45 protein-coding genes (1 of these 45 only partly in view) are annotated in these 57,671 nt (G+C 36.2%); 11 read left to right on the top strand and 34 right to left on the bottom strand.

Going from position 1 to position 57,671, the window contains the following annotated elements:
* Window positions 1–36 precede the first annotated feature (36 nt).
* From NQQ59_RS01645 to NQQ59_RS01545, 21 genes are all read right to left on the bottom strand, one after another.
* Window positions 37–2,559 carry a multicopper oxidase domain-containing protein gene (locus NQQ59_RS01645; RefSeq protein WP_115887343.1) on the bottom strand — a complete coding sequence of 841 codons (2,523 nt, stop codon included), beginning with the start codon at window positions 2,557–2,559 and terminating at the stop codon, window positions 37–39.
* A gap of 28 nt (window positions 2,560–2,587) precedes the next feature.
* Window positions 2,588–3,079 (bottom strand): DUF305 domain-containing protein, encoded by a 492-nt coding sequence (locus NQQ59_RS01640; RefSeq protein ID WP_115887037.1) that lies wholly within the window; start codon window positions 3,077–3,079, stop codon window positions 2,588–2,590.
* 123 nt (window positions 3,080–3,202) lie between these two features.
* Window positions 3,203–4,075: a DUF2911 domain-containing protein gene (locus tag NQQ59_RS01635; RefSeq protein ID WP_115887038.1), complete on the bottom strand. Its 873-nt coding sequence runs from the start codon at window positions 4,073–4,075 to the stop codon at window positions 3,203–3,205.
* Window positions 4,076–4,088: 13 nt separating this feature from the next.
* The gene (locus NQQ59_RS01630) at window positions 4,089–5,333 is read right to left on the bottom strand and encodes a hypothetical protein (RefSeq protein ID WP_115887039.1); all 1,245 of its coding nucleotides are present in this window, start codon (window positions 5,331–5,333) and stop codon (window positions 4,089–4,091) included.
* Between the two features lie 23 nt (window positions 5,334–5,356).
* Window positions 5,357–7,894 carry a heavy metal translocating P-type ATPase gene (locus NQQ59_RS01625; protein WP_115887040.1) on the bottom strand — a complete coding sequence of 846 codons (2,538 nt, stop codon included), beginning with the start codon at window positions 7,892–7,894 and terminating at the stop codon, window positions 5,357–5,359.
* Window positions 7,895–7,983: 89 nt separating this feature from the next.
* Window positions 7,984–8,523 carry a DUF3347 domain-containing protein gene (locus tag NQQ59_RS01620; protein WP_115887041.1) on the bottom strand — a complete coding sequence of 180 codons (540 nt, stop codon included), beginning with the start codon at window positions 8,521–8,523 and terminating at the stop codon, window positions 7,984–7,986.
* A gap of 18 nt (window positions 8,524–8,541) precedes the next feature.
* The gene (locus tag NQQ59_RS01615; RefSeq protein WP_115887042.1) at window positions 8,542–9,756 is read right to left on the bottom strand and encodes an efflux RND transporter periplasmic adaptor subunit; all 1,215 of its coding nucleotides are present in this window, start codon (window positions 9,754–9,756) and stop codon (window positions 8,542–8,544) included.
* Window positions 9,757–9,767: 11 nt separating this feature from the next.
* On the bottom strand, window positions 9,768–11,099 hold the full coding sequence (locus NQQ59_RS01610) for an efflux RND transporter periplasmic adaptor subunit (RefSeq protein ID WP_115887043.1): 1,332 nt from the start codon (window positions 11,097–11,099) through the stop codon (window positions 9,768–9,770).
* Complete coding sequence (locus NQQ59_RS01605; protein ID WP_223678188.1) at window positions 11,077–12,327, bottom strand: TolC family protein; 1,251 nt, start codon at window positions 12,325–12,327, stop codon at window positions 11,077–11,079. The genes NQQ59_RS01610 and NQQ59_RS01605 overlap by 23 nt, the downstream gene beginning before the upstream one ends.
* Window positions 12,311–14,260 carry an efflux RND transporter permease subunit gene (locus NQQ59_RS01600; protein ID WP_257698113.1) on the bottom strand — a complete coding sequence of 650 codons (1,950 nt, stop codon included), beginning with the start codon at window positions 14,258–14,260 and terminating at the stop codon, window positions 12,311–12,313. The genes NQQ59_RS01605 and NQQ59_RS01600 overlap by 17 nt, the downstream gene beginning before the upstream one ends.
* Complete coding sequence (locus NQQ59_RS01595) at window positions 14,232–15,542, bottom strand: efflux RND transporter permease subunit (RefSeq protein ID WP_115887044.1); 1,311 nt, start codon at window positions 15,540–15,542, stop codon at window positions 14,232–14,234. The genes NQQ59_RS01600 and NQQ59_RS01595 overlap by 29 nt, the downstream gene beginning before the upstream one ends.
* Window positions 15,543–15,546: 4 nt before the next feature.
* Entirely contained in the window at window positions 15,547–16,017 is a 471-nt protein-coding gene (locus tag NQQ59_RS01590) for a heme-binding domain-containing protein (RefSeq protein ID WP_115887045.1), read from the bottom strand.
* A 1-nt stretch (window position 16,018) separates the two neighbouring features.
* Entirely contained in the window at window positions 16,019–16,705 is a 687-nt protein-coding gene (locus NQQ59_RS01585; protein WP_115887046.1) for a DUF3347 domain-containing protein, read from the bottom strand.
* A gap of 59 nt (window positions 16,706–16,764) precedes the next feature.
* Window positions 16,765–17,610, bottom strand: a complete 846-nt coding sequence (locus NQQ59_RS01580; protein ID WP_115887047.1) for a DUF3347 domain-containing protein — start codon at window positions 17,608–17,610, stop codon at window positions 16,765–16,767.
* A gap of 152 nt (window positions 17,611–17,762) precedes the next feature.
* A complete protein-coding gene (locus tag NQQ59_RS01575; protein ID WP_115887048.1) occupies window positions 17,763–18,131 on the bottom strand; it encodes a hypothetical protein in 369 nt (122 codons plus the stop codon).
* A 422-nt stretch (window positions 18,132–18,553) separates the two neighbouring features.
* The gene (locus NQQ59_RS01570; RefSeq protein ID WP_257698112.1) at window positions 18,554–19,306 is read right to left on the bottom strand and encodes a hypothetical protein; all 753 of its coding nucleotides are present in this window, start codon (window positions 19,304–19,306) and stop codon (window positions 18,554–18,556) included.
* Between the two features lie 39 nt (window positions 19,307–19,345).
* Entirely contained in the window at window positions 19,346–19,837 is a 492-nt protein-coding gene (locus tag NQQ59_RS01565; protein WP_257698111.1) for a hypothetical protein, read from the bottom strand.
* Between the two features lie 192 nt (window positions 19,838–20,029).
* Window positions 20,030–21,334, bottom strand: a complete 1,305-nt coding sequence (locus NQQ59_RS01560) for a PcfJ domain-containing protein (protein ID WP_144213031.1) — start codon at window positions 21,332–21,334, stop codon at window positions 20,030–20,032.
* Entirely contained in the window at window positions 21,331–21,717 is a 387-nt protein-coding gene (locus tag NQQ59_RS01555; protein WP_144213029.1) for a PcfK-like family protein, read from the bottom strand. Before NQQ59_RS01555 ends, NQQ59_RS01560 begins: the two co-directional genes overlap by 4 nt.
* 23 nt (window positions 21,718–21,740) lie before the next feature.
* Window positions 21,741–22,103, bottom strand: coding sequence for a DUF7222 domain-containing protein (locus NQQ59_RS01550; protein ID WP_144213027.1), 363 nt, complete (start codon window positions 22,101–22,103; stop codon window positions 21,741–21,743).
* Between the two features lie 39 nt (window positions 22,104–22,142).
* On the bottom strand, window positions 22,143–22,535 hold the full coding sequence (locus NQQ59_RS01545; RefSeq protein WP_144213025.1) for a single-stranded DNA-binding protein: 393 nt from the start codon (window positions 22,533–22,535) through the stop codon (window positions 22,143–22,145).
* A gap of 478 nt (window positions 22,536–23,013) precedes the next feature.
* Here NQQ59_RS01545 and NQQ59_RS01540 point away from each other — a divergent pair, with 478 nt between their 5' ends.
* The 4 genes from NQQ59_RS01540 to NQQ59_RS01525 all read left to right on the top strand — a co-directional run bounded on the left by NQQ59_RS01540 (window position 23,014) and on the right by NQQ59_RS01525 (window position 28,886).
* Entirely contained in the window at window positions 23,014–24,150 is a 1,137-nt protein-coding gene (locus NQQ59_RS01540) for a DUF6236 family protein (RefSeq protein ID WP_144213023.1), read from the top strand.
* Between the two features lie 65 nt (window positions 24,151–24,215).
* The gene (locus NQQ59_RS01535; RefSeq protein WP_144213021.1) at window positions 24,216–26,102 is read left to right on the top strand and encodes an ATP-dependent nuclease; all 1,887 of its coding nucleotides are present in this window, start codon (window positions 24,216–24,218) and stop codon (window positions 26,100–26,102) included.
* Window positions 26,099–27,667 (top strand): UvrD-helicase domain-containing protein, encoded by a 1,569-nt coding sequence (locus NQQ59_RS01530; protein WP_144213019.1) that lies wholly within the window; start codon window positions 26,099–26,101, stop codon window positions 27,665–27,667. The genes NQQ59_RS01535 and NQQ59_RS01530 overlap by 4 nt, the downstream gene beginning before the upstream one ends.
* A gap of 37 nt (window positions 27,668–27,704) precedes the next feature.
* Window positions 27,705–28,886: a HEPN-associated N-terminal domain-containing protein gene (locus NQQ59_RS01525; RefSeq protein ID WP_144213017.1), complete on the top strand. Its 1,182-nt coding sequence runs from the start codon at window positions 27,705–27,707 to the stop codon at window positions 28,884–28,886.
* 46 nt (window positions 28,887–28,932) lie between these two features.
* On the opposite strand, the gene NQQ59_RS25305 is transcribed toward NQQ59_RS01525, so the two are convergent.
* On the bottom strand, window positions 28,933–29,727 hold the full coding sequence (locus NQQ59_RS25305) for a DUF2726 domain-containing protein (protein ID WP_186296543.1): 795 nt from the start codon (window positions 29,725–29,727) through the stop codon (window positions 28,933–28,935).
* 378 nt (window positions 29,728–30,105) lie between these two features.
* On the opposite strand from NQQ59_RS25305, the gene NQQ59_RS01515 reads away from it, so the two are divergent.
* Window positions 30,106–32,892, top strand: coding sequence for an nSTAND3 domain-containing NTPase (locus NQQ59_RS01515; protein ID WP_144213013.1), 2,787 nt, complete (start codon window positions 30,106–30,108; stop codon window positions 32,890–32,892).
* A 179-nt stretch (window positions 32,893–33,071) separates the two neighbouring features.
* On the opposite strand, the gene NQQ59_RS01510 is transcribed toward NQQ59_RS01515, so the two are convergent.
* From NQQ59_RS01510 to NQQ59_RS01470, 9 genes are all read right to left on the bottom strand, one after another.
* On the bottom strand, window positions 33,072–36,128 hold the full coding sequence (locus tag NQQ59_RS01510) for a DNA polymerase III subunit alpha (protein WP_144213011.1): 3,057 nt from the start codon (window positions 36,126–36,128) through the stop codon (window positions 33,072–33,074).
* A complete protein-coding gene (gene dinB, locus NQQ59_RS01505) occupies window positions 36,129–37,313 on the bottom strand; it encodes a DNA polymerase IV (protein WP_144213009.1) in 1,185 nt (394 codons plus the stop codon).
* Between the two features lie 246 nt (window positions 37,314–37,559).
* The gene (gene mobC / locus NQQ59_RS01500) at window positions 37,560–39,554 is read right to left on the bottom strand and encodes a conjugal transfer protein MobC (RefSeq protein ID WP_144221460.1); all 1,995 of its coding nucleotides are present in this window, start codon (window positions 39,552–39,554) and stop codon (window positions 37,560–37,562) included.
* Between the two features lie 120 nt (window positions 39,555–39,674).
* The gene (locus NQQ59_RS01495) at window positions 39,675–40,565 is read right to left on the bottom strand and encodes a restriction endonuclease (RefSeq protein WP_144213008.1); all 891 of its coding nucleotides are present in this window, start codon (window positions 40,563–40,565) and stop codon (window positions 39,675–39,677) included.
* A gap of 61 nt (window positions 40,566–40,626) precedes the next feature.
* Window positions 40,627–41,658 (bottom strand): HNH endonuclease, encoded by a 1,032-nt coding sequence (locus NQQ59_RS01490; protein ID WP_144213006.1) that lies wholly within the window; start codon window positions 41,656–41,658, stop codon window positions 40,627–40,629.
* 76 nt (window positions 41,659–41,734) lie between these two features.
* Window positions 41,735–42,619 (bottom strand): hypothetical protein, encoded by an 885-nt coding sequence (locus NQQ59_RS01485; protein WP_257698110.1) that lies wholly within the window; start codon window positions 42,617–42,619, stop codon window positions 41,735–41,737.
* 65 nt (window positions 42,620–42,684) lie between these two features.
* The gene (locus NQQ59_RS01480; protein ID WP_186296542.1) at window positions 42,685–43,470 is read right to left on the bottom strand and encodes a Shedu anti-phage system protein SduA domain-containing protein; all 786 of its coding nucleotides are present in this window, start codon (window positions 43,468–43,470) and stop codon (window positions 42,685–42,687) included.
* 183 nt (window positions 43,471–43,653) lie between these two features.
* The gene (locus NQQ59_RS01475) at window positions 43,654–44,898 is read right to left on the bottom strand and encodes a relaxase/mobilization nuclease domain-containing protein (RefSeq protein ID WP_144213000.1); all 1,245 of its coding nucleotides are present in this window, start codon (window positions 44,896–44,898) and stop codon (window positions 43,654–43,656) included.
* A complete protein-coding gene (locus NQQ59_RS01470) occupies window positions 44,886–45,269 on the bottom strand; it encodes a plasmid mobilization protein (protein ID WP_257698109.1) in 384 nt (127 codons plus the stop codon). The genes NQQ59_RS01475 and NQQ59_RS01470 overlap by 13 nt, the downstream gene beginning before the upstream one ends.
* A gap of 333 nt (window positions 45,270–45,602) precedes the next feature.
* On the opposite strand from NQQ59_RS01470, the gene NQQ59_RS01465 reads away from it, so the two are divergent.
* The 3 genes from NQQ59_RS01465 (at window position 45,603) to NQQ59_RS01455 (ending at window position 47,972) form a co-directional block, all read left to right on the top strand.
* A complete protein-coding gene (locus NQQ59_RS01465) occupies window positions 45,603–45,893 on the top strand; it encodes a hypothetical protein (RefSeq protein WP_144212996.1) in 291 nt (96 codons plus the stop codon).
* A gap of 188 nt (window positions 45,894–46,081) precedes the next feature.
* Window positions 46,082–47,611 carry a MauE/DoxX family redox-associated membrane protein gene (locus NQQ59_RS01460; protein ID WP_144212994.1) on the top strand — a complete coding sequence of 510 codons (1,530 nt, stop codon included), beginning with the start codon at window positions 46,082–46,084 and terminating at the stop codon, window positions 47,609–47,611.
* 85 nt (window positions 47,612–47,696) lie between these two features.
* Window positions 47,697–47,972, top strand: coding sequence for a hypothetical protein (locus NQQ59_RS01455; RefSeq protein ID WP_144212992.1), 276 nt, complete (start codon window positions 47,697–47,699; stop codon window positions 47,970–47,972).
* Between the two features lie 58 nt (window positions 47,973–48,030).
* On the opposite strand, the gene NQQ59_RS01450 is transcribed toward NQQ59_RS01455, so the two are convergent.
* From NQQ59_RS01450 to NQQ59_RS01440, 3 genes are read right to left on the bottom strand one after another with little or no spacing between them, the layout of a single operon-like run.
* A complete protein-coding gene (locus NQQ59_RS01450; protein WP_257698108.1) occupies window positions 48,031–50,625 on the bottom strand; it encodes a S9 family peptidase in 2,595 nt (864 codons plus the stop codon).
* Window positions 50,625–52,052, bottom strand: coding sequence for a RagB/SusD family nutrient uptake outer membrane protein (locus NQQ59_RS01445; protein WP_257698107.1), 1,428 nt, complete (start codon window positions 52,050–52,052; stop codon window positions 50,625–50,627). The genes NQQ59_RS01450 and NQQ59_RS01445 overlap by 1 nt, the downstream gene beginning before the upstream one ends.
* A gap of 16 nt (window positions 52,053–52,068) precedes the next feature.
* Window positions 52,069–55,023 (bottom strand): SusC/RagA family TonB-linked outer membrane protein, encoded by a 2,955-nt coding sequence (locus NQQ59_RS01440; RefSeq protein ID WP_257698106.1) that lies wholly within the window; start codon window positions 55,021–55,023, stop codon window positions 52,069–52,071.
* Between the two features lie 554 nt (window positions 55,024–55,577).
* Here NQQ59_RS01440 and NQQ59_RS01435 point away from each other — a divergent pair.
* The 3 genes from NQQ59_RS01435 to NQQ59_RS01425 form a co-directional block, all read left to right on the top strand.
* Window positions 55,578–55,949 (top strand): helix-turn-helix domain-containing protein, encoded by a 372-nt coding sequence (locus NQQ59_RS01435; protein ID WP_257698105.1) that lies wholly within the window; start codon window positions 55,578–55,580, stop codon window positions 55,947–55,949.
* A 273-nt stretch (window positions 55,950–56,222) separates the two neighbouring features.
* On the top strand, window positions 56,223–57,572 hold the full coding sequence (locus NQQ59_RS01430) for a GmrSD restriction endonuclease domain-containing protein (RefSeq protein ID WP_257698104.1): 1,350 nt from the start codon (window positions 56,223–56,225) through the stop codon (window positions 57,570–57,572).
* 49 nt (window positions 57,573–57,621) lie between these two features.
* Window positions 57,622–57,671, top strand: the 5' end (the start) of a protein-coding gene (locus tag NQQ59_RS01425; protein WP_257698103.1) for an AAA family ATPase. The gene runs 1,081 nt beyond the window's last position; the window shows 50 of its 1,131 coding nt (coding positions 1–50); its start codon is at window positions 57,622–57,624; the stop codon falls past the right edge of the window.

Raw genomic sequence — 57,671 nt, 5'->3', positions numbered from 1 at the left:
TTGTAATGTATATTTTTATATTCTAATCAGACAACATTAATAATTTAAAATAAAACCGGCGCCAAAGCCCATATCGCTGTCATAGTGGGAAGAAAGAGAACCCCATCTGGTGATTATATACCGTAGTCCTGCCATATATTCCTTGTCGGTGTTCCACATCAAATTCATTCTTAGCCTTTTGGAAACTGGAATGTCCTTACGTTCAAACTGTAATCTGACTTTACCGTCCGTAAAAACTTCAGCCTGTGCAACTATTAGCATGGGAAGGGTGTAATTGACCCCTAAACTTGCTACGGCACGTTTATCTTTAGTATTGTTTTGTCCAAAAAGGTTTCTTTCTTGTACATCTTCTCCCATTTTTCGATATCTCCAGTCAAATCCGACAAATGGCATTAACCATTGCATTTTTCCAATATATCGTCCAATATGCGTCTCGGTTTCATAACCATGCATCTCATTATATCCTAATCTCCATTCGGTTCCAATACTCCAGCGCGTACTTTGATACATTGCTTCACCATCATTTCCATTGGTTGCAAAGTCGTTCTCTGCCATAAAATGGAATTTTCTGTCATCGGCAAATAATTTTCGTTGTGCTAATTTAGGATCTGGTATTTCAGGATTGGCAGGTTGATTTTCATAGGTAAAAACCCTTCCCATTCCGCTCATCATATGGTACAAAATATGACAGTGAAAAAACCAGTCTCCCTCTACATTGGCATTAAACTCCAAAGTATCGGTTTCCATCGGCATTATATCAATCACATTTTTTAATGGTGCATATTCTCCCTGTCCGTTAAGGACCCTGAAATCATGCCCATGCAGGTGCATTGGATGGCGCATCATAGAATTATTATGCAAAATGATTCGTACATTTTCACCTTTTTTGATTAATATTTTATCTGATTCAGAAACTACTTTATTGTCCAGACTCCATACATATCGATTCATATTACCGGTCAGCTCAAATTTTAATTCTTTTACCGGGGCATTTTCAGGAAGTGTTGTTTTGGTTGGGGATTTTAGCATTGCATAGTTCAGGGTGGTAATATCTGAAAGCGCATTGGCGTCGTATTGTTCGGCACCCATTTTCATACCGTCCATCTCCATATTTTTTTTTGGTTTTAGCGCACCAGTAATTTCAGGATACATTACTACATTCATATCCATTTTATTGAGGCTCATGCTCATTCCCATATCATCCAGATCACCATTCATTTTCATCATGCCATTCATCATTTTCATTCCTTCAAAGTATTTGAGTTTAGGCAGTGGTGCTGCGAGTTGTTTAATTCCGCCGCCAATGTACAGGGAGGTAGATTTTGTTCGGTCCTCTGATGTTGCCAAAAATTCATAAGCGGTTTTATCTGCAGGTATGGTTACAATTATATCATAGGTTTCAGAAACTGCAATAATTAAACGATCTACATCAACCGGCTCTACGTCATTGCCGTCATTGGCAACAACTGTAATTTTTCCACCAGCGTAGGTCAGCCAGAAATAGGTTGATGCACCGCCATTGGCAACTCGCAGCCGGACTTTATCACCTGCTTTAAATTGGGAAAGCTGACTTTCACTTTTTCCATTAATCAAAAATTTGTCGTAATATACATCACTGACATCCATGGCATTCATACGTTTCCATTCATTTTTAATTTTGTCCTTAAAATATCCTTGTCTTACCGCTTCTGCATAGCTTTGCGTTGTTCCTTTCTTAATAGCAAACCAGTCTGATGCATTATGCAGCAGACGGTGTACATTTTCAGGTTTCATATCTGTCCATTCGCTCAGTACTATCGGAACAGTCGGCAGATCATCTATTCCTTTTCGGAAAGTTGGAGCATCGGTTTTTTTATTCATAATAAAAGAACCGTACATGCCAATTTGTTCTTGAAGTTCAGTGTGGCTGTGGTACCAGTGTGTGCCATGCTGAATAATAGGAAAAGTATACAGATGTGTCGTGTGCGGCTTAATTGGCATTTGTGTCAAGTTTGGCACACCATCATACTTATTGGGTAAGAATAAACCGTGCCAGTGCAGAGAAGTGTCTTCATTGAGTTCATTATGGACATAGATTTCAGCAATATCCCCTTCTGTGAAGGTCAGGGTAGGCATGGGTATTTGCCCATTAACAGCTATAGCTCTTTTGGGTTTTCCTGTAAAATTTACAATGGTATCTCTTACATAAAGATCATACCGGACTACACGAGGCTGTGGGTTATTTTCTCCAGCTGCTTTTTGAGTGTTTATATCATTGCTGCTGCCCTTTACTGGCGCTTCCTGTTGGCTGGCTTGCTTTTTGGAAACCTGTTTTTCATTGTCCTTATGGGATGATGCTTCTTTTTGTTTTTTTGTTTTTTCCGGTACTAGTTTCATGCCGCATTTTGGACAGTTTCCCGGTTTGGATTCGTGAATTTCAGGATGCATGGGACAGGTGTAAGTAGAAGACTTTGACTCTTCTGTGGGCTGTTTTTTATCCATCTCCATTCCTTTCATATCCTGGGCTTGGATTATGGCAGGGAAAATTATAACGATGAGCATTGTCAGTATATTTTTCATCTTTCTTTTTTTACAGATTGTCATTCTATTATTTTTTTTCCATTTCATTCAATTTGGCTTTCATTTGTGCAATTTCTGCTTGTTGCGCTTTTATAATGTTTTTTGCCAGCTGGCTTGTTTCCGGATCCTGAAGAACAGTTTTTTGGGCCATCAGTATTGCCGCTGCATGGTGTGGTATCATTGATTTTAAGAATTGTTTGTCATCAACTGCTGCTTGCTGTCTGATGCAGGAAAAAAAAATTACTAGAGCAAGACTCCCAGCGGCAAGTATTACTTTGTTCCACATTTTATTCATATACATAGTGCGCATTACTATAATCTCTATAATGAGCATTGGCATAGTCATAAGTGCTGCCATGTAAAACTGATTTAGATTGGGAATTGCATTAGCAAATACATCAACCATCGAATACATCAGCACATACATGGAAATAAATGATAGTACTGCCATAAGGGCTAATTTTTTGTACATTTCTAAGTTTAACTCTTCTGAATGCTTAGTTGTGTGTTCGGTTTTCATGATTTTTTATTTAAAGGTTATTTAAATTCATCGATTTACCCTGAACAAAGAAAGCTTAGAGATAGTAGCTTAAGAAGGTACAGGGGACATTATTTATGCTCTTAATATATCAATAAGGCTTACTTAATTATTTTTAGCTAACAACTCCAATTCTGCGACCTGGTTTTTCAATTTCTCCACACTTTTCATTTTTTTCTGTTCTGCAATAGCTAATGCTTTCTTGGCAGCTTCTACGGCACCAGAATAGTCTTTTAGTTCTACAGATAGTTTTTGCCTTAAAGTTGGATAATAAAAATTCTCAGGATCAAGTTTTTCTGCCTCCATCAGCCAGGATATTGCCTGGGTATTGGCTCTCCCGGTTATGGAATAATAATTTGCTGCCTGAAACAGCAAAGCGGCATTTTGACTTTTCTCCCTAACGAGATGTTTATCTATCAAGGCTAGTATTTCTTGGTCAGCTTTGCTTTTGATTGGAATTTTAACCAGGGTATTTTCCCATGCTATCTTCAGGGAACCTTCGCCTTTGCTGTTAATGTCATTTAATTCTATAGTAAATGTCTCATAGAAGTTATCCGTTTTTTCTGCTGGAACTACAAAACGCATGATGTCCTTTTTTTCATCATAGCCTGTATCCCCGTGCAAGGCAGTATCAGTATTTATAATGATGGTCCACTGATTTTCTGATGGAATTGAGAATATAGAATAGGTGCCTGCTTTTAAAATAGTATCTCCAAAAGTGATATCTTCATTGGTGCTTATTGTTGTACAATCGCTGGCACCTGTGCGCCAGAGTTTGCCAAAGGGCACCAGTTCACCAAATATTTTCCGCCCTCTGACTAAAGGCCTGCTGTAAGCCATTTTGATTGTTGAACTTCCGATCTCTTGTTGAAAAGAGGCTGACGGACTTGCGGGAGGGAGTTTAATTTGAACTTTTTCCTGTGCAGAAAGAGATAATGATTGCAGGAGAATAAAGCTTATTAGAATTATTTTTTTCATAGAATTTTTAATTTTAAATTGATTTGGCTATTTTTTCCATTATCGAATGGTCGCTGCCAAATTTGCATATAGCATCACAATTGGCTCTTAATTCGGAAAAAAGAATATACTTTATATTCATTTTTGAGTTTTTTATGGCGGGTCTATTTAGTTGGAGTATCACATCTTTTTCGCGGTTATTGGGTATAATTATGTAAAAAACTTCCTGTCCGCTGGAAATACTGAAATAAAGATCAGACAGGCGCAGTATGCCGGAATAGATACTGGTGCTTTTTTCTACTTCAAAGGCGCCTATGATTTTGTTTGTACCTTTCTCGAACCAGAGTACATCAATAAGCCTGATAGTGTTTTGAGTGTCTTTATCGGTGGGCAGCTCAGGGAATTTCGCTAGTGATATAAAAGAAAAATTTTGGCCATTAAATGATTTACTTTTATCATTACTTGCCGGTGTAACATCAAAACCAAGAGAAATGCCAATTTTTAATAGATGATATTGCATTTCGCTGTGAAGATTTTCTTCGAGCCTTTCTTCGAGTATTTCTTTTTGCCGCTTGTGAATGTTTTTCTCGAACCTTGAACGTTCCGCCTCGCTCAGATATTCATCGCTGCCGATCAGCATTTTCTGGGTCCCAATTTCAAAACACAGTCCAGCAATGGCGCCAAGGTCATTTGAAAGCTGTGATTTATACAGGAGATTAGTCTGGATAACAGTTTCTCTTATTTTTAAATATTCTGTCCAGCTGCCTAATTTTTTTTTGTCTTTAAAAAGAAAATTAAACCCGTTGACAATGGCAGTGTTAAAAGGAGGGAACCAGGTTGGGTGCATGAAATACAAAATACTGGCTACTGCCGGCCCTAGGCCCTTAATTTTTAATTGATCAAGTTTTACAATTTCCTTCAGAACCTGTTCTTCAGATTTTGCATTGATGCAGTTTTCAAGGAACTGACCAAAAGCTGATTTATTGTTTTGATTTTCATAGATGTCAGGTATGCGCAATTTGGGTTTCCAATAAAACGGATGGGAAACGCCTACAAAAATTTGTTTCTGTTCTGCAATGCAGCTCAGAACAAATTCCAAACTGCTTCCTTTGAAATCGTTGGGAAAGGTTTGGTTTTTAATATCTTCAATAACTTGCAAGACACCGCGTCTGATAGTACGAAAAGCCTTTAATCTTTGGTCGTTATCTATAAACCAGGTATTATAGACACTTTCGCTGTCATTTTTATACTGCTCAATAATTTGTGCCAGATTGGTCATTTGTATGCTAAATTATATGTTATTTAGAGTTTTAAACTTCTTAAACGCAAGGCATTGACAATTACTGAAACAGAACTGAAACTCATGGCCAGGGCGGCAATCATGGGCGAAAGCAATATTCCGAAAAACGGATATAAAACTCCAGCTGCAACGGGAACCCCTAATACGTTGTATATAAAAGCAAAGAATAGATTTTGTCTGATGTTGCTCATTACGGCGTGGCTCAGGTTTTTTGCTTTGACAATTCCTTGCAAATCCCCTTTTACCAAAGTAATCTTGGCACTTTCTATGGCTACATCTGTTCCTGTTCCCATCGCAATACCTATATCCGATTGTGCCAAAGCAGGCGCATCATTTATACCGTCACCTGCCATAGCAACAGTTTTTCCTTCGGCTTGTAATTTCTGGATTACTTTTAATTTATCCTCCGGTAAGCAGCCTGCTTGAAAAGAAGTCAAATGAAGCTCTTCGGCAACAGCCTGGGCGGTATTTATATTATCTCCCGTAAGCATGATTACTTCAACTCCCTGGCGCATTAATTCTTTTACGGCAGCAGCACTAGTTTCTTTTATGGCATCGGTTATCGTTACAAATCCCACTACGTTTTTATCCACAGCGATGTAAGAAACTGTCTTTCCTAATTTTTGTTCGGCAATAATTTTCTCTTCTATGTCAGCAGAAACAGTGACGCCTGCGTGCTCCATTAATTTTTTATTCCCTAATGCCGTCTTTTTACCGCTAGCAGTCCCAATAACTCCTTTTCCTGCGATGTTTTCAAAATCATCGACTTTTGTCAAAGAAACATTTTTTGCTTTTGCAAATTCCACTACGGCTTCTGCCAGAGGATGTTCGCTGTACTGATTTAAAGACGCTGTGTATTGCAGCAGTTCATCTTCTGAATATTGCAGTGCTACAATTTTTTCTACCGAAGGTTTGCCTTGGGTAATTGTTCCTGTTTTATCAGTAATCAGAACATTTACTTTGTTCATTTTTTCCAAAGCTTCGGCATTTTTTATAAGAATTCCTGATTGTGCTCCTTTACCAACCCCCACCATTACTGACATGGGTGTTGCTAAACCTAATGCACAAGGGCAGGCAATTATCAATACTGCAATAGCGTTGATAAAGCCGTAAACCATTGCCGGTTCCGGACCAAATTTTGCCCAGATGAAAAAAGTAAGAAGAGAAATTATAACAACAATCGGTACAAAATATTTAGCGATGCTGTCTGCCAGTTTCTGAATTGGTGCTTTGGAACGGCTTGCATTATTTACCATTTGTATAATTTGCGAAAGCAGGGTTTCTGAACCTACTTTTTCTGCAATCATAACAAATGATTTGTTCCCATTGATAGTTCCTGATGACACCATGTCTCCCATTTTTTTATCCACAGGAATTGGTTCACCGGTAATCATCGATTCGTCTATTGTACTTTCACCATCAGTTATTTTCCCATCCACAGGAATTTTGTCTCCGGGTTTTACGCGTAATAAATCACCTTTTTTGATATCGTGGATTGAGATTACCTGATCGCGGCCATCAATTACCAAGGTAGCTTGGGTAGGAGCCAGTTTTAATAATTCTTTTATAGCACCACTGGTTTGGCTGTGCGCCCTGGCTTCAAGTAACTGTCCTAACAAAACCAAAGTTAGAATAACTGTTGTAGCCTCGAAGTATAGAAGCACCGTTCCGTGTTCGGTCTTGAATTCGCTTGGAAAAATATCTGGAAAAAAAATACCGGCCAAACTAAATATAAATGCCACTCCTGTACCAATACCGATAAGGGTAAACATATTGAGATTCCAAGTAATTATTGATTTCCATGCTCGCACAAAAAATATCCTGCAGGCATAAAAAACCACAGGAAGAGACAAAACAAGTTGTACCCAGTTCCATTTAGAGGCATCCATTAGTTGAAGTAAAGGATTGTTGTGCACCATTTCTATCATTGCGATGGCAAAAATGGGAACAGTAAATACTACCGCTATTTTCATTTTCTTAACCAAATCCTTGTAAATTCTCTGGTCTTGGCTTTCACTTGGCTGCAGCGGCACCAGATCCATCCCGCAAATAGGGCATGAACCCGGCGAATCGGCTATAACTTCCGGATGCATTGGACATGTATACTGCTGAACCTGGGCAGCAGCTGGTTCTTGCACCAAATGCATTCCACATACAGGACAATCTCCTGCTTTATCATACATTTTATCTCCTTCACAATGCATCGGGCAATAGTATTTACCACCCGCATGATTATGTGCAACGGCTGTCGTTTTATGATCATCTTTGCGGGCATCATCCTTAGCAGTGCTACAGCATGACTTTTCCGCTTTTTTTTCATCCGAATGGGGCACATGAGCCATTTCAATGGTGTACTTTCCAACCGCAGTCAATGCTTCCTGGAGCTCTTGGACAGCAATATGTTTTTCCATTGTTATGGTTGCTAATGGAGGATCTAAAGTGACTTTTGCCTTTATTCCCTCTACGGCATTTAGCGTTTTTTCTACTTTTGTACGACATCCATCGCAAGTCATCCCCGAAATTGTATAGGTGTGTGTCATAAGGTTATTTTTTACAGTTTTGATGCGTTATTTTTTTGAACCTATTTTGAACCAATTGTTTAACACTAAAAAATAATCTTAGATTCTGATTATTTAATTATTTCTTTAACCTCGCCGCACTTGAGCATTTTTTCTCCAAAGTAGGGATTTCGTACTTCCTTGGTAGAACTGATCCATACTGCTCCTTTGTTGCCGAAAGCCATTGGACAGTATTCCACGTATAGCTCAGCGTCAGCCATTCCTGTTTTTTTCAGCAGGCTGACCAGTTCATTACTTAGATCAGAATAAGCAGCTCGCTGCTTATCGATATCTGGAGCTGAAACGATTGCTGCTGCATCTGCTGCAAGATTGCTGCTGCTGCGGATTTCCAGTGCTCCCGCCTCAATTGCATTGGCCGCCAGTTTTGCTTCCGCGACATTATCTTTGGCAAGGGCTGCTGTTAAATGGACATAATGGCTGTATATGGCGTTTAAAATATCGTCATTTATCTTCACTATGGATTCCTTTGGAATTACTACAGAAGTTTTGTTTTCAGGCGGAACCTCTTTCTTTTTGTTTTCACTGTTGCCGCAGGCAGTAAGTAAGAAGATTATTGATATTGGAATTCCGATTTTTATTAATTTTTTCATTGTCTGTGTGATTGATTATTACATTTTCATTCCTGACATGGGGTTCTTGCCTTTTTTTAATATAAATTCACTGTAAAGGAGATAGGCACCGGATGCAACGACGATATCTCCTTTTTTTAAGCCGCTGGTAATTTCGACTTCACTGAAGGTTTCTGAACCAATGGTAACCATTCTAGGCTGATATTTGCCTTTTTCGATTTCAATCCAGACATGTGTGCCGCTGCCGTCTCTGATTACCGCATCAACAGGCAGGGTCAGCTTCATTTTTTGCTCTGAGGAAGGAAGCAAAACAATCGCCTGCTGACCTGCCTGCCATTGGTTATTTGAATTGGCGATGGTACCGCGCAGCTGTATTGTCTGTTTGCTTGCCTGCAGGGCAGGATTTATAAAGTCGACCGTCATCGTTTGGGGCTGATCTTCATAACCTGGAACTATGACTTTCACTTTTCGGCCTGCTTTAATTTTACCAGCATCTGCGGGATAGACATCAGCTTCGACCCATAGGCGATTGTAATCTTCCAGTTTCATAATGGAAGCTCCTTCCGTAACATATTGGCCTTCTGTTATGGATATTTCTGCCACTATTCCTGAATCTGGAGCGTAGTAAACAACATAGGGTGATGCTTTTTGTTTTTTGAACAATTCATTAAGCTGCGCTTCAGACTGCCCATACAAGAGCAGTTTTTGTTTTGCAGCATTTTTTATCTGGGCAAAACGTCTGTCCTCAGAAAAGCTTGCAGCCTGTGCTGTGGCAAGGAGGTACTCCTGCTGAAGGGCTGAAAGCTGCTCTGAATATATTCTGTATAAGGGCTGGCCTTTTCGAATCGGAACCCCGGTTTCTTTTATATACAACTCTTCAATCCTTCCTTCGACACGACTTGAGATGTAAATGGTCTGCTCGGGGTCAGTAACCAGACGTCCGTTGAGACGGGAAGAATTTGAAAATTCATTTTCCCCGGCAGTTATTGTAGTGAGATTGGCTAATGCCTGCTGGCTGGGACCCAAGGTTAGAAAGTCCTGTGCGTTGTTTTTTTCGAAGGGCACTAAATCCATGCCACAGATCGGGCATGAGCCGGGGCCATCTTTTACAATTTGCGGATGCATGGGACAGGTATAAGTTTGAGCTTTTTGCTGACTGACCTTTTTTTCTTCTTTTTGGGCACACGCTGCAAATAGAAGCGGAAAAACCATTGCAATGAGCAAAATAGTACGAATTAATATTTTATTGTTCATAGCCTATTTTTTTATTTATGTTCTGAAACTGTCTTGATAAAACTCTCACTGTCTATCATGTAGGCAGCATTACTGGCAATATCCCAATCACTTATGTCTTGATCGATTAGCACCATTCCATCAGCATTGTTTTTCGTTTTAACTTCTCGGGGAACAAACACGTCCTGCTCTTTTTTGAAAACAATGGACTTATTTCCCAAATTAAGAACGGCACTTTGCGGAAGCCACCAGCCTTTACTGACAATTGGAATGGCAGCAGTAACTAATTTGCCGGTCTGAAATTTGTTATCCTGCAAATAAATACGTGCTATGGTAAAGTTGCCTCCCTCTTTAAAGACGGGCTGAATAAGTCCGATGGTGCCGCTATACACGGTTTGCTTATCTGACGGTTCATAAAACACCAATTTTTGTCCTTTTTTAACCCGGGATGCCACCGATGGATCAAAAGCAAATTCGGCGATAAGGTTTTTGTTGGTATAAATTGTAAAAAGGGATTGTCCCGCACCAATATATTGCCCTTCTCTCAGGATAACAGCTGGTGCTGCAGGGGAAGATGCACTGCTGGCTGACGCTGCATTGCCACTTGAACCCATTGCGCCCATACCATCATCTGACGCGGCGCTTTGAGAAGAAGCCGCCGGAGCTGCTGCAGACGCGTTTGCCGCTGCACTGTTGTCCAAGATGTATCCGGAGGCGTTACTGTAAACCGGGATGCGATAGGAAATTTTAGCTGTTTTTAATACCTGTTGGATCTGTTTTTGCTGCATGCCTAACAAAGACAGCCTTTCTTTTGCTTTTTGAAGCATTGGATTGTGGGGGTCAGATTGATAAATAAACAACAATTCTCTTTGCGCGGCAGCCAGATCAGGTGAATAGATTTCCATGATCAACTGTCCTTTTTTTACGGGCTGATAATTGTACTTAATCAGCAGGCGTTCGATCCTCCCGCTTACCCTGCTGGAAATACTGGTCTGGCCGCGGCTGTCGTAGGTAATAATTCCTTGTACCTGCATGGAGATTATTTTAGTCCCTTTCTCAGGTTTTATGACAGATATATTAGAAACGACCTGTTCATTGACTGGTTTTATAAGGTGTTTCAGGCTGCTGTCTATAGCTGTTTCCGTACCAGGGGTATGTCTTGGAACCAATTCCATACCGCATATCGGGCAGCTGCCTGGCTTATCCAGAATAACCTCGGGATGCATTGGACAAGTATATTTCTGATTTGCACTATGCTGATGCACTGGCTTACTGTTATGCTCGGTTTTATTGTTACAGGCTGTCAATACTAATATAGAAACCAATGACAATGCTGCCAACTTAGCGATATAGTTCTTTTTCATAATCGACAATCATTTGATATAGTTTTAATTTTTCATCCAATAAGTTATTCTGCAGCATATTTAAAGCTTCCCAGGAATCAATTACTACAGGAATCTGCAGTTTGTTTTCCTGATAGTTCAGAAAGTTTACATCCAAGGATTTTTGCATAGAAGGGATTATTTTTGTTTCGAGGCCCTGAATCTTTTTTTGCATGGTCAGTATTTCATATTGCATGCCATACAGCATCCCCTGGGTTTCCTGCAGCATGGCAGATTTCTCTTTCTGCATTGCCTGTACATTATACTGCATTGCCTTGACATCTGATTTATACATTTTTGATGACCACGGAGCAATTGGAATGGACACCATCGCCATTGCAGAATAGGCTTTAGGCATCATTTTATCAAATGAATTCATATGGTCAAACTGAAATTTGAAAGAAGGATTTTTTTCAGCTTTCATTGCCTCTATGCTCAATTGCATTGATTCAATTCCGGCATTCATTTTTTTGATGTCTCCGCGTGCGGCAGCTATGCTTGTGGTATCGTGAAGAGCGGGATTAAAGACCGGAACAGCGGTTGTGTCTATCGAAAAATCGGCATTCCCGGGCTGGTTCATCAAACTGTTAAGCCAGGCCCTTGCTTTGGCTATTTCACCTTCCTGCATGCGGATCATATTTTTATTTTCTTCGAGCCGGGCATCAATCTTATACACATTGCCCAATTGAGACTGATTGTAGGGATACCTTACTTCCTCAATTTTCTTCATGGTAATCATAATTTTTTCGTTCCGATCCAAGACTTTGATGCGCTGTTCGGCCACCATCCAGCTGTAGTAGAGCTGTTTGGCTTTCGCCTTATAATCGTTAAGGGTAACAGCACGGGTAGCATTCTCAATATTTCCCTGGGACTGGATGAATTTTTTCTTTTTGTTTAATTTTCCGAAATTTGGGATATCCTGTTCAACTCTGAACATTAAAGATCCTTTGTCGCGGTCATCCATAACTTCCTGAAAAGGATAGGGCGTCATAAATGTCCCGACACCCACCATTGGCGCCATCCATGCCGTAGCGGCATCGGCGCTGTATTTGAACCCTTCTGCCTTTAAGTTATAACTCTGCAGCAGCACGTTTTTTTTATCAATCCTCTGAAGGATCGTATCAAGAGACAAGACCTGTTTGGTCTGGCTCAATAGCTGTAATGGCAGCAAAAGCAATAGTACTGCCAGTATTTTAATGTTTGACATCATGTACTTCAAGTTTTCCATATTTTCGTAATTCATATTCTTTAGACATTAGGAAAATAAGCGGGGTTACTAATAAGATATGTACGGCAGAGGTAAATACCCCGCCAATCATAGGCAATACAATTGGCTTCATTACATCCATTCCAACGCCATTAGACCATAGGACGGGAACCAGTCCAAATAATGAAACGCAGACTGTCATTAGTTTTGGACGAAGCCGTTTTGCGGCGCCATGCACCACATATTCCCTGAGATCCTCTTTTGTGATTGTTTCACTTGAATTTCCTTTGGCCCTGATGAGCTGCTCCATTGCATCATTGAGATAAATGACCATCACTATTCCGGTTTCGACAGCAATTCCGAACAGGGCAATAAATCCAACTGCTACAGCCACTGATAGATTGACATCCCAGAAAAAGATTATATAGGCACCTCCAATTAAAGCAAAAGGCACTGTTATAAGGCTCAGGAAGGCTTCTCTGAGAGAGTTAAAAGCAAAATAGAGAGAGAAGAAAATAACAAGCAATACGATTGGGGCAATGATTTTAAGGGTCTTTTCTCCGCTGATCAGGTTTTCATATTGTCCGCTCCATTCTATAAAGTACCCTTGTGGGAGTATTTCTTTGGCATTTTCTAATTTTTTCATGGCTTCCTGAACAGTTCCTCCCATATCACGGTCGCGGATATTGAACATAACGGCCCCGCGCAGGAGCGCATTTTCTGAACTGATCATAGGAGGGCCGTCTACAAACTTAATATCAGCAACAGCAGAAAGGGGAACCTCTCCAAAGGTTGGGGACTGCAAGGGGATACGTTTGATGCGTTCCACACTGTTTCTATAGTCCTGAGCCATACGCACACTGATTGAGAAACGTCTTCGCCCTTCAACTGTATTGCCAATAGATGCACCGCCTAAAGCAAATTCCACGGTTTGGTTTACATCATCCGCGGTTAATCCATACCGGGCCAGTTCCGGGCGATTGACATTTACATCTAGATATTTGCCGCCGGTTATAGGATCCACAAATAAGTCGGAAACCCCTGGCGTTCCCTCTAATGCCATTTTTACTTTCTCAGATACACGTGCAATGGTGTCGAGGTTTTGTCCATAGACCTTAATTCCCACGTCGGTACGAATACCTGTTGCAAGCATGTTGATACGGTTGATAATTGGCTGTGTCCAGCCGTTTACTACGCCCGGAATCTGAAGTTTGGTATCAAGCTCCTTAATAATATCTTTTTTATCAATTCCTTCACGCCACTGTGATTTTGGTTTGAGCAATATTATGGTCTCAATCATGCTCATTGGGGAATTATCCGTAGCTGTGTTTGCCCTTCCGGCTTTTCCCAGTACGCTTTCTACTTCAGGAACCGATTTTATTATTTTATCCTGTACCTGCAAGATGCGCTTAATTTCTCCATTCGAGATATCAGGCAGCGTGACAGGCATAAACAAGATGCTCTGCTCATCAAGGGGCGGGACGAACTCTGTTCCAAGGCGCATCAACAATGGAATGGAAATCAACAAAGCCAAGATGTTAACCGTCAGGGTTGTTTTTCTCCATTTGAGAACCCATCTTATAATGGGCTCATATCCTTTTTCAAGAAAACGATTAACGGGATGGGAATCGGTAGGCCTGAATTTTCCTTTCATAAAAAAAGAAATCAGTACCGGTGCCAGCGTAAGTACAAGCAGTGCATCCACAACCAATATGAAGGTTTTTGTGTAGGCCAGGGGATGGAATAATTTCCCTTCCTGACCGCTAAGCATAAATACAGGCAGGAAAGAAGTGATTATAATAACAGTGGCAAAGAATACGCCGCGAGAAACCTGCTTGCTGCTTTTCTCAATTATTTGTATTCTTTCCTCTTCGGATATCCACTGTGGCTTTTTGCGAAATATATTTTTAATTCTTTTCATCTCGGTTTGTTTCATTTTTTTGTTCGGACTGCCATTGGGCGTAACGCTGTGATAGATGCTGATAAGCATTCTCGCTCATTATAATTCCATTATCGACAATAACACCAATAGCCAAAGCAATACCCGTTAATGACATTATATTGGATGAGATACCAAAAGCATTAAGCAGTATGAAACTTGCTGCAATTGTAATTGGGATCTGGATGATAATACTTAACGCACTGCGCCAGTGAAAAAGAAAAATAATAACGATAAGGGATACTACGAGCATCTCTTCAATCAAAGTTCGTTTAACCGAATCAATAGATTCTTTTATCAGATGCCCCCGATCGTATACAATGTTGAATTTTACTCCTTTGGGTAGCCCTTTGGCAACTTCCTTCATCTTTTCTTTGACATTATCAATAACGGCATCTGCGTTTTCACCGTAACGCATAACCACTATACCTCCAACGGCTTCACCTGTGCCATTATGGTCAAAGATGCCTAATCGGGTTTCCCCGCTCATCTGGACAGTTCCTATATCGCTTACTTTTACAGGAATGCCATTCTGGTTTTTCAGCGGGATATCCTCGATCTCCTTAATGGATTTAAGATAACCGGATGTCTTAATGATGTAGCCGATATCACTCATGTCGAATTTTCTTCCGCCGCTTTCATTGTTATTGGCACGCACGGCGCCTATGACCTCCGGGACAGACAGCTTGTAATACAGCAGTTTGTTTGGATCAAGTGTAACCTGATATTCTTTCTGGAATCCTCCAAAAGAGGCAATTTCACTTACTCCCGGAACATTCTGCAGAGCAAACTTCACGTACCAGTCCTGCAGGGCCCTTTGTTCTCCCAGATCAATACCTGGAGCATCAAGGGTATACCATAGTATATGACCAACCCCGGTTCCGTCAGGCCCCAACTGTGGGGCAACTCCTTTGGGCAGGGTGCTGCTAATAGTACTGAGCCTTTCCAGCACTCTTGATCTTGCCCAGTATACATCGACATCATCCTCAAAAATGACATAGATAAAACTCATGCCAAACATGGAAGCTGCCCTTACATATTTAATTTGAGGCAATCCCTGAAGGTTTGTTACCAAGGGGTAGGTGATCTGGTCTTCAACGAGCTGTGGAGCACGTCCCATCCATTCTGTAAAAACGATTACCTGATTTTCAGATAAGTCGGGTATAGCATCGATGGGATTTTTTTGAATAGAGATAATACCCCAAACAAATATTCCTGCGGATAATAGTAATATGATGAACCGGTTACGCAGGGACCATTCTATTAATTTGTGTACCATAGGTTTAATTTATTTTAGAAAGACTATCATTTACTTTTTCAATCCAGCTTATAAGCTGCTCTTTTTGAACAGCTGTCAATACTGCATTTTTATGGATTAATGTGTAAGAAGGCAATGGCATCTCGTTTGCTTTTATCTGCTTTGAAATCCGGTCTAATTTATTCTGCTGCTTTCTTTTGGAATAGTTTCCCCATTGGCTGAAATTCAAATTTTCTTTTCCTTCTTTTATGTGTCCTTCCATAAGGGTACGCGCTGGCTGGATGTAGGAGTACCATGGATATTGTGTGTTGTCGCTGTGGCAATCATAACAGGAGGTTTCAAGAATCGCTTGTACATTTTTGGGAATGGGATATACTTTTGAAATGTGAATTGGTAAAACCTGCCCGTAATCGGAATTTCGGGCAGGCTGATACAATTGCATCAGTAGAAAAATAATTAACCCAGTAAAAAGAATCTTTCTGGTGAACCGCTTCATTTTACAATTGCTTTTTCATTGAACCGCAGGTAAGCATCTTAGAACCATAATATGGGTTTTTTATCTCTTTTGTCTCACTGACCCAGATGGCCCCTTTCCCGCCGTCATACATTGGGCAATAGTCCTGATATAATGTTTTTGAAGTTCCGAAAACCATGATCACATCATTCATGTCTTTACTCAACAGGGCGAAATGCTCTCTTTGGTGTTCGATATTACCGCCATTGGCCCCGATATGTTCGGCATGTTCTTTGGCGTCATCTGCAATATCGAGATAATCTGCTTTTATTTTAGCATCTATTAAATCTGGATTTACCTTGTTAAAGGCTGCATGCAGTGCTTTTCCGGCATCTGCTGCTCCTTTTGTGTCATCTTTTGTTAATGCATTTTTAAGCGCCAGGTAATTGTTTACAATTTCATCTGCAGAAAATGGTGCACTGGCTTGGCTAGTTTTTATTTCTGCACCTTTTTGAGTAGTTTGTTTTACAGGCTCTGTTAATTCCATTCCGCATTTGGAACATTTGTCTCCTTTTTTTCCCGTAATTTCAGGATGCATAGAACAGGCGTACAATTCCGTGTCATTCTGGGTTACAGCAGCAGCATCGGGAGCTGTGACTTCTTTGTTTTTTGAATTGCATGCTGTAAGTACAGCTGCCATTACAATTGTCGAGATAATTAATTTTTTCATTTTTTTAGTTTTATTATTTACAAAATATCATTCTGTCCAACACTTTTTGTTAGATAGCCTTATTTGATTGTTTCTATTGTCGAACCGCAGCTAAGCATCTGCGAACCGTAATACGGATTTCTGATCCCGCTTTCTTTGCTCAGCCAATTTGCATCAACCATTGGGCAGTGGTTGTAATAAACCGGCTGTGGCTGATCGGTAGTTTTTATAAGATCGTAAGTGTTTTTGGATAGGCTTTTAAAGGATTCTCTTTGTTTTTTGATATCCTGGCTTTCGGAAATGTTTTTTGCATCTGCAGCCAGACTTTTCATTACATTCATCCATGCAGTGTGTTCTTTTGGCTTTAGGTTATCCATTTTAACAGCATTGACCGCAGCAAGAAGCTCTTTGGATTTCACGCTGGCAGTTTTAGCATCCGTTTTCACTAAAGCATCTTTTAGATCAAAATAGCTGTCGAAAATTGCTTTAAAAGGACTGTTCTCTTGTGCATCAGAAGGAATTGCGGCTGCATGCTGCGAATGATCCATTTTGTCCATATCCAATTTCTTTATTGGGGCCGTCATATTTGTTCTTTCATACTGGCAGCATTGCGGAAGTTTTGCATAGGCGTCGGCAGGAGCTAAGAACTGGTCGCTGTCATATCCGGCTAAGGCAATTCGTTTTAGGACCTCGTCCTGATTTGTTTTCTTCTCATCGTAGGTAATGGCCGCTATTTTGGTGTTTTGGTCCCAGTTTACCGAAACGATATTTTTGATGTTTCCTGCTTTTTCAATAGCAGTCTTGCACATTAGACAATTACCGTAAATTTTAGCATTTACAGTTTTTGCATTTTTTACAGGTGCGCCAAACACTATGACTGACAGCAATAGAGCAATTGCCATCAATCCTTTTTGAATTGATTTCATTTTAAAATGTATTTGATAGTGAAAATGATGCTTTTGAGAAATAATTGTGCATACAAGGCGTATAGAACAATATTCTACAAAAGCGAAAAATTAAAAAAATGAGGCAGATAGGCTTCCTTTTTTGACACACTTATGGCTGTCAAAAAAGGTATTTAGCTTATTTTAGGGATAAGCCAGATAGAGTAGAAACCCGATAAAATCGATGTTTCTGAATTATAGAATGTCTGTTTTTCAGAAAAAAGGCAGATAGAAGTATTTTTGAATTCCGGGTAGGTTAAAAAAACAATTCCCCCGCTGCAAACTGAAACGCAGCCGCAAGTGCGATGCCCGCATTTTCCGCCACAGCCTTCATGATTTCCCTTTTTTGAATGACAGCTGTTTTCTGAACAGTCATCATGATGGGCTGCATTAGCTTCCTTTTTGCAGGAAACTTCCTTAGAAAGATTTCCACATGCAAAACTTGCCATCGGCATCAAAAAGAGGCCTAAGGTAACAATTAATATGATGTGAAGTCTTTTCATGAAAAGTAAAAATATGAAACAAATATAATTATATAAATTTACTAATAATTAAAATTAATGTTAAAAGTGTTAAATTTGAAACCCATTTTCTTACTAACTTTTACATGAAGCAGCAAAAGATCCTTTGGATTTCCGTCGTGGATGTCTGCGGGAAGACCGCTTTCAAAAGCTAACAGATAAAATGGAAAAAGTTTCCGGCTGTAAAAAACGTGGGAAAAAATCAAGGATACGGTGCAGCCATTACCGAATGCTCTAATTCGGCACCGGGACATATTGCAAAAGTTTCAAAGAAACTTCAATGCGGTGTAGAACGATAAATTCTGGGCTCATATGAAGACCTGATTCTTTTTTCTGGAATGCTGAGCAATGCGATAAAAAGACGCTGATCGAAGAATATCCCAAACGTGTCACCAGCAAAAGATTTATTTTGGAAACTCTTTTTCTGTGCCGTGTAGAAAAGTGTGTTTTGTAAACCAGCCGAGCGCCTTTACATCGTTTCTTATCATTTCTTCATGCTGAGGGCTGTATTTTTCAATTTTGTCAATATGCGCGAACAGGAACCTGTGGCTGCGGTTTGTCGAAATCAGAATCATTGACTTGCTTTTATAGCCTGTAAAGAGGTTGCAGCTTTCTATTGCCAGATTATTTAAAGTATTGATCATTTCAAAGTCCATCTGGTCTGTATAAAATGTCAATAGCAGGCCTACGCCGTCAAAATCGCCGAACCGTCTTCCGAAATTCAGTCCTGAAACATCCTTGTAGCGGTCATGAAATTCAAAATAACTGTTGGCGATGGATCGTCTGGTAAGCCGGTCAAAGGAAAGCAGTGCTTTTGCAAGGCCGAGCCTCATTGGGGTCAAATTTTTCAGAAGATCGTTCTTTAATATTTCATTCTGCACAAAACCGTCTATGAAATAGCTCGCTTTATCAGCTTTAGCTTTATTTTTCACCTTTTCTTCTGCCGCAAAAGAATCCCAGTCTCCGTCTATTATAAGATAGATCCCGTTTGAATCCTCACTTAAGGCTTTGGGAAAGTTTCTGGTATTTTTAAAAAAGTGTGAGAGCAGATCCTTTTCAGTGCCTGAGATCAAGATGTAATTATTTGTGATCTGATCCCTGAGCTCAAAGAACTCTTTCTGTGTTTCGACAGGAAAATCAAATTCATCGCCGGGCATAATGATAGTGGTCCTGCCTTTAAAAAGCTTCTCTCTTTTTTACAGATAATCGATAAAGTCAGGAATAGTGTCGAGCTGATCTATAATGGTCTGAAAGGAATCCTTGTCAAAAAGCGTTACGTAGTCATCATTTTTTGTGGTTTGGTTAAAGGGATAGAACTTTACGCCCTCTCCCAGATTTATTACAATCCTGAAAACTTTTTTTATCTGTTCCCTGGGAAAGATCTCAATTTCTTTGTCAGGATGTTTAATCTGCACTTCTTTGGCACTAAACAAGGTACGGCATGCGCCGTGGATCTGCTTGACTGCCTTTTCAATTGTATTGTTGAAGTACCTGAAATGGTTTCCCTTAAACTCGTAGTTTTTAACCGAGATGATAATGAGAACTGAATTGAAGATGATCATCAGGTCGCAGATTTCCTTTTTATCCCCATTTTCATGTTTCGGTCCAGGATAGCACCAGTACTTAAGGAATGATCTGTATGCCAGATCATTTACAAAATCTTCACCTATTTGTCCTTTGTCATCCATATTGCCGGGTTTACCTGATTGGATAGAAAATTACTAAAAATTTTGGGGTGCACAGCAATTTTATGATTATATTTTTAAGCAGGTAAAGGTTTGAATTTCAAAAACAATGCCTGTATTTAAGACAGCATCCAAAACCTTGAAGTGTCTGCGCCGCCACAAAAAAGCCGGCATAGATACCGGCTTTGTTATACTTTAGACTTTCTTCTGCTTTTGTTTCATCCTGGCTTTAATCTGATACAGATTTTTAGACATCAGGCTCAGAATACGTTTGTGGTGCTTGGAAGCATTGTTTTTCATGCCCCTGCATTGCAGGATCTCCATACGGCTTAGTGATACTTCAATGGTTTCAACTGATTTTTCAGCCATCTTAGCCGACAGTATCAGGGAATCTTTTCTGTCATAGTATTCATTGGTAAAAACACAATGCCCTAAATCGTCGCCCTCCTGCATGAAATCCTTAACGTTTTCAATTACAGAGATACTAAGTTCCTTTTCCTTGAAAAACAGTCCAAAAAAACGTTTTTTATCACTTGCGTACCTTTTCTGCGCTTTTTCGATTTCAAGGCGCAGATCCTGCAGTTTTTTCTTTCTGAGCAGTTCCCTTTTTTTCTGCACCAAATGGTCGTGCGCCATGCTGAGATTTTCGGGACAGACATAAGCAGGACAGGACAGGTCTTTTTTGAAATATCGGAGCAGTTCGAGATAATCTTCCCAAATCTGCACATCAGTGATTTTATAATTTTTTCTGATTACAGTTTTGACTGCCTGCCAATTGTGTTTAACACGCTGACGTGAAGCACCAAGATAATACTGCAGGAGGTTCTGCTGTTTTGCCTTTAGCAGGGTTTCTGCTGTGGGATCGGTCAGCAGGGATGAAAAGAGCAGGTGCGGGGCAATATTGTATACCGAGTTTTTGAAACCGTTCCTTTTCAAAAGCGGAAGCACTTTTACCTTTGGATAAACTTTGAAGGGATTGATGTAATATTTGGCATTTCGAAAGAAATCCTTTGGTTTGATTTCAAGGGGGGAATAGAATTTCCAAGCATCTATCGTATTTGAAAATACATTAGTGCCTATTGAAAAACTGCGGACTTCCCCTTTTTGGCTTATCCAATGCTGCATCACTTCTTTACAGAAGTAAGTCGGCATAAAATTTTTCTTCATGTGTTTGTATGCGATTATTATCCTAACAACCTGATATCCAGCACAGGTTTCCAATATGGCAAAATATTCTATTTCTTTGAAATGTACTTGATTACACGCCTGCATTTTAAGTTTTGCTTTACAGTGGGCGCAATTGATGAATTTACAGCAGGATTCGCTGTCTGAGGGTTTCCAAGAGTGCGCACACTGCAGGCAGTAGAATTTTCCTCTTGACAGAACAGCCCAATCCAGAAAAATATTTTTTTCAGCCCAAGCTTCAACTTCGCACGTTATCGGAGCAAGTGAAGCGCTTAGTGCTGTAAGCTGTTTTTCGATGCTGGTTTTGGGTATCATAGGTCAAAAAGTGTTAAGGCGGTCTGCACGAGTTTAACTTCCTGTTTTACTTGAGGTATGGTTTCGCTTTTACTTGACAACGAGGGTATTTCAGGCTGAGAGAAAAGGTCTGCTTTGGCAGGGGACTGCACTACAGCCCTGCATGCTACAGGGGCAGGAATGCCGATGGAATCATCGGTATAGTATTTCATTGCCATGTCAAAGATTTCCTGATTGTCAAAGGCGCACAATCCTGTTTTTTTTACCTCGCCAAAAATGTAATTAAAACAGCTTTCGATGTTTTTGGTTTCTTTGGCAAGGCTTCGGGCAAAAACAGTATCTTTCTGTGCAGTAGTGTTGAGATAATTCTCTATAGCGGTTTTAAAGTTCTCTGATGGTTTCATAATGGGAAAAGTTTCATTAATAGCTATTGTTCAAAGACATCTCTGTAAATGCCGTAGCAGTATTCCTCAAAGCAGAGCCAGCATAAAAAAGTGTAGTGGGGCAGTTTGTAGCGGTTGGCTACAGGCTCTCCAAATGCTTCTTCCAATTCATCCTTAATCCCTTCCAAATCTTCAAGATGTTTGATGTAAAAAGCTTTGCAGTCATTATGATAGATAAATTCCCCTATCATACCGCTGATACAGCCACCACGAGCCAAGTCTTCAAGGAAAGACTTCAACTGCTGTTTTTTCTTTCCGTTATAGCCTTCCAAATGGCTTAAAATGATTTCGTTAAATACACGGCTTACATCGTAGTCCGAATACTCGTTTTTGTCCAAGGCTTTCATAATGTGATTTTTTGGCGTTTATAAATACAATCCGAACTCTTAAAAAGGCAGGTCATCGGGATCGTCGGACTGGTTTTGTTTTTTAGGCGTGATAACAGCGCCCGCAGACCCATCCTCTTTTTTGGCAAAAGCCAAAATCTTAAGGCTGTTGATGTGAAAGGTCAAAGACCCCATAGCCGAGCCATCGTGACCGATATAGGTACTAATCCCGACACGTCCGAAGAGCTGAACAAGAGTCCCTTTTTTAAGCCAATCGGCTAGTTTTGCATTCAGCCAATAGGAGCAGTCGATAAAAGTTGTAATCTGTTTGTACTCGGTGCTTCCTTTTGGCTTGTAGCTGTCATTGATGGCAATGGAGAAGTTAACGACCTGTTTTTCATTTCCCACTTTACGGGCTAGAGCATCTTTTGTAATACGTCCTGTGATTTCCATGATTTTAAATTTTAGCGTTACTGTTATTTAAAATTTCTTTCTCCCTGCACTCCCAAAAATTGTTTTCAAAAGAAAAAACGGGAAAAAAGAAAGCAAGAATCAAGTGACCGGTTATGAGGATGCGGAGTGCTATAAGTCCCGAAGGGTGGCAAGCGAAAGCGGCGCCATTATGCGCATGCAGCATACGGCGGGCACTATCTTGGCTGCCTTTTTATGCCGTTTCGAATGAAAATGATATTATTTACTATTTAAAACAGGTATTTATACTGTGTCCATTTATATCTTAAAGAATTAATTTGCCATTTCAATATGCGTTTATGGAAAACCGTAAAAGAAGATTAGTACCATTTTGTAGGTTTGGTATTAATTGCGATCGTATTAAAAAAAATAATTAAAGATTAATTCTTTAAAGCCTTAAATAAGTTAGATCCAGACAGAATCCAGAACATTCAACTAACCAATCTATAAATAAGAAAATATGAGTTTCGGACATGCACTTTATTACCCTCACATTAACCTGACAAACAAAAACTGGATTAAGCATGCTTTACTGTTTTGGGACAATATTTCACGAATAGTACCTGATTCTGTTGAACCTTCAGACAGTGAAGATATCATTACAATAAAAAATGAATCTAAATTTATTAAGGACTATCGACCTGAGATTTGGGACACATCAGAAGCATTTCATAGCTTCAGTCAGGAACTAAGGCCGATTCTTGAATCGGATGCTTTTTTTAATGACAGGTTTTTTCGGAGACACAGAGAACGCAGAGATTATGACATGAATTATCGTAACAGAAAAAGTTTTTTTTCAGATATCGTGCAGTCAAGCGGGACTTATATTCATGTCCAAAAAATAGATCGACAGCTAAAAGAGTATTTATTTGAGATAGGTGTTGCTGTTCCAGGTCAGAGTCAATGGGAAGATTGGGTGAGAATAGATAGTGAGATTGGAATGCTTTATATGACTTATTTTGCAAAAAGCATTTCTAAGAATAAATCACTCCCAATTGTTACTGATGTTGAACAATCGTTTTCAACTTCTCTTTATTTTGAATCACCAATTAATTCTGATTATAAGAGCCAGTTTGAATATAAGTTAGGAAATCTGCTTATCGAAACAGTTGTGCCTAAAAATATCAATGATGTTCCCTTGGATAAAATTCTCAATATCCGTAGTAAATATGATGAAGAAAGAACAGCATTTTTTAATGAAATTTCAAATTTGTCGAATTCAATAACCGACCTTGATAACGGCAGTGCTTTAGAAGATGCGCTAAATCAGCATTCAAAAATCATTTTAAAGGAGACTAAAAATTTAGAAGAGCTCTATAGTCTAAACAAAATAGAGACTGCCAGTAAGTTTTTAAGTATTTCGCTGCCAACCACAATTGCATCATTGACAGAATATGTTTCCGAAGAAGCAAAACCTTTTGTTACAGCGGGAGGAATTATATTCGGAATGGTATCTGCTGCAAATTCAGTAAGGAAAGACAAATTGGGGCTAAAGCAAAATCCAAAATCTTATCTCTTAAATTTAAAATCCGAACTTTCAGGAGGTGATATTCTTACCAGAGTAAATGACACTGTTAAAGGAATTCGAAAATGGTAGTCATTTAAGAGTCGGCAAAAAAATGATGTGCTAATTTATAAAATAATTAAACAATAATTCTTTCGATGTATATTTCAAAACTTGTTATTAAAAATTACAGAACATTCCGTGAATTCGAAATAGATTTAAAACCGTTGACTTTAATTATTGGGGAGAACAATATCGGAAAATCAAATCTTTTAGACAGTATTGGACTTATCTTGGGACAAGATGTGTCATATAATAAACGCCGTGTTTTAGAAGTTGCTGATTTTAACTATGGAGCAATTTATAAGTTCAAAACAGATATTTTAAATTTTGATATCCCGCTGAATGAAATTATATTTCCTGAGATATTTATTGAAGCCACATTAACTGACTGGGACGAAGATCAGGAATCGGTAGTTGGAGACTGGTACAGCAACGCTGATTTTACCGAGATAACGCTAACTTACAGATTTGCTCCTGGTCCTCGATTTGATAAACTGGAAGATCTCCAGCGACAGAGAGATTTCATTACAAAATTTATTGAAGAACATTCACAGGACGTTTATGACGCACTGCTTCCCAGTGCCAAGCTGGATTTGATCAATTTTCCAATTTCCAAGTATTTCTATACCATTTACGGTGGAGGCAACAGCAGCTCCAATGCTAATATTTATCATCTTAATCAGTTAAAATTTGAATTACTGGATGCCTTACGAGATGCATGTACAGAACTAGTAGCCAGCCATAACAGCAGACTGCTTTTTAGAATATTGAATTCGAAAGAAGAAGAAAAATACCAAGATCTTAAAGGACAATTGGTAGGATTGCAGCAAGCTATAAATGATAATGAAACGCTGCAGGAAATAAAGAACGGGATTTCGGTCCAGCTGGATAAAATTTCTTTGGCAACAGATGAAACATCAAATCTTGTAGATTTAATTTTTTCACTTCCTGATGTATCTGACCTGTTAAAAAAAATTAGTCTTATTTATGGAGATAATCCTATAAAGATTGAAAGGAATGGAACGGGAAGAAATAATCTGTTATTTATTTCTTTAGTTCTATCCTATGTTGAGGATGTAACACGCGGGCATAGTTCTTATTTCAGAGTGGTTGGTCTTGAAGAACCGGAGTCGCATCTGCATCCAAACCTACAGGATCATTTGGCCCATAATATAGAATCTTTAATAAAAAATGAAGGCAGCAAAGATTTCAGAAAAGACATTCAGCTACTAATAACCTCTCATTCTACACATATAACAACAAAGATTAATTTTGAAAATACCGTAGTTTTATATAAAGATGGAGATAAGATTGAATCCCATTATATATTAGATGGATTTAGTCAAAATGCTTTAGGCAAGAAACAAATTAAGTACCTTAATAAATATCTTGATGCAGTAAATACGAATATTTTTTATTCTAGAAAAATAATACTTGTGGAAGGTATATCTGAAAAACTTTTAGTTCCTGTCTTTTTTGAACGGATATTTAAACACTCAACAGAAAAATCAAGCTGCTGTGTGGTAAATGTTAATGGCCTTGCATTTAGTTACTTTCTTGAAATTATCAAAAATGGTTTTTTTCAAAAATGTCTAGTGCTAACCGATAAAGATTCCGATACTAAAACAAAAGACCGTGCAGATAACTTGGCATTTAAATACAAAGGCACTTCTCAAATCAAAGTTGGAATTACTGATGATACAACATTTGAAAAGGATGTAATTAATGCAAATTTGAAAGGCAAGGGACGCGATATCCTGCTTAAAGTTCTGAAGGAGGTCAGACCAAATTCAGGAAAAGCCTATGTAACTAAGCTAGGAAAGAATGCAATTGATACCAATGATTTTTTTGCTCTTATCGAAGACTACAAATCCGAGTTTGCATATTCTTTAATGCTTAACCTGACTGATTCTGAGAATCCAACAGATGGATTTGTTGTTCCGAAGTATATAATTGATGGATTAGATTTATTTGCGGAATGAGCGTTCAAAATAAAAATGCAAAATTAATCATTGCAGGACCCGGAGCAGGAAAAACACATAATATGGTGTCCTCAATAATGGATTCGCTGCCGGAGCTATCACCAGCACGTTACTGCGTGGTAATCACTTACACCAATGCAGCAGCCAATAATATTTATTTAAGATTATCCAAACGAATCAGTATCCCTGAAAATTTATTTATAGGGACGATGCATTCCTTTTTGAATAAATTTATTGTCATGCCTTTTGCAGTTTTTGGGAACGAGGATGTAGGCAGAGAAAAATTATTTTTACAGTGCGGTCTTGAAGATGTATATTTAAAAGTTCAAAGCCTAAAATCAAAGGAAGATCGGGCAAAAACTCCACAACAAAAGGCGATTATAAAGAAAAAGATACTTACTAAACTGAATAAGAATGGATTTATAACATTTGACCAAACATTGTCAATTTCTAAAGACTGCGTTACTAATAAAAATGTAATAAGGGCTCTTAGCAATCGTCTTCAATATTTGTTTGTTGATGAATTTCAAGATTCAGGCAATGATGTTTTTACTATTGTTGAAGGTATTAGAAAACAGCAGAGAACTAAAATTTATTGCGTTGGGGACCCTGAGCAGTATATTCAGAGTTTTGATTCATCTATAAAAACGTTTGAAAATATTCCGATATTAAAAGCAGCAAAGAGCAGTAAATATGATGTGGAAATTAATGACAAGAATTTCAGATCAACTCAAAAAATAGTATCTTTTCTTAATGAGTTTAATGCAAGGCAGTTCAAATCTAACACGTTTAAGCAAGTAGCAGCATGCAGATTAGGAAAAACTGAAGCAGAAGTAGGAGAAGAGGTTGTTTTTACTGCTAAATGGGGTAACGTCAAACCAATGATTGAAGAATTTTATGCTAAATGCGATGCTTTGGAAATAGCCATTTCCCAACGTTGTATACTGGCAAAAAAGAATGACGTTATAAAACGTATTGCAGCGGCAGTAAATAATCATTTTATGAACCCGAAGAAAGAAACGGGAGTATCACCGATAAAAGCTGTTCAAGATGCACTACTTTCTACAATTAGGATGAATCCAACGGAGTTTTATGATCGTTATAAAACTGATATTTATACACTTAGAAAATACTCCATTGCTATTTTAAAGGCCATAAGATCTGGCAGGATCACTAATGAAAATACTTTTGCAATATTCATTAAGGAGGAACTAAATCTTGATATGGTAGCAGGGCTCCCAGTTAAAATTGAAAATCTAAAATTTGATTTTAATAGTAACAATGTTGGAAATGTCGTCACATTATGCAATATACACACCATCAAAGGACTCGAAGCAGAAGCAGTTTTGGCAATAGCCAAAACGGAAGAAGAATTATTATTATGGATAGAGACTAAGAGAGAGATAAGAGAATCAAAAAGAGATAGCGAAACGACTGATTATCCCCGATTGGGTTATGTTGCCTTCAGCCGTGCAGAACGGTTTTTATGTCTGGGCTGTTTAGAAGAAGTTTCAGCATCTACTCTACAAAAATTAAAATCCTTAAATGTACAGTTAATCGAATAGTTCGATTTGCTAAATTAAATAGTTATAAAAATAGATTATGAGTGGAGCCATGGATGAAGCTATGCGTTTTGAAGACTTAGGATTAAATGGTGTTCCGGACAAAAGCGTGTGCGCTAATCATTTTAATGAAAAAGCCATAAAGAATTTTATCCGCAGAACATCAGACAGGGGATATTGTGAATATTGCTATAAAAACACTTCGGTCGTCTCACTGGAAGACCTCATGATATTTCTGATGGAAGCAGTTCAAGGCTTTTATACTGATCCTGCAAATTTTATGTCTTATAATGGAAGAGAGGGAGGCTATCTTGGAAATGTCTATGATAGTTCTGAAATCCTTCAGGAACATTTTGAGCTTGAAATAGATGAACGGGTGTTATTTGATGATATATTCGATTCTCTTGATTATAGCAAAGGATGGGCAAATGAAATGGACTATTATGAGAGCCCATCTGATATACTTTTATACAGCTGGAACTATTTTAAGCAGGTGGTAAAGAATAGGTCGCGCTATTTTTTTGGTCAGGTAAGGGATTTGAATTCGGAACATTATTTGATTGATTCTAATAATATTCTAAAAGAAATAGGAAAGAGTATAAAAAAATTTAAGCTTATTAAGACAATTCCCGCGGGAACAAAATTATACAGATGCAGACAGCATAAAAAAGGTGATGTTTCTGTTAAAAGCGCTGAAGGAATGACTTCGCCACCTGATGAATATGCTGTAAATGCAAATAGAATGAGTCCTGCTGGTATTTCGATGTTTTATGGCGCTTTTGAAATAGAAACTGCTTTAGCAGAAACTCTAGATAAAAACGATGCAGTTATGAGATTTTTCACAACAGCTGAATTTATCTTAAAAAAAGAACTAAACATTGTCGATTTATCTACTCTTCCTAATATGCCAAGCCCTTTTGATCAAAGAAGAATAAAAGATCATTATAGAATTTCTTTCATCAAAGACTTTGTAAAAGATTTGATGGCTCCCATTGATAGGGATGGAAGAGTTCATATTGATTATGTACCTACTCAGGTAATTACAGAATATTTCAGATTTCCTTTTTCAGATAAACTAAGAGGAAGTATTAGAATTGATGGAATTATCTATCCTTCTTCAAAAAATGGTAAAAAAGCATGTGTGCTTTTCTTTGATAATACTGAGAGTTTAGAAATATTAGATATTGATCTCAGCAAATTAAATACAAATAAGATACTTTGATTCTGAAAATAAATCATTTCGAAGAGAATCAACCTATGAATTATATCTATTTGAAAATATTATGAATGTCCTTCTCTCGTTTTATTATTTCCAAGAGAGAAAGATATTCATTTATTCCTTCCTTTCCTGTTCTCTTGCTGATTCTGATTAGATGATGTCCCAATGTTTTGAAAAGTTCATTTTTAATATTATCTCTGCCTCTTGAATCTTCATCATGAAAAGTCTTACTATCTAGTTCGAAAAAAAGTACTGGTAAAAAAGTTTCCTGATCTACAATTACAATGTCAACAGAAGATTTCAGATAGAAGTCAAAGTAATTGGGAAACTTCTTTTTTACTATTTTTTGATTAAATATTGTAGTTAAAGATACATTTGGCAGAATTAAATATGAAGTAAAAATTTGTTTGCAAGCCAGATAAAATTCTTTTTCCTGAGGAGAATTAAATATTGATTTTATCATACTTTGATCATTATCTGCATATTGTTCAGCTACTTGAAAATCTTTTTGTTTTTGTGCATACGCTAAACCTTTTTCTGATTCAGTTTTCAATTTAATTTGATTTTCTTTGACAACCTCGATTGCAGGTTCATAATTTGGGAGTCTTTGTGCATAACTTATATGTCCCGTTTTTTCAAATAAAAAATGTAAAACTTTTTTTTCATCAGTTTCATTTAATTTGAAAGTATAATTATTTGAATCATGACAATTAAGCAAAAAGGCAGGATATTTAACTTGTAAATTTTCCTGGCTAAAAAGTTCGTTAGTAAAGTTTTGAAAAAAAACGGTTTTGAATATATCATCTGCTAATAATTCATTGAAAGTTTTATTGTTTTTTAGCACTTCAATTATTTTGTCAAATTGTTTATGCTGTAGGAGTGCCAGTATCTGATCTCTCATTATATTTTTAAATTAAAATTTTCTCAATCATACAAAATGATTTTAAAAAGCTGCTAGAATAAAATATTCTAAACTCTGCTCTTCCGCATAAATGATGTGCAAATTTATATTAAAGATCAAAATCTGTCCAGTTTTGATCATCAAGATTTTTAATGGCTTCTGAATAGATTTCCAATTGTGTTGCTGAATTTATGTTTATGGATCGCACTGATACCGTCATTTCTGCAATTTACTCATTTAATGCTTAGCAGCATGAAACTTTTTCGAAAATACAATTCTGCTATTTGAGGAGTATCTACTCGATAAATTGGTTCTTTAAAAATGATTTTTATCTTTACAGTACATGATAAATACATTATGAGAAGGGATTCGGAAAAAAAATTTTTAGGCCTTGGTTTTGATACAGATTTAATTCAAAAAATTGATTCAAAAGGATTAACTCTTAGCAGTTTAAAGCCTATGAGTAAACAGGCTCTTCTACAGGCAGGTTTTACAAATGAAGAGAAAGATCTTATATATAGTAAAACTAAAAGGGATGCTATAGCTGCCGAGGTACTGGATGCTATTTTGTTAAAAAGCGGTGAGGTCTGCTGCTATTGTTCAGACGGTATTTCTACAAGACCTTTTCATATACACCATATGGATGAATATCATGTAAGCAGGAATAATGATGAAGATAATCTGGTTTTAGTTTGCCCTAATGACCATTCTAATGTACATACAAAAAATATTACTATTGAAGAACAGAAGGCTGTTAAAATGGCTTGGGAAAACTTGTGGAATATAGCACAAGAATACAAGGCAAAGGGAATTTCATTTCCTTTTGGGGCATTTGAAACAATAGATTATTCCGTCAAGGGAAACATTACCGATATTTTTTCATTTTCTTCTCCCATTGGATCGGTCTGTTTAGTGCTTGCAAAAGGGGATCTGTCTGAGCGTTGCTTAAAAACTATTGAAAAGGAGAACAGTCTTATACTTGCTGGCGGTTCTGGCAGCGGAAAAACTACTCTTGCAAAAGGGATAGCTGGACAGATAGAGGATGCAGTTGTATTTAAATATGTTGTTTCAGATAAATCGAGCATTGAAATTGCTAAAGAGATTATACAGTTTCTAAGTCTTGCGCAAAAGAAACTTGTATTGATTATTGATGATGCTAATACCAAACTTAAAGTAGCTCAGATTGAAAGTATTTTACAGTTTGCAAATAAAAATCAAAAAATAATTGTTGTAAATACTAGGGAATCTTTTTTCAGTGAAGGAAATTTAGAACAGCATTTCCCTAATAGTGTTGAGCATATCAGCTGGCCTGTAATCTGCGATGAAGTCATCAAATCAATTTTGAAATCTGAAACTGAAATTATCAGCTATTTAGATAAAAATGAGGTGAATGATCATAGTGGAGAAAGAATAGGTTATAGTGTTTTTGATCACCGTTTAAATAGAATAGCAGAAAAGTATGCTAAAAGTACCGATTCGGTGTGGCAGTTTATTTATATGCTGGGAGGCGGACTTACAAAAGTAAATAAAGAATATAGAGAACTTCAATCGAAAGACAGGTTTGATTTAATTGTACTTTATATTTCCATTAAACAGATAGCAAAAGTTGAAGAGGGCTCAGATATTGATGAAATAATTGCGTTATATCATAGAAACAGTATCTTAAAAAAGAATGCAGCACCGGCAAAAGAATGGCTGAGAGAGAAGTTGGATGAATTATGTAAAAAAAGGATATTGGTTGAAAGCAGGGGGAGATACAAAACAGTGCATCGTGAGTTTTCCAATGCATTTATTGAGACTGCTTATTTGATGAATAGAAACGATGCCAGTGAGTTGCTGGATGAAGTATTCAAAGATCTTGTAAACGCAAAGGAAATAATGATTCTCTGGTCTTGGCTTAAAAGCGGCAAAGCCAATGATTATGCAAAAAGATGGTCATCTTCTTTAACTATTGTTCAATGGAAAAGTTTGACAGCTGAAACCATTAAGCATGGTCTGCCGATATTAGCAGTTCTTGCCAGACATCTTCATACTGTAGCATTGCCAGGGCATCATAAAATTGCTAATGAAGTTTTTAAAGACAGAGCTGATCAAATTGCTGATTTGATTGATACAGGTGACAAGAATATGCTGTACTATTTTAGAGAGATTGGTACTACATTAAAGTATCATTGCCCGGAAATTATTAAGCCAATTATGGATAAGATAGATTCTGATAAGTTCGCAGGACATATTAAAGATTCAGATATCGAAGCATTTGATAATTTATCTTGGCTATTTGACACTTTAGCTGGAGGTCATTTAGAATGGGTGATAAATTTTCAAAGCAAATTTAGTTTTGCTGATTTTCAAAGAATAATAGAAAGAAATGAAAAAGGGAAAATTTCTACAATTTATGAAGTAATCTCTTTTTATCGAAGATATATTGGAAACATCAAAAAAAGTGAATTTGATTATTTTATTGACATCATAAGCTTGCAGATTAAAAGATGCAGTCTACAAGAAGTTCAGTTTCCCGAACTATTTATAAGAGGCTTACCTGAATTGATTTTTTATGAAACAAAAATTAATAAGATATTAGGATTTATTGACATTATTAGATTCCAGAAAGATTTTGAACAAGCTACACCTAGATACTGGGGAAGTGTACTTAGCCTTTCAATATTATGCAACTACACAGAAAACAGCTTCAGCCGAGATTTTGTTGATGGACTAGATTTAAATAAAATTGTAAGCAATACTGAAAAACATTATGAAACAAATCTTCACGAATTCCGAATTTTATTGTTTCAACTGGGATACGGAAGTGATGCAGTAAAAAAAGAATATGCCATAGCTTTGCAGCCAATGGTAGAAAATGTTATGATGAAATTTACAGAGGAACAGGATCATGAAAACATATTAGAGGCTTTCTGCAATTTAGACAGAGAACTAGGGGAGGAAAGCTGTACAAGATTAAATAAAGTCATTCCCGAGCAGCGCAGTAAAATTGACAAGATTAAATATAGTGTAAAATCGAAAATATTGGCTGCTGAAGAGAGTGGAAAGGATTATTTGATGGAAAAATGGCTTATCAGTTTAAAAGATGAGGTAGAGGAAGGGGATTAATTTTAGGTTTTTTGAAGTAGTTTAATTAATGATTTTTCTCTAAGAAAGGTTTTAATCATTTAAAGTAATCCCTACTTATACGAAATAAGTTTAATGTATTCTATAAAAGGCTGCGTTAGGACATTTATAAAAATAGTAGTGTTTTTATAAATGTCCTATATTCTGTTAGAAACACTTTTTTAATCAGTCATCTTGAGTCTAGGCAGATTAATCTCATGCTCCTGTGGATATGGTTTGCGATGTGTCATGCTTACATCTTCACGAATCTGCTCATGAACTTTATATTGTCGATCATTCGTATTTGAATACCTAGGGTCTGCAATAAATGGCATTTTGGCCATTTTGGTTACAGTAATAGTAGGGAAGTGATAATCGACCTCAACATTCCCTAATAACAAATAACAGCCTCCTCCCTGAAATGGATATTTCGCTAGACTGTCTGTAAAATGTGCAGTATCGAAAAACTCCCCATCAGCGTCAATCCAGGTTCCAAAATACATAGCACCCATCTTTGTAGGGACGTGCTTGCGTGAGATGAGATACGCCAGCATGCGGACAGTTTTCTTATGATACATCAATAAATCCTTTGCCATTACATCACCTCTGAATTTTGTCTGCAACAAATCAAAAGGGGAGCAGGATACCGGAAAACTTAAGAGTTCTATTTCATCAAAGGCATCTTCAAATTCGGAACGTTCTAATTTAGGAAGCTCATATTCCTTGACAGGTTCCTGAATGAGCATCAGGTTTCGGTTCTCGGGTTTAAAGTTGACTAAAATTAGCCTCGCAATTACAAGCAGCTGGTTTTTTGACTTACCTGTGAAACGGAATGCGCCAATGAAAATCAGGATCTGTATTCCTTCGATGCCGATAGGAATACGGTTGATAAAATCTTCAAGCGATTTGTATGATCCGTTTTTTTCACGTTCCTGCTGTATGAGAAGAGCAATTTTGGATTCAAGGCTCTGAAGGTGCATGAAGCCCAGATAGACATCTGTGCCGTAAAGTGTGGTCTCAAATTCACTTTTGTTTACACATGGATTATGAATTGCGGCTCCCGACATTTTTGCTTCATGGACATATACTTCTGTGCGATAGAATCCTCCCTGATTGTTGATGACAGCCACCATAAACTCTACAGGATAATAAACTTTGAGATAAAGGCTCTGATAACTCTCTACCGCATAAGATGCCGAATGCGCCTTGCAGAAAGAATAACCAGCAAAAGATTCTATCTGGCGGTATATTTCCTCACTTAGCTTTAGCGGATGTCCCTTCTGTACACAAGAAAGAAAGAAATTATCCTTTACTTTCTGCAGCGCTGCCTTTGATCGTCCTTTCCCTGACATGGCACGGCGAAGGATATCTCCGTCAGCTGCTGGAAGCCCGCCATAATGCAGTGCAATTTTGATAACGTCTTCCTGATATACCATAATACCGTATGTCTCGCCCAATTGCTCCTGAAAAACAGGGTGGAAATACTCAAACTTGTCTGGATGGTTATGGCGGAAGATATACTCTTTCATCATACCAGACTGTGCCACACCGGGACGTATGATAGAGGAGGCCGCTACTAAAGTTTTGTAATTGTCACAATTCAAACGGCGAAGCAGTCCACGCATTGCAGGGCTCTCAATGTAAAAACAGCCTATAGTCTTTCCTATTCCAAGAAACTCATTGCACTTAGCCTCATTTTTTGAAATTGTAGTATCACGGATGTTAAGGCGAATGCCACGGTTTTTTTCAATAAGCTTTACACTGTCATCAATATGCCCGATCCCGCGCTGGCTAAGGATATCAAATTTTTCAAGCCCAATATCTTCAGCTATATGCATATCAAAAAGTACAATTGGAAAACCTTTTGGAGGCATTTCCAACGGTGTGTAATTGGTGATAGGCTCTTCGGAAATGAGTATACCGCAGGAGTGCATACTGCGCTGATTAGGATATTTCTCTAAAAGCATTCCATACTGCTGTACTTGTCGAACCACTTTATTGGAAGCATGCAGTTCCATAGGATTTTTGGCAAGGGCATCAAGTTCTTCTTTTGGAAGTCCGAAAACTTTGCCAACCTCACGAAAAATAGAGCGGTATTTAAATTCAACATTTGTACCGCAGAATGCTACATGATCATAGCCGTAGCGAGAAAATATATATTCAAGAATCGTATCACGTTCTTTCCAGCTCCAATCGATGTCAAAATCAGGCGGACTTTTACGATTCAGGTTTAAAAACCGCTCAAAGTATAAGTCAAGTTCCAAGGGACAGATATCGGTTATTCCCAGACAATAAGCAATGATGCTGTTGGCCCCACTTCCGCGACCGATATGAAGAAATCCTTGAGAATTACTGAACCTTATGATGTCCCATGTTATCAAGAAATAACCGCTGAACTCGAGCTGGTCAATTACTTTGAGTTCTTTGAACATCCGTGATTTAGCCTCTGCATTATTTTTGCCGTAGCGCCATTCCAATCCCTGCTGAGCCAAAGTGGCTAGCAGCATAATATCATCTTTTTTACTGTTGGTGTAAAACTTCTTGTTCTTTGCGGTTTTAAAATCAAATTCAAAATTACATTCTGCAATAATTTTTTCGGTATTTGAAATAATCTGAGGATACTCGGCATAAAAGGAAATCAAGTATTCCATAGGTCGCATTACTTCAGTTTCCAAGCAGTAATCATCAGGAGTCAGTTTGGAAAGTATCAGATTCATATCAATGGCACGAAGTATCCTGTGCAGGTTGAATTCGGTTCTTGTACGGAAGGTAACAGGCTGGAGGATTACCATTTTTTCCTGTCTTTTTTTCCAATCAGACAGAACCAGTTTCTGGAGCTGTTCCGGACGAATGCCGATATATTCATTTTCCTTTAAAAGAAGAGGTGCATTCTCCAAAGGATAAATAACAAATACATCCTCAAATTCCGGTGCAGATTCAGGCAGGACGGTATTGTCAAAATTATGTCTGGTCAAGAAGCGGTTCATTTCTGCAAGACCTGATGCACTTTTTGCCAGTCCTATAAAACGCAGTTTTTGTTCTGAGCGGAATTCCATTCCGACAATAGGCTTAATTCCAAAAGCTTTACATCCTTTTATAAAATCATAAATGCCTGTTACGGTATTAATATCAGTCAGAGCCATTGCATTAACACCGCAAAACGTGGCCTGCGAGATCAACTCTTCGAGCGGAATAGTTCCGTAGCGAAGAGAATGAAAAGAATGACAGTTGAGATACATTTAATCTGATTTACGTTTTAAAATTTCATTTTTAGTATTGGGTTTGAACGATGCCCCAGCGCATCGCATTACTGCATCAAAGCCGTAACGGCTTTTCATTCGATCCATGGCCTGATAAAGTGCAAGCATTTCCTCAGTATCCTGAAAAAGGTCTATTTGGTAAGTTCCCCGCACAAGTCCACTGAATCTTACTCCAATTAGGCGAAGTCGCATACGGCGTTGGTATAGTTTTTCAAATAAATCTGTAACAGTTTTTGAAAGGATATGATCAGCTGAGGTATATTGAACCCTACACTGTTTTGTTTCAGTATCAAAATTTGCATAACGTATTTTGATGGTTACTGTCGAGGTCAGCCATTCTTCCGAGCGCAATTGAAAAGCCAGTTTTTCAACCATTCCTAAAATGATCCTTTTGAGTTTTGGAATATCGATAGTATCTTGGGTAAAAGTATGTTCGGTAGATATTGACTTTCTTTCGGTATAGGGCTCAACGGGATTGTTATCTATTCCATTGGCTTTCTTCCACAGCTCAGAACCATTCTTTCCTATCATCTGCTGAAGTACTTCGCAGGGCATCTTAGAAAGGGTTTCAATTGTACGAATCCCTATGCGTGAGAGAAGCTGAAAAGTTTTATCTCCGACCATGGGTATTTTCTGAACAGACAAGGGATTCAGAAAAGACTGAACTAAATGCTGAGGTATCTCCAGGTTCTGTTTTTGTTTGCCTTCGCCTGTACCAATTTTAGAAACAGTCTTGTTGATGGATAGGGCAAATGTCAGGGGCAGGCCAGTTTCTTTTATAATGGTCTGGGCAAGCTCATTTGTCCACTTATAACTGCCATGAAACTTATCCATACCTGTAATGTCAAGGTAGAATTCATCAATACTGGCTTTTTCAACTACCGGTGCTTTTTCCTGAATAATTTCGGTAATATCATGTGAGAGCCTAGAGTATAGCTCCATGTCGCCTTTCATGATTTTTGCCTGCGGACAAAGCTTCATCGCCATATGGATTGGCATGGCCGAGCGAACTCCAAAACGTCTCGCTTCATAAGAACATGATGCTACAACACCTCTATCACCACCTCCAATGATGAGAGGGATTCCATTTAGCTCTGAATTTGTTAGTCTTTCGCAGGAAACGAAAAATGTGTTCATATCGATATGTACAATTGCCCTTGTCATGATCTAATCATTTTATACATGTCAAAATTAGCACAGATTGTGACATTTTTTATTTTTAATATGTTATAAATGATAACAAAATTGTAAAACCCTCATTTTGCTCACATTTTAAATAAAGGAAAAATGACTGACAAATGCTTTATTAAGAATTTACGACTGCTTTTCTACAGTATTTTTAACTGGGATAAGTATGAGATTATTTTTAGTTTAAGAGAATAATGGCTTCTACTAAATGATAAAAAAACTTCATGAAGTTCTTTTATTTTTTTTGACAATCAGATAAGTCAGCAGTTCATCTTCAATAAGCCGTTGTAATTCCGAGTTGATAATCTCATTTATATCTGTTTTAATCTGTATGTAATTACACTGAATTTTGGACTGATCAATATTTCGGATGGTTTCTATTTCTTTGTAGTTTTCTATTTCTTTGTTTATAGCTTCGTGATTGTTTAGAATTTCACAGCGAAATGTTTTAAGCTGAATTTTACAGTCTGGATTATCGGAAACTATCCCTACAAATTCTCCTGAGCTCAAGGAAGAAATCTTTGAAGCAGGGACAGCCGATTCCAATTGCTTTGAACGGCTGATAGATGTATCTGAACTGTTGATGGAAAGACTTTCCCTGTCCTGCATAATTTTGCCAAAACGCTCTGACAACTGTTTAGCCGTATCTCCTGTTACCTGACCGCTAATAATGTTTCCGGTAATATTCATAATAACATCTGCCTGCTCGCGTCCGTAATCTTTTCGAAGCTGGCTGAAATCCTGAATTCCAAGCGTTGTACTGACCTTGTTGCTTCGGGCAGTAGCAATAAGACTGTCCATATTATTGAGATAAATGGTTGGGAATTCGTCAAAGATCAGACTGCTTTTTAATTTTTCTTTCTGGTTAACCTGTTTTATAAGCCTGCTTACGTAGAGGGAAATTACTGCTCCATAGGTCTGGATCTTCTGCGGATTATTTCCCATACAGACGATTTTCGGCTCTAAGGGATTATTGATATCAAGTGAAAAATCATTTCCAGATAATACAAAATAGAGTTGGGGAGAGGAGAGACGTGCCATCGAAATTTTGGCTGATGCAATTTGCCCCTCAAGCTGCTCCATGACATCATTGAGATAGGCGGAAAGAAAAGGATTGATGAGAACCTCGATTTCTTTTTCGGTTCTAAGCAGGGTAAAAAGATCGTCATAATCGGTCTGCATCAATTCAATAACGTGGGGAAGTGTACAGAATTCGCCGTCTTTATATTTTTTAAGGTACCAGATAATAGCAGTAAGAAAATTGATTGGGGATTCCACAAAAAAATCTCCTTGTTTCTTGATCCATTCACGATTAAGCCCCAGTAGAATTGTACGTGCTGATTCCGCCGCATCAGTGATGTCGGTCATAGAAGCTGGATCCAAAGGATTGCAGCGGTGTGTTCGGCTGAGGTCATCAAAATTTATTACACAGAATTTAGGAGGTACTGCATAATTGTCTTTGTATTTAAGCCAGAAATTATAAGTTATTTTAGTGAGATCATCAAACTTAAAATCATAAACGAATATGGAGAACCCTTTTTGAATATGCTGGGTGATAATATGTCTGATGACAAAATAGGATTTGCCCGATCCGGGTGTTCCCAGAACCAAAATCCCACGAAAGGGGTTAATGATATTGATCCAGCTACTACGGAGTTTCTCTCTTAAAAAATACTGAGCAGGCAGGTTAATTGAATATTCATTTTCAAGATGTCTTTCTTCCTGTGGGAACGTTTCATTTTCAAGGTTGAAGATATCTTTATGATTCAATTGTTTTTTAATAATACGACTAAGGAGTGTTCCCGCGTTAAGAATCAACATAAAACCAGTAGAGGTCGAAATTAAATAGAATGTAAAAGGACTGTAGGAAATCCCAAAAAATAAATAAAAATAACTGAAGAAATAGAGAGCAAGACCAATTATCAAGTAAGACATAGGCTTTTTATAGTTCAATTTTTCGTCTTTTCTGCCTTTGGCACCAAACAGAGATACAACTAAGAAGAGAAGGGAAAGAAGCTTAGAATTATGGAAACCTGAAAAAAGCCCTGTTCGATAGATATTCTCTAAAATCCGGTCAGAGAATGGGCTTACCAGCTTCCATTTTTCGAAGTTTTGATAACCATAATAATAGAAATGCAGCAGCAGAAGCAGAATGCTTATCAGCCTTGTCATATCCAAAATCTTTCTCAGTGCCTGTTCATTTTCTCCCGTCTGCATGTTTTCCTGATTTAGAAAATCTAAATTAGAAAAGAGATACAGAAAATACAATCCCAGCTAAATTTTGACTATAAAGGTTATGGAATTATTCTGTTTTTTGATAAAACTATACATTATTGCTTAGCTGCACGTAATGTCTTCGTAATTATTATATTCTATTTCTTTTACAAATGTCTTTGCAAAATTTTGAACCATTTCTTTTGTTATATTTTCTAAAAAATCTTTCCGCCAGTTAACAATTTCATCTCTTAAAGAACTGATATTCGTATCTAAGAATTTTTCGATTTCGAATCTTTTTATTTGACAGGAATACAGAATCTTTTTATCAATGTAATTTGTTGATGCATCATTTTTATATGAAGGTATTGAGAGCGATAGTTGATCAAGCTGTTCAAAATCACGTAAAGTCCGTACAGAATTTTCAAGAAGTTTTTTTAAAGCGTAATACTCGCTATTTGCATATTCTTCTTTGTAACAGATTATACGTTTTTTATAATCAGATTTTTTTTCATCAAAATAACCTGAATTTTGTCTGTTTCTTCGAAAAAATTCTGATTTTGAAAGCTCTAATCCTTTTATGTTTTGATTAAAAAAATAGTCAACAGTTGGTTCAATTTCATTTAGTTCATTGAACTGCAAAATATCAAGTTTCAAATTGGAATATTTCACCCTGTTCTTTGCTGCTTGGGAATATCCGCGATTTGTGATCATAAAACCAAAATTAGCATTTACATCCTGCATCATTCCGATAAAACTTTCGACTGTTTTTATGTCAATTTTTTTACTGTAATATTTACAATCTACTATTCCTAAAATTCTCTTGCCAGCCAAGTTTCCTCTAATAGCAAAATCAATTTGTCTTTCAATTTTACTGTAAATTCCAAAAATAGAATCGTCAAATTCAATTTCGCATTCAGGATAGGTTCGTTTTAAAAAATCGAATAATTTAGATTCGTATTCTTTCCACATATTTTTATTATTACTTATAGATAATGCTTTGACATTTTTCAAAATTGAAAAGTTTAAATACTGGATTACTTTCTAACAGAAACATGTCAAATGAAACAACCTGCTATTTTTCCAAACTATTGCTGTCCTTTGTAATGTGTTCAAATAATTTTTCCCAATATATTATTGGGAGTAATGCATTGTCACTTTGTCGAATATCAAATTCCTGATTCAAAAAATTGTTAGTCTCAAAATTGACACTTCCTCCATTACTGCAAAGTATTGATTCTATGTTATCATAAATAATGTTGTCTTTTTCATCAAAACCAGGAAGACAAATTCCAATCCTGTAAATATCTGATTTAGTTACCAAGTCAAATACAATTAGCAGACTTTTTAATTCTGTCGGTTTGGTAATTATATTAACTCCCAGCATATTGTCTGGATAATTAAAATGGATCCAAAAGGGCTTGTTAATGATATTTTTATCAGGATTTTTAATTTGATCTCTTATGATTCTCATATGTTGTCCAAACATAATGATGTGTCCTAATTTTTCAAACGCTAAAAGATACGCCATTTTTAACAACGCTATTCCTGCCAGCCTTTCATTTCTTCTATCGGGTTTTTTTATTTCAAAACTAAGTTTTTTGTTTCTGCCAAAGTTTTCAAAATTATTTTGTAGAATATTATATTCATATTCAAAACTATTAATAAAGGCTTCTTTAGTTTTTGGATTATTCGCAGAACTTATATCTATTCTAAATGCTCCTTTTTCATCTATACTTACACAGCCATTAATGCCTTTATCACCTGTTGATTTATTAAAAAATTGCGTTTTCAATGAAGAGTTTGGCTTGAATTTCATAAATTCAAGTTCGTTAAGAGCAAGTACAATTTGAGCATCGATGTTTGAGCCCGCTTTATTATTACAATCTTTGCAAGTTAAAACATTGTCTTTTCCACCAAGAGAGCGTGGAGGGTTATGCTCCAAAGTTAATTTCTCAAAATCCTTAGATGTAAAATGTTTTTCGCAAATTGGACAATAACATCCAAAATCTTTAGGTAAATCTTTATTTTTTGCTTTATCAAATATCGCTTTTAAATTATTTGAATATACTCTAAATAAAATATTTTTCTTTTCTTTTTTGCTCATATTTAAGGCTGTTTCAAGTCTATTCAAATTCAACTAGATATACAGATCAAAGAAGAATTATATACTAGGCAGTCTTTTAGTCTATACCAAATCGACTATGCATTTCATGCCATTCTTTTGCAAATTGGATACTTTCCAAAACTTCTTTTCTTCTTTCTTCTGGTAAACATTCAATACAAGTTGGATACTGGAGTCCTTTGTAATTTTTATTACATTCTGGGCACAAATCCATTTTTTTAATGTCCATATTATAGGCGCATTTTTTACAGGCAGTTATTGCATCTTCAAAAGACAGATATTTTATGCAATCGTTTATATGAAGCAAAAATGCTTCTTTCTCAATTGTTTCAGAATCTTTATTTTTGGCTTTCTCTCTTTGCATCCAATATTTTACACTTGATAAATTGTTTTTATTTCTCCATTTATCCTTTGATACAAAACATTTATCTACAATTTCATAGGCATCTTTATTTTCATAAAAAATAGAAATAAGCTCATCAATAGATCTATACATTGCTTCATCAAATTCGTGCTTGCAATCAGCGCAACGGTATTTTGGTATTTTTCTTACCCTTTCACTTGGATTTTTAGCCTTACAATTTGGACACAATGGAACGGGTATATAATCATGTTTTTTTTGTATGTAATCAGTAAACTCAGATTTGCTGATTTCTGGATTGGTGTCTATAAGTTCTTTGGCATATTTCCGTGTTATTTCTCTTAGATATTCCGAATATTTTTTTGGGTGAGAATTATGCTGTACTGTTAATGTGTCATCACTACTGCATAGTTCGCATTTGTCTTTAATAAAGCTCTTTTTTCTTTCTTTCCAGTCTTTTGTATACCAAGATCGTTGTTCTTCTTTGGAATTGAACCAGTACTGTGTTTTTGCTTCTTCTAATCCAATTATGCCATTAGTCAATTTATCTCTTAGCTCTAGCAGTTCGTTATAAGTCAACATATCTATAGGTTATTTATTTATGAAAATAATTATCGTTAACGTTTCTTATCATGTAATGAAGATCATTAATAATTGTATGTTGTTTGAAAAAGTTCAAAGCTATCAAGCAAATTATCATAATGCAATAGATTTATATTTTGATTTCTTAATAACCTACGTTTTTCTTCATATGTGTTATCATTAAAATCTTCTCGTCTACCAGATACTATTACGTAATTTAAACGCGTTTTATTTAAACTTCGAAATTCTTTTGGGAGTTCAATAAGATCACTTTTATACTTGTCGAAAATCAAAGAAAGTGAATTAAAATTTCCTTCAAGCCATTTATCCCAATCTTCAATTTGTTTTATGCCTTTTCTAATTGTAGTTCCAAATCCACCATCTTTTGTTGTTATTGATCCTGAAGGATTTTCTAATTCCACAAAAGCAAAGTGATATCCATGGGAATTTTTTCCAACTAATAAGTAGTCAGATTTAAAAGTAGAAGGCAGTTCAAATTCTTTAAATAAATATGCACCGTGATGACCAAAACATAAACCAGAATGGAAAATTGATGCAATTAAATTGTAATATTTATTTTGATTTATAAAATTTAATATTTGTCTTTCGGAAGGATTAGTGTCCAATAGGATTTTAAATTCACTTCCAATTCGACTTAACTCTTTTTTATCCTTTAGAGTTTTAGTTGACAAAAAATTGTTAGGGAACAAAGACTTAAAATAGTAGGAGGCTTCCGGTCTCATATCATGATATTTCGATAGCATTTTGACAGTGAGTCCCATTTTTTTTGCTTTTTTATTTTCAAGATATCTTTCAGCTTTATCAAGATTTATTGTTTCTTCTTCTGTCAAAATTTTATAATCTCTTTCGTATAACATATGTTTCTTTAACGTGTATGTAATTATATAATCGCTTTAAAATAGTGGGTGTCTTTCAGAGAATGATAACTTGTCGCTTACTTAGGTATTTTCGAATTGAAAATAAATGTACAAATAATGATTTTATTACAAATTAAAAAGATTTTTCCGTAAATTTCATATTCTTCTTCGATTTTGTTTTTTCTTTTTCAGTTGTTTAGGTAAATAATCAAACGTAATTTCAGGTTTTAGTATAGAGTCTAGTAAGTTGATAATCGCCTTAGAATCGAATGTTTTATTAGACAAATTTTCAAAGTTAAAGGATTCTAATTGTTTAGAAATCCATTCACTTTTTACGGGATTTTTTTTATTTTCACAACGTTCAATTATTGCCTTTGCACTGTATTCTTTACCTAAAGAAGAACCATTAAAAACATTCTTTGTTGTATGGTCAATATATGTAATCCCATAGGTTTGTCCTTCACTGCTTTTTCTAAGAACGGTTTTTATTCCTTCTTTTTCCAGTAACAGTGAAAGTTGATTTACATGATTTATGTTTTCTCGTAAGAAGGTCATATTGATTACATTTTTTATTCTTGTTTTATCAGGCTCTTTTCTTACTGAGTTGGTTTTAAATTTTGTTTCTAGAAATTTCAAAGTGGGCTTAAAATAAAAGTCGCTGGCTTTAATGGGAACACCTATAGGAGTACCTTTTTCATCCAGTATTCGATATACCATTCCATTTGCTAGAAATATTTTCGAATTCTCATTGCCTCGATCAGCTAATACATTATAATATTTCAAAACACAATTCAGTTCTGCAAGGCTTGAATATTTATATTCATTTAAAACGTTACTAAGAACTGTTGTGAGAGCTTTTTTCGATTCAATTCTTCCATAGCGTACTTTACCCATATTGATAGGCAGTAAGCTAAATTGTTCTTTTTTATTACGTCCTTCTGCTTTTACAAGCCCAAAAGATTCTTCAATTTCTTTTCTCGCTGGCTCCGATTTTCTTATTCCTAAATGATGCAGATCAATCCTTTTTCCATCTCTTTCAATATTTACAGAAATTACATGGACGTGCGGATGCGCGGCATCAAAATGTTGATATACTAAATAAGGCTGTTTTCCAAAACCTATCTTATCCATATAAGCATTTGCAATCATCATCAGTTTTTCTTTTGAATGATTTTCCGAAGGATCAAAATTCAAAGAAATATGTACACTGTTTCGTTTTGTGTTTTCATTTAATTCAAGCCTATTTATGAATCGGTTAAGCTTCATTGTTTCGGTCATTTGGGCTACGTCTAAAAGAAAATTTGCAGATCCAATACATTGAGCAACTCCAGTTTTAACTTTATTTTCATTGTAGTTAAAAATACTTCGGATGGAATTACTTGTCTTAATTATCGTAACCATTGTATGGATATTTTTTGGATATGAATCTGGATGTCATTTATCTTTTCGAAGAGTTTTTTTTGATTTAATTCAAAACACATAGTCCATTCTTTTAAGGCAGAAATATGGTTTAAGGTATGAAGTTTTTTGACTGCCTGATTTATATTATTTCCCACTGCATTCAGTTCGTTTCTTAGTATGATTGTTTCTTCAATAAAATCATCTAATGATTCGTTGCGATACGTACTTATAATTGGTTTATTAAATAATTGTTTTCGAATATAATTGCTTAATTTTCTGCAGGTTGTTTTTTTAAACTTTGATTCTATTTCCGCATATTCTAATGGTGTCAAGCGGACAGTAATTTTTCGTGTTTTGTTTGAACTTTCCATTTCTATTTCACTTTCATTTTGTTCATTAATTTCATTTTCCAGACAAAATAATTTATAACATCTTTCAACTTTATGTTGTTATTATCTGTTTACTTATCAGTCTTAAAATATCTCTGATCCCGAGTTCCGAGGACAGATCAGCCAGATCCGGTTGTCCGACAACCGTTCATCTGGCCGATTGCAGGAACGATGCAATCTTTCAGACTTTTTACAATGGAACGAAATTAGAAAAGCTTGAAGCGATAAACAATCGTCGCTAAATTATGACTACCAAATTCTAAAGGCAACTTCTTAATTTTACTTTTCGATATTATTAATTAAAATGCTGAAATTATGATTACAAAAGATGATGTTGCCAAAGTATTTGATACGGTTTTAAGTATCCCAGGCATGAGTGAGGCGGTGAGGATTGATTTGAAAATTTCACGTAAAAATGTACTGCTTTTGAGCCATCTGATTACGATGGGAGTAGATTCAAAAAAGAAAGATTCAATGCTTCTTGAAAGTATTTCTTTAGAAAGCCAGCAGGATCTTAAAAGTATTTCGGAAGAGTGCCTTATAAAGGCTGGATTGGTAGAGCTTAATGAAAAGCTGTCTGTTCTCAGTGATACCGCCAAGCTCTAAAAATAGAGTATAATTAAAATGCTTAACTGATAATGATTTCTGTTAAGCATTTTTTGTATGAAAAATTGCCTGATTTTAAAAAACTTTGGCTTGATTCGGATAAGTGCTCAGTAAAATAAGCTATCTAAATTTGTATAAAATATTTTTTTGAAGAGATGATAATCATTATAAACTAAAAAGTACTGGTTGTGAATTTAAGATGGAAAAATACCGTAATCGAAATTACATGTCTCTTATACATACTTTTGTTTGTGTATGCTGGATTAAGCAAATTATTAGATTATAATGATTTTAGAATCCAGCTTGGGCAATCGCCCATTTTAAGTCCATTTGCTGATTGGGTTTCGATTTTAGTTCCAATTTCAGAATTTTTAATTGCTTTTCTTTTCGTATTTAAAAGAACCAGGCATGTAGCATTGCTTTTTGCTTTCATTCTGATGATTTTATTTTCATTTTACATTTATATAATATTAAATTATAGTGCATTTATCCCCTGTTCCTGCGGAGGAATTTTAGAAAAAATGTCATGGAGCCAGCATTTAACTTTTAATCTGATTTTTGCTTTAATGGCAGGCTATGCATTTATGTTGTTTCCAAATAAGATAAATGGCAGTAATAGCATAAAACAACTTAATTTGCGAAGAGGGTTGCTTTTAACTGTCTTTTTAAGTGCAGGAATCACAATGGTAGTATTATTTAGCTTTTCTGAACATATTGTCCATTATAAAAATAAATTTATAAGACGATTTCCCCAGCATGTCGCTCAGGAAGTATACAAAATAGACTTAAAATTTAATTCGTATTATTTTGCAGGGTTTGGTAATGGAAAAGTATACTTGGGGAATTATACTTCACCTTTTAGGATCGTTATGTTTGATACTTTATCAAAGCTGAAAAACAGTTTTCAAATTACTTTAAGAGAAAAAAACCTTCCGTTTTCCAGACCCAAGATTAAAGTATTTGAGAATAATTTTTTTCTATATGAGGGGACTGTACCATATCTTTTCAAAGGCGATTTACGCAGCTGGCATGGAAAACTTAGATTAAATGACGGTTACTTATTTTCAAGTGCGGAGCCTATGGATTCATTAAATCTGGCAGTGAGATATTTAGTTCCAAAAACAGGGGAGAATGCTTTGGGTAATTTAAATTTAAATAATACAGAAAAAGCGAAATTTAATAAGCAGATCTTAAAGAAACAGTTTGACGGAATTTTCGATACTGACGGTATTCTGGCATATAATCATCAGCTTAATAGGATGATTTATATCTATTACTACCGCAATGAGTTCTTTGTCATTAAACCGACACTTGAACTTGATTTTAAAGGCAATACAATTGATACAATCAGTCATGCGAAAGTGGAACTGATGAAGTACAAAAACAGCAGAATGAAAACTTTTGCCAAACCTCCTTTAACTGTCAATAAAGGGATTGCCACCTATGGAAAATTCTTATATGTAAATTCAGCTCTGCCGGGTTTGTATGAATCAGAAAAAATATGGAAGAATGCCAGCATAATTGATGTTTATGACTTATCAAATAAAACATATCGTTCCAGTTTTTTAATACATGATTCGGAAGGAAAAAAAGTAAAGTCAATGTTGGTATATGGACATTTTATATATGTCTTGACAGGCAGCCAACTAGTATGTTACAAACTTCGGAGCTATCTGGCTCAAGATAAGTCAGTTCGTAAATCTATCATTCAAGAATAATTAAAATATATCGGGGCCGCGATGTCAGGGATTAGATCGAAAACCTGAAATAGAGTAGATCATAACTATACAAATCTTTATTATTATGAAAAAAATCTTTTCAAAAAGATTTATGGCACCTTTAGCTGTCATGATCTTAGGAGGAGCAGGAGCATTTGTAACTACTTCGATGAGCAGTACAAAAACTCTTGCAAATGTAACAGGATACCGTTATGTTTCGCAGCAGGATCCCTGTCATGCAGACATTCAATGTACAACTGATAATAACGGTGTGATTTGTACTTCTGGAAGTTCTCAATTATTCCAAAAAGTAAATGAGAATAACTGTGACCTTCCGCTGTACAAAATTCCAAATCCTTAATTTGTATTAAACTAATTTAAACTGGCAACGCTGTTTTCTATTGAAAACAGCGTTGCTATTATATGGGTTCCATCCATTGTGATTTAGGATATCCCTTAAGATAAAAATTAAACCATTCCAATGTTTTTTCTGTAAGGTCTTTTTGATTGTCAGGCCTTCCCAACACATGGTTGTCATTTGGATAAAGGAGCATAATATGCTCTTTCTGAAGTCTTCTTAGTGCGAGATAAAATTCTTTGCTTTGTATGGGATCAACCTGCATATCCGAATTGCCACTGAAAGATAATAACGGCGTGGTAATTTTTGTGACATTTTTAATAGGAGAATTGTTTTGATAGTTATTATAGTCACTAAATAGATCTGTACCCATTCTCATTTGATAATACTCATACCGCCAAGATTCCGGAGTATAGATTACTTTATTGTAGGACAAATAATGGCTGTTAAAATCGGTTACTGCAGCTCCCGCAACGGCCGCAGCAAACATATTAGTCTGGGTAACAATAAAAACGACCTCATATCCTCCGAAGGAATGTCCCGTAAGACCAATTTTATGCCTGTTAACAGGGTAGTTATCTATTACCTGATCCACTGCACTTGTAACGCAGTCAAGAGCAGAAAATCCAGGATTCCCTATATGATAATCAATATCTGGAAGTAATACAAAATATCCGTTACTTGTATAGTTTGATACGTTAAGGGATGATCCATTTAGAAACGTGGGATTGCTGTAACGATGAAGAAGATAAGTCTGCTTTTGATAAATATTTACCACCATCGGATAGTTTTTATTGGGATCGTAATCTGCAGGAAAAAAAAGAACACCATTGAGAGCTACATCTTTTGAGTTTTTGTATGATATTAGTTTTGAGTGTCCCCAAAAGAAATTTTTATGTTGAGGGTTGGATTTAAAAACGGTCTTTCCATCAACTTTTATCTGTGGTGGCGAATCAAAATCTTCGCTGATATATGCAAAGTTTTTCTTGTTCTCAGCTTTGATAATCCCATGTAAATATTTTTCGTCATAAACTATTTTTTGAAGTTTTCGCTCGGCGTCAAGGAACATGTAACCGGAATAACTGTTGTCGATTTTTGAAACTCGAATGACAGAGTTTTTACCTGGACTTATAATCTGGTCTCTGGTAATAAAATTTCCATTAAAATTAGATTTCAAAACATTGAATCTATGGATATCCTGATTTTTTCTACCAAAAGTTAGCTGTCTAAATGATGCGTTTTTTGTGTCGAATTCCCAGATGTCAAACTGGTCATAAAGAAAAACGCTTTGGTCTTCTTCTGACCATCCTGCAAAACCGTAACCATGCGGAGTTTCAGCAATCTGATTCTGATTATCAGTAAATGAATATTTGAGGTTTTTGGTCAGGCATACATGACTTTCTTTTTCAAAAGAATATAGCCACCAATTTAGATCTTTAAAATAAAGATAATACTTTCCATCTGGCGAGAATGAGACGCTATTTGCATTTACTTCCTGATTGTCAAGAAACTTTTTTTTAACACCCGTTTTTATGTTGTATAGCCAATAGTTTATATCTGGATTCTGCTTGAAACTTGGCTTGTTTTCATTTTCATTATACAGCAGTATATTTTCTTGGTTTAGGTTGACTAGAGCCTGAGTATGAATCTCATCTACAACTGGCCTAACTGTTTTTATTTCTGGATTCCACACTATTAGTTTAGGTGCCTTTTTTGAGTCGCCAATTAATATTCTTCGGGGATATAAATCCTTATCTTTTGTGTTCCACACCTGAATACCATCCTTATTTCCGTTTTCTCCTTTGTTTGTTTCTTTGATATTAAAAAATAAATTCTCTTCGTTATCGGAGATTGCAAAAGAGTTGTCATATTTAAGATCAAGTTCAGTGTTTTGAAAATATAAATTCAAATCTGAAGCTGTGAGTTGATATGTTTTTTTTTCTTGAGTCTTATAAAAGTAAAGAAATCTATATTTGTTTTCACTGGAAGAATAACCAGTGAAAGCCAGTGAATTTCCTTTGTAATGCCATTTAAGATTTGAAAATAAAATATCTTTATTACCCGCTACAGTAACCTGCAAATTATTTTTAAGATCAAGGATAGAAATTTCATTTTGATCAGATGATTGGAAGATGGCAATTTTGGAGCCATCAGGACTTATCTGGTGGTTGGCTACATTGCTTATGGTTCTGATAATTTTTCCTTCATAGGAGCAAACCTGCAAAATATACCTTCCATCTTTTATTTCTCCCTGCAAAATGATACTGTTTTTAGAAGGATTGTAGCTGCTTATATGAAGTAAATTAGCAAAAGTGCCTGTTTTTAGATTAAGTATTTTTAAACTGTTTTCAGGCATCATGCAGGCTAAGAAATTGTCTTTTAAGAATTCAGCATTGTTTCCTTTTGGAATACTGATTATTTTCCTGCTTTTGATATTATGAATAAATAACGTATCATGATGCGATTCATAGGATAGGATATAGCTTATCCAGCTGGCATCGTAAGATATTTTTATTTCCTGAAGCGTACTCCAAAGTTTGTAATCTTCCGAAGATAAGTGTTTCAATTTTTTAATCTGCCCCATTACGGGGCAGATTATCATAAGCAAAAGGCTACTAATCCAAAATGTTTTGCTGATGGGAATTAATAATTTCATTAGTATCCGGTATTTTGAGGTTGTAGGTTTTTATTCAGGTTTAATTCTGTTTCAGGAATAGGAAGATTGTTTTCGAAACTGTCCCATCCTAATTTTGCAAGGGATAGCGTCTGATCTAAAACGCCGAATCTTTTAAGATCGAAAAAACGAGATCCCAATTCGGTGAATAATTCTAATTGTCTTTCTTTTAAAACGGCCTGCAATATTTCATTCTGCGACACCGCTTCAGTATTTAAAAGTCCCGCCGCATTCTTAATGCGATTTAAGTCTTCCTTGCTTCCTATCAAGTCTCCTGCATGAGCTCTTGCTTCAGCACGTATAAGATAAACTTCATTCAAACGAAGCAGAATTGAATATTCGGTAGAAACTGTGGTGCTTTTACTTTTATATTTTGAAGGATAAAACCAAATGGCATTGTCATCGGAAACAGAAGAAATCCAGAACTGTTTTCTTTTGTCTTCTGGTTGGAAAGAATTGATAAAATCTAAACTTAATGCCGATAAAGGCGGAGGTCCGATAGTAAAAACAAAGGTTTGAGCTTCAAGTGTATTTGAACCGTTTAAGGAAGGAGCAAACTGCCAAATTGTGGATTTGTTTTCTTTTAAGAACACTTTGCTTAGATCATTTTCAAAAGCATATAAAGCAGTATTATTCAATACAGCTGAAGCTTCATTTGAAGACTCTGCCCACTGCTGTGTATATAGATAGACTTTTGCAAGAAGGGCATGTACAGCGAATTTATTCGGTCTTGTCCTATCTGAAGTTTTGTAAGCTGACGGAAGCAAAGTCTGCGCTAACACTAAATCTTCAATGCAGTATTTATAGATTGTGTTTGGTTTTTCCTTTACGGCTACAGCATTCTTTTTATAGTCAGTTGTTTTAATATAAGGTATGTCTCCAAAAATATTTGTAAGATAAAGGTGGATAAGTGCTCTGGTAAACAGTGCTTCGCCTTTTAGCTGATCACGATCTGCCTGTGCAAGCGTTTCGGAAGAGTTTACACCTTCAATCACAGCATTAGCTCCGTAGATCTGATTGTAACTTTCATTCCATAAAGATTTAACTGCAGAATTAGACTGTAATACAATATTGTTATAAAAAGCAGCGGTTCCATCCTGTGGATTTCCATAAAATTTAAGTTCATCGGCATAATTCCCAAGTAAATGAGAAAGTCCAGATGTATTACCGCTAAACAACCCATTGTCTCGCATCTTTGCATACACCTGAGTCATAGCAGCGTTGGCAGTAGTTTTGTCTTCAAAAACACTTTTGGAAGTAAGCTGTGAATTTGGAAGATCTACCTCTACAAAACTATCGCACCCAGCCAAAACAATGAGAAGAACCAGATTTGAAAAATAAAATTTAAAGTACTGTTTTAAATCCGTCAAAGCTATCAGCTTCACAGATAAGTTATCAAGAGATTTCATATCGTTATTTATTAGATTAAAAATTAAACTGTAATCCAGCAGTAAATACTTTCAGAGGAGGCAGATAGCCCAAGGCAGTAAATTCTGGATCTGCACCATCAAAATTTGTAAAAGTCAGCAGATTTTGTCCTTCAAAAAATACCTTGCATTTGAAATCTTTCAGAGGAATATCATAGGAAAGCGAGATATTTTTTAACCTGATGTACGATGCATCACTAATAGCTTCGTCACTGTCAAAATAATTGTAATAAGCACTATATGCTGTGCTGTTATTCCCAGTACTATAGATCTGATATGCAGCTGTATCGCCAGGCTGTTTCCAGCTATTAACCGCTGAAGCAAGCTGATTGCCTTGAGATCCTGGCATCACGAAATAAGAAGATGCGTTATAATTTTTCTGCTTTACAAATTGGAAGAGAAAGTCAAGCTGCCAGTTCTTATATTTTAAAGTATTCTGTAGTCCTCCATAATAGTCGGGTGTCAGATCCGTTATTGTTTTTTTATCTTCCAAAGGTGTAATGATGCCATCATTATTTACATCTTCAAATTTATAAACCCCAGTCTGTGTATCCACTCCAGTATAGTGATAAACCTTTTTAATATTTAGCGGCTGGCCGATTACAAAAGTATTGGCGTAAGTGGAATTTTCTAAATTTGGAAATTCTAGCAATTTTGTTTTGGCAAAAGTCAAATTTAAATTACTTGTCCAACTCCAGTTGCTGTTTTGTATGTTAACTGTGCGCAGTGTAAATTCTGTTCCTTTATTTTGAACCACAGCATTAAGATTGGACTGTATTGAAGAGAAGCCTGTAGTGCCCGGCATAGGAATCCCAGTAAGCTGATTTGAAGATCTGTTATCATAGAAACTGGCGGTTAAAAATATGCGATCACCAAATAATCCTGCTTCAATTGCGGCTTCTAACTTTTTATTGGTTTCCCAGCTGAAGTACGGGTTAAATAGTCGGCTTGGCTGAAGACCAGTTGTACCTCCGTATTTAATACCTGCTGTGTATGAATCGATGTACTGATAATCTCCAATCTGATCGCTTCCAGTCGTACCATAGCTTGCACGAAGTTTACCGAAACTTACGACAGAGTTATCCTTAAATACATTCTCTTTAGAAAAGATCCATGCGGCTCCAACGGCACCAAAATTTTCAAACTGTCTGTCAGGGCCGAATCTGCTTGATCCGTCCCTTCTTCCAGTTAAATTCAAGATATACTTTTCTCTAAAATTATAATTTAAACGGGTATAGAATGCCTGATATTTATAGACCGTTTCATCACTAAGAAGCGTTGATACAGATGTTGCAGAGCCTATATTTGAGATCAGGCTGTTACTCGCAAACCCAGAAGCATATTGTACAAGCTGATTTGTTTTTTGAGACTGAAAAGTGCTTCCTGCCAATATGTTTAAAGTGTGCGCGCCAAATGATTTACTCCAATTTAGCTGAGGCTCAATAATCCACGACTTACGCTTTACATCGCCTGAAATTAGGGATGAATACTCAGGGCCAAGACCATAAGCAGGATTATATCTGGTAGAAGGGTTGGTTGTGTTCTCATTATTATTTAAGCTTGTAAAACCAAAATTGGACTGCAAAATTAGATTGTCCGCTATCTCGTATGAAATAAGTGCATTGGCAATTAAGTCATTGGTAAGTGCTTTGTATTTTCCAGTTAAATTCCTAAGAGGATTATTAAAGGTATTGTTTTCCCAGTTTAGCGTTCCGTCAGCGTTATACAAAGCAGGGGCATTGGGAGCAACACTAAAGGTTTCTCTCATTAGATCAATCCGAGGCTGATTGTTGTCTTGAGCAGTATAACCTGCATTTAAATTAATTTTAAATTTTTTATTTTCGGATTCGTGGTTCACATTCAAATGAAAATTTCCTTTTTTATATCTGAAATCTCCCGGAAGCACAGTTCCCTGCTTATTAAAATTTCCACTAAAAAGAAATTGGGTTTGTGCTGAACCTCCTGAAACGGATGCGTTCATGTCTATAATGTCTGCAGTTCCTCCAAGCAACTCTTTCTGCCAGTCAGTGTAGCGGTTTTGATCCCAAGTACCGTTAACATCATATGCGTAGGAGGGAATAGGGTTTATTCCGTCATTTGCAAAAGCTTCCCTTCGCATTGCTAGATATTGATCGGTATTCATAAGGTCCATAAATCGAGTTACAGTGGCTGCCCCAGTACTTAGCTTAGCTGAGAATCTGGTTGCACCTGATTTTCCTTTCTTAGTGGTAATCAGAACCACTCCATTGGCGGCACGCGATCCATAAATGGCTGTAGCATCTGCATCTTTAAGCACTTCGATACTCTCGATTTGGTCGGGGTTGATACTATTTAATGGACTTGGCTGGGTAGGAAGAACTACTGATGCCGAACCCGATCCAATCGGATCTGAAGCATAGGGCACACCGTCAATAATATACAGAGGATTGTTTCCTCCTGCTCGCAGGCTGTTTTGTCCACGGATTTTTATGTCAAAACCTCCGCCGGGAATGCCCGTTGTCTGCGTAATTACAACTCCGGGCATTCTTCCCTGCATAACGGCTAGTACGTTTGTCACAGGTTGATTTTCTATATCCTTCGCAGTTATTCGAGTAATATTTCCGGTGCGTTCTCCTTCCTTCACCGAATAATAACCAGCATTTACTTTTACTTCTTGCAAAGTGGTGGTATCATATTTTAAGACAATATCAATTTTGTTCCTCCCACTAATTGGAATGATTGCAGTCTTAAAGCCTATATAAGAGACTACAAGAGTATCATTGCCTGTGGCAGAAATAGCGTACTGGCCATTATAATCGCTAATGGCTGCTGATCCTGATCTGTTTTTAACAATGACGGAAACACCAGGTAATGGATTTGAACCATCTGAGACAACACCTTTAATCTCTTGCTGCAGATTATGGTTTGAACTAATGCTGGCTATGGTATCAGCATAGAGAGATGAGAAAGACATAGAAAAGCCTAATAAAAACAGGCAATAAAGCGCTTTCCCATCCTTGTAAAATGAAAAATAATTCATAATATTGGGATTGGTTAGTTAAATGGTATTTAATTGGCTATGGTCCTCTATCTAAGTTTGGTCGCTGAACTAGAGGGCCTTTTTTTGCTAAATATTTAAAGAAATGATAATGAATTCACAGGCAATATTCTTATTAGTTAAACATTATTAAGTTGCGAATTTCAATAATGAAGAGAAATGCTTAGAATTAAAGTGAGTAGGAATAAAAAAGGCATGGAACTCAACTTAAACGTTTCAGAGGTACTGGTATACCATACGCACGAATAAGTGAGCCCACGCCAAAGACGTGAGCATCTTACTTATCATCTCGTGCGTTAAAAATTACCAGTTTTCTGAAACGAGATTCAAAGCGAATGCTTCAAATATTTTTGTTGAAGAATCGCAAATTTACATTTTTAGATGTAATGATTGTGACAAATATAACAAAATTCTTTATTCGATACAAATTTGTATCGAATAAATTAATCTTTTTTCTCAAATTTTACTTAATGAGAGAAACTAGCGATATACAACTGCAGATAATTAACATCCAGATTGGATGCACGCTAAGGTTAGCTAGATTAAAGAAAAAAATATCTCAACAAACAATAGCCTTGAAATTAGATTATAATTCGACAATGATTGGACGTATTGAGAGATTTGAAGGTATTAGCGGTTGGGATAAAATATATAGTATTAGCACTTATCTTAATGTGGATTTTTCAAATTTATTTGTGCTAAAAAGTAAAGAAACTTTAATTTCGATTATTAACGAATCTTATAACCTCGAAGAAAAACTTACTCAGGAAAAAAAAGACTATTATAATTTTTTAAGGAAAACTATTGATTTAAAATTTGAATTATTAGAAAAGATAAAATAAGAAAGCTTTTGCGGAATTTAAAAGATGCTTAGGCATCTTTTTTTTTGTTATGTCATATTTGATGCCTAATTTTTAATTGCTATTAAATACAAAAGTATGTTGCTTCACTTCTATGATCTAAGGTTCAAGTAATTTATAAAAAGTAATTTTGATTTTATTAATTACGGAGTTAAAGGGCGCTATAATTATTTTATATTTACAAATTCTAAAAATATAAAATCGTGATAATTGGTAATGGTTTTAATATATTTCCAATTAATTAATTATTTCTATATGGCAGCAACAACATATTTTACACCAATAGCACTAAATCGTGAAATTCCTTTCACAATTAATAATTCAGAAAATGGTTTTTTATATCTTTTTTCAAAGATAAATGATCAAGAGTACAAGTACAAATTAGCTGTTTCAAATGATAACGAAGTAAAATTATTGGATTACACTGTATTTGTTGAAAACGAATTTTTGATTCAGGATAAACTCATTAGCTTATATTCAGAATTTTTAGAAGAAAGTGCAGCAGGTTACGAAAATACGGAAAATATAGTTTCCAATAATATGCCAGGTTATGGACCTGATGAAATATTTGTTGAGAACAAGCCATTTTCTCTAAGGCAAATTATTGATTTGATTAAAAGTGAAGATATAGAAATGTCACCTGACTTTCAGAGAAATTTTGTTTGGGATAAAACAAGGCAAAGTAGGTTGATTGAATCAATCTTATTAGGATTACCACTTCCTTCCATCTATTTGAGTCAGTACAAGGATGGCCGTCTTACTGTTGTCGATGGATTACAAAGATTAACAACCATTGACAGATTCATGGCTGGTCAATTTAAACTTTCAAATCTTGAGTATTTAGTTGATTGTAACGGTCTTAATTATGACGAATTACAAGGGGTATTATCTCCTTTAAGGGTTAGAAAATTCGGTCAAACACAAATAATGTGTTTTGTTATTGATTATCGTTCTCCAAGTAAATTAAAATTTGACCTGTTTCGTAGGTTAAATACGGGAGGAAAACCTTTAAACAACCAAGAAATAAGAAACTGTTTGTCTAGTCCGGAATTACAAAAAGCAGTCAAGAAAATAATTGATTTGAAAAGTTTTAAAGAAGCGACCAATAATAGTATTAAAGATACAAGGATGGATGGACGAGATGCAGCTTTAAGATTCATTAGATTTTATACTTGGTCTTTAGAAAATAATTTTTCAAAATACAATGGCGACATGGAATCAACTTTGGATGATTTTATAGACTATTTGAATGCACAATCTCCGGAGAAATTGGAAGAATACATAGAAATTTATGATAATGCATTGAAGCTATCATATAAACTTTTCGGTAGTTACAGTTTTAGAAAAATGACTCCATACTTATATAGCCAAGGTAAAAAACCACCAGTAAACAAACTTTTGATGTTGGTAATTACAGTTCTATTAGCAAAATATGATAGCATAGTAGATTTTAGAAAAAATGTATCAGATTTGCATATCGAATTAATGAATCTTATTGATTCTGACCCTGATTTATTGCAAGCCTTATCATGGGGTACAAATGGAACATGGAACATAGACGTTACTTTTAATCGTCTTGATATTTTTTTTAAAAATCTCTTATAATTTTTGGCGTAAAAAGTAACTATTGTACAAAATTTAAAGTTTTCATTCAATGAAAAACCAATTAAAAATCTCGGGATTCAAATGCTTTTATGATGAAGA

Origin of the sequence: Flavobacterium panacis (assembly GCF_024649945.1) — a bacterium.
Lineage (GTDB): Bacteria > Bacteroidota > Bacteroidia > Flavobacteriales > Flavobacteriaceae > Flavobacterium > Flavobacterium panacis.
This window is presented reverse-complemented; position numbering and strand designations above follow the sequence as displayed.

Bases quoted from the DNA above. Each gene is read 5' to 3' on its own strand.
- NQQ59_RS01635 (WP_115887038.1), bottom strand. From the start codon at position 4,075: ATGAAAAAAATAATTCTAATAAGCTTTATTCTCCTGCAATCATTATCT.
- dinB (WP_144213009.1), bottom strand. From the start codon at position 37,313: ATGACAAGGGCAATTGTACATATCGATATGAACACATTTTTCGTTTCC.
- NQQ59_RS01550 (WP_144213027.1), bottom strand. From the start codon at position 22,103: ATGAAAGCCTTGGACAAAAACGAGTATTCGGACTACGATGTAAGCCGT.
- NQQ59_RS01470 (WP_257698109.1), bottom strand. From the start codon at position 45,269: ATGGAAAGTTCAAACAAAACACGAAAAATTACTGTCCGCTTGACACCA.
- NQQ59_RS01625 (WP_115887040.1), bottom strand. From the start codon at position 7,894: ATGACACACACCTATACAATTTCGGGGATGACTTGCGATGGATGTCGT.
- NQQ59_RS01490 (WP_144213006.1), bottom strand. From the start codon at position 41,658: ATGAGCAAAAAAGAAAAGAAAAATATTTTATTTAGAGTATATTCAAAT.
- NQQ59_RS01530 (WP_144213019.1), top strand. From the start codon at position 26,099: ATGAGCGTTCAAAATAAAAATGCAAAATTAATCATTGCAGGACCCGGA.
- NQQ59_RS01570 (WP_257698112.1), bottom strand. From the start codon at position 19,306: ATGCCCGGCGATGAATTTGATTTTCCTGTCGAAACACAGAAAGAGTTC.
- NQQ59_RS01510 (WP_144213011.1), bottom strand. From the start codon at position 36,128: ATGTATCTCAACTGTCATTCTTTTCATTCTCTTCGCTACGGAACTATT.
- NQQ59_RS01610 (WP_115887043.1), bottom strand. From the start codon at position 11,099: ATGAAAAAGAACTATATCGCTAAGTTGGCAGCATTGTCATTGGTTTCT.
- NQQ59_RS01545 (WP_144213025.1), bottom strand. From the start codon at position 22,535: ATGGAAATCACAGGACGTATTACAAAAGATGCTCTAGCCCGTAAAGTG.
- NQQ59_RS01445 (WP_257698107.1), bottom strand. From the start codon at position 52,052: ATGAAATCTCTTGATAACTTATCTGTGAAGCTGATAGCTTTGACGGAT.
- NQQ59_RS01615 (WP_115887042.1), bottom strand. From the start codon at position 9,756: ATGAACAATAAAATATTAATTCGTACTATTTTGCTCATTGCAATGGTT.
- NQQ59_RS01630 (WP_115887039.1), bottom strand. From the start codon at position 5,333: ATGACCAATCTGGCACAAATTATTGAGCAGTATAAAAATGACAGCGAA.
- mobC (WP_144221460.1), bottom strand. From the start codon at position 39,554: ATGCAGACGGGAGAAAATGAACAGGCACTGAGAAAGATTTTGGATATG.
- NQQ59_RS01430 (WP_257698104.1), top strand. From the start codon at position 56,223: ATGGCAGCAACAACATATTTTACACCAATAGCACTAAATCGTGAAATT.
- NQQ59_RS01525 (WP_144213017.1), top strand. From the start codon at position 27,705: ATGAGTGGAGCCATGGATGAAGCTATGCGTTTTGAAGACTTAGGATTA.
- NQQ59_RS01475 (WP_144213000.1), bottom strand. From the start codon at position 44,898: ATGGTTACGATAATTAAGACAAGTAATTCCATCCGAAGTATTTTTAAC.
- NQQ59_RS01485 (WP_257698110.1), bottom strand. From the start codon at position 42,619: ATGTTGACTTATAACGAACTGCTAGAGCTAAGAGATAAATTGACTAAT.
- NQQ59_RS01455 (WP_144212992.1), top strand. From the start codon at position 47,697: ATGAAAAAAATCTTTTCAAAAAGATTTATGGCACCTTTAGCTGTCATG.
- NQQ59_RS01590 (WP_115887045.1), bottom strand. From the start codon at position 16,017: ATGAAGCGGTTCACCAGAAAGATTCTTTTTACTGGGTTAATTATTTTT.
- NQQ59_RS01585 (WP_115887046.1), bottom strand. From the start codon at position 16,705: ATGAAAAAATTAATTATCTCGACAATTGTAATGGCAGCTGTACTTACA.
- NQQ59_RS01595 (WP_115887044.1), bottom strand. From the start codon at position 15,542: ATGGTACACAAATTAATAGAATGGTCCCTGCGTAACCGGTTCATCATA.
- NQQ59_RS01555 (WP_144213029.1), bottom strand. From the start codon at position 21,717: ATGAAACCATCAGAGAACTTTAAAACCGCTATAGAGAATTATCTCAAC.
- NQQ59_RS01560 (WP_144213031.1), bottom strand. From the start codon at position 21,334: ATGATACCCAAAACCAGCATCGAAAAACAGCTTACAGCACTAAGCGCT.
- NQQ59_RS01540 (WP_144213023.1), top strand. From the start codon at position 23,014: ATGAGTTTCGGACATGCACTTTATTACCCTCACATTAACCTGACAAAC.
- NQQ59_RS01640 (WP_115887037.1), bottom strand. From the start codon at position 3,079: ATGAAAACCGAACACACAACTAAGCATTCAGAAGAGTTAAACTTAGAA.
- NQQ59_RS01535 (WP_144213021.1), top strand. From the start codon at position 24,216: ATGTATATTTCAAAACTTGTTATTAAAAATTACAGAACATTCCGTGAA.
- NQQ59_RS01515 (WP_144213013.1), top strand. From the start codon at position 30,106: ATGATTTTTATCTTTACAGTACATGATAAATACATTATGAGAAGGGAT.
- NQQ59_RS01565 (WP_257698111.1), bottom strand. From the start codon at position 19,837: ATGGATGACAAAGGACAAATAGGTGAAGATTTTGTAAATGATCTGGCA.
- NQQ59_RS01450 (WP_257698108.1), bottom strand. From the start codon at position 50,625: ATGAAATTATTAATTCCCATCAGCAAAACATTTTGGATTAGTAGCCTT.
- NQQ59_RS01580 (WP_115887047.1), bottom strand. From the start codon at position 17,610: ATGAAATCAATTCAAAAAGGATTGATGGCAATTGCTCTATTGCTGTCA.
- NQQ59_RS01575 (WP_115887048.1), bottom strand. From the start codon at position 18,131: ATGAAAAGACTTCACATCATATTAATTGTTACCTTAGGCCTCTTTTTG.
- NQQ59_RS01605 (WP_223678188.1), bottom strand. From the start codon at position 12,327: ATGATGTCAAACATTAAAATACTGGCAGTACTATTGCTTTTGCTGCCA.
- NQQ59_RS01620 (WP_115887041.1), bottom strand. From the start codon at position 8,523: ATGAAAAAATTAATAAAAATCGGAATTCCAATATCAATAATCTTCTTA.
- NQQ59_RS01600 (WP_257698113.1), bottom strand. From the start codon at position 14,260: ATGAAACAAACCGAGATGAAAAGAATTAAAAATATATTTCGCAAAAAG.
- NQQ59_RS01435 (WP_257698105.1), top strand. From the start codon at position 55,578: ATGAGAGAAACTAGCGATATACAACTGCAGATAATTAACATCCAGATT.
- NQQ59_RS01645 (WP_115887343.1), bottom strand. From the start codon at position 2,559: ATGAAAAATATACTGACAATGCTCATCGTTATAATTTTCCCTGCCATA.
- NQQ59_RS01465 (WP_144212996.1), top strand. From the start codon at position 45,603: ATGATTACAAAAGATGATGTTGCCAAAGTATTTGATACGGTTTTAAGT.
- NQQ59_RS01440 (WP_257698106.1), bottom strand. From the start codon at position 55,023: ATGTCTTTCTCATCTCTCTATGCTGATACCATAGCCAGCATTAGTTCA.